Here is a 57671-nt window from a genome sequence, read left to right as displayed (position 1 = left end):
GTCGGACCTCTCTCGGCCCTTCAGACCCGAACCGGTCACCCCTTCATCGACTCGGCGCACGGAACCCCGCCGCCGTCCTCGACCATGGGGATCGAGGATGGCGGCGGGGTTCCGGTCGCAGGCGACAGAGCCAGGCCCTGTCGTCGCCTCTCAGGCTCCGCTGGTGGAGCGCTTCTTGTTCCAGACGTCGAAGGCCACGGCCACCAGCAGCACCACGCCGCGGACGACGGACTGGGTGGACTGGTCGATGCCCATGATCTGCATGCCGTTGGACATGACCGCCATGATGAGACCGCCGATGATCGCGCCGTGGACCTTGCCCACGCCGCCGGTGACCGCCGCGCCGCCGATGAAGGCGGCCGCGATGGCGTCCAGCTCGAACATGTTGCCGGCGCCCGGCTGGGCGCTGTTCGAGCGCGCGGAGTAGACGATGCCGGCGACCGCGGAGAGCAGGCCCATGTTGACGAACAGGAGCATGTTCACGCGGCGGGTCTTCACGCCCGAGAGCTGCGCGGCCTGGAGGTTTCCGCCCATGGCGTAGATGTGGCGACCGAAGATCGTGTTCTGGCTGATGAAGCCGTAGACGAGCACGAGGGCGGCCAGCAGGATCAGCACCACCGGCAGGCCGCGAGAGTGCGCGAGCTGCCAGGCGAAGGCCATGACGACCACGGCGATCGCGGCGGTCTTCAGCCAGAACAGCGGCTGGGCCTCGACCTGCTGCTTGTACTTCAGCTTCGCCAGGCGCCCGCGGTACTGCTGGACTGCGAAGACCACGATCAGCGCAGCGGCGAGGAACAGCGTGAAGGCGTCGTAGCCGTTGCCGCCGAAGATCCCGTTGAGGAACCCGCCAGAGATGTACTGGTACTCCTTGGGGAACGGCGAGAGCGAGACGTTGCCCAGGACCTGCATGGTCAGCCCACGGAAGATGAGCATGCCCGCCAGGGTGACGATGAAGGCCGGGATGCCCACATAGGCCACCCAGAATCCCTGCCACAGACCCACCAGCACACCGGTGCCCAGCGCCGCGAGGACGCCGAGCCACCAGGGCATGCCGTGGCCGATCACCACGACGGCCGCGACGCCGCCGGTCAGCGCGACCACCGAGCCGACGGACAGATCGATGTGCCCGGCCACGATGATCAGCACCATGCCGATCGCGAGGATCAGGATGTAGGAGTACTGGAGCACCAGGTTGGTCAGGTTGCCCGGGCTGAGCAGTGCTCCGCCGGTGAGGATCGTGAACAGCACGATGATGAACACGAACGCGATGTAGATGCCGCTCTGACGCAGATTTCGCGTCAGGAGCTGCTTGATGTCAGAAGTTCCCGCCATGAGGCGCGCTCACTCCCTTTCCCTGGTCATGAGCTCCATGAGGCGCTCCTGCGTGGCGTCCTGGGCGGCGACCTCGCCGGTGATGCGGCCCGTGGACAATGTGTAGATGCGGTCGGAGAGGCCCATGACCTCGGGCAGCTCCGAGGAGATGACGATGATCGCCTTGCCGGCCTCGGCGAGCTCGTTGATGATCGAGTAGATCTCGAACTTCGCGCCGACGTCGACGCCGCGGGTGGGCTCGTCGAGGATCAGCAGCTCGGGTTCGGTGTACAGCCACTTGCTGAGCACGACCTTCTGCTGGTTGCCGCCGGAGAGCTTGCCGACGGGCGCCATCACGGTCGGGGTCTTGATGTTCAGCGAGGAGCGGTAGCGCTCGGCGACCGAGATCTCCTCGTTGCCGTTGATCCACCCTCCGGTGGTGATCTTCTTCAGGCCTGCCGAGGTGACGTTCGTGCGGATGTCCTGGATCAGGTTCAGCCCGTACTGCTTGCGGTCCTCGGAGACGTAGGCGATCCCGGCGTCGATGGCGTCGGAGACCGTCCTGATCTCCACCGGCCTGCCGTGCATGGACACGGTGCCGGAGATGTCGCGACCGTAGGAGCGCCCGAAGACGCTCATGGCGAGCTCGGTGCGACCGGCGCCCATGAGCCCGGCGATGCCGACGACCTCGCCGGCGCGCACGGTCAGCGACGCGCCGTCGACGACGACGCGTCCCTGCTGGGTGGGGTGGCCGACGTGCCAGTCCTCGACCCGGAAGATCTCCTCGCCGATCTCGGCGTTGCGCTCCGGGTAGAGGTTGTCGATGTCGCGCCCGACCATGCCCTTGATGATGCGGGGGATGAGGGTGCGCTTCTGGTCCGCGGGGACGCCCATGTCGATGGTCTCGATGGTGGAGCCGTCGCGGATGATCGTCGTGGCGTCGGCGACGGCGGCGATCTCCCCCAGCTTGTGGCTGATGATGATGCTGGTGACGCCCTCATCGCGCAGGCCGCGGATGAGCGTGAGCAGGTGCTCGGAGTCATCGTCGTTCAACGCGGCGGTGGGCTCGTCGAGGATCAGCAGGCTCACGTTCTTGGTGAGCGCCTTGGCGATCTCCACGAGCTGCTGCTTGCCCACGCCGAGCTGGCCGACAGGGGTCACGGGCTTCTCGCGCAGTCCGACGCGCTCGAGCAGCTCTGCGGCCCTGGCGTTGGTCTCGTGCCAGCTGATCACACCGCCCTTGGTCTGCTCGTTGCCGAGGAAGATGTTCTCGGCGATCGACAGGTGGGGCACCAGGGCGAGCTCCTGGTGGATGATCACGATGCCCTCGGCCTCGGAGTCGTTGATGGTCGCGAAGCTGACGGGGCGGCCGCGGTAGTGGATCTCGCCCTCGTAGCTGCCAGCCGGCTCGACGCCGGAGAGCACCTTCATGAGCGTGGACTTGCCGGCGCCGTTCTCGCCGCAGATCGCGTGGATCTCGCCCTCGTCGACCGTCAGGGACACGTCCTTGAGGGCGACGACGCCGGGAAATCTCTTGGTGATGGACCGCATCTCGAGGATGTGTTCGGTCAAGGGGCCCTCCTTCGGGCAGGAGGGTCCCGGCGCCGCGACCTCGCGCGCGCCGGGACCCCACCGGTTTTCTGCTGCAGAGGCCGGCTCAGAGCTGGCCGGACTCGACCTGCTCCTCGGTGTAGTACCCGGAATCGACCATGATCTCCTGGTAGTTGTTCTCCAGGACCATCTGGATCGGGAGCAGGTACGACGGCACGACCTTCACGCCGTTGTCGTACGTCTCGGTGTCGTTCGCCTCGGGCTCTTCGCCCTTGAGGATGGACTCCGCGCTCAGGATGGCCTGGTCGGCCAGGGTGCGGGTGTCCTTGAAGATGGTCGAGGACTGCACGCCGTCCGCGATCAGCTTGATCGAGGCGATCTCGGCGTCCTGACCGGTGACGACCGGCAGGCCCTCCTTGAGCGTCGGCCCGAGGCCGGCGTTCTGCAGGGCGTTGATGATGCCGCGCGACAGCGGATCGGCCGGAGACAGCACGCCGGCCAGCTCCTCCCCACCGTTGTAGTGCGTGGTCAGCAGGTTCTCCATGCGCTTCTGGGCAGTCTCCTGCTCCCAGCGCTGGGTGGCGGCCTGCTCGATGTCGATCTGCTTGGACAGCACCACGAGGGTGCCGTCGTCGAAGTACGGCTGGAGGGTGTCGATGGCGCCCTGCCAGAACAGGTGGGCGTTGTTGTCGTCCAGGGAGCCGGCGAAGAGCTCGACGTTCAGCGGGCCCTTCGGGGCATCGCCGGCGGGCTTGAACTCCTCGTCCAGCAGGCCCAGGCCGAACATCAGCGCGTTCGCCTGGTTCACGCCCACCTTGTAGTTGTCGAAGGTGACGTAGAAGTCGACGTTCTCGTTGTCGGTGAGCAGGCGGTCGTACGCGATCACGGGGATGTTCGCCGCGGCGGCCGCATCGAGCTGCGAGGAGAGCGAGGCGCCGTCGATCGAGGCGATCAGCAGCACGCTCACGCCCGAGTTGACCATCTGATCGATCTGCTGCTGCTGCGTCGGGATGTCATCCTCGGCGTACTGCATGTCGACCTTGAAGCCCTTGTCCTCCAGGCCCTTCTTGATGTTGTTGCCGTCCGCGACCCACCGCTCGTAGGTCTGGGTGGGCATCGCGACGCCGACGGTCTGCTCGCTGGGTGCGGCGTCCGTGTCGGGGCCACCGGATCCTGCGCCTTCGCCGCCACAGGCGGCCAGTCCGAGCGCGGCCGCCGTGGCCGTCGCTCCCAGCATGAAGATTCTCCGGTTGTACATGGGTATTTCCTCCTCGAAATCGCCGACTGCTCCCTGCAGCAGGGGACGTCCCGCGTGGGCTCTGTGCGCGTGCGGTGCCGGGCTGCTTCGCCCATCACCGTGTCAACATCGCCTCGGCGGTCACTGCTGGACCCTGGGGCGGGTCCGTGTCCATGGTTCGCACGCCATCGATGGCGAGGAACGCCCCGAATGGTAACGTTCACATTGAAGCAGATGTCAAGAAGAGTCGACCCCCTGGGGGTCACGAATCAGCAACGACTTACCACTGGTAAGTTCCGTGTAACGCGGTGACCTGCTGTAAAGCGTTTTCACGCGTTGATGCAGGTCACGGACGACGCAGCGGCTCCCTCACCGGAGACCGGCGCGGAATCCTCGGATCGGGCACGTGAGCCGATCGCCCATCTCGACCACCTGCACCGACCACCTGCACCGACCACCCGGATCGACAGCCCCCTCAGGAAGGAGCCCATGGACCCCGCACCCCGCCGCCCCTCCATGGCCGACGTCGCCTCCCGCGCCGGCGTCTCCTACCAGACCGTCTCCCGCGTGCTCAACGAGCCCGGGATCGTGCGGCCCGACACCCGTACCCGCGTGCAGCAGGCGATCACCGAGCTCGGCTACACCCGCAACCGGGCCGCCCGCGCCCTGAAGACCACTCGGTCCTCGCTGATCGGCATGCTCACCGACGGCTCCGCGCTGTTCGGACCGGCGGAGACCACCACCGCCATCGAGTCCGCCGCCCGCGAGGCCGGCTACTCGGTGCTCCTGACCACCGTCGGCGCGCACGACGACTGCGAGCGCGAGATCGGTGCCGAGCTCCTGGGCTCCGGGGCCGACGGCGTCCTCGTGGTCGCCGCCCACGAGGGCATGGTGCCCGCCGTCGCCGCGGTCGCCCGCTCCACCCCGGTCGTCGCGGTCTCCGCACAGGCCCCCCGAGCACCCGGGGTCGAGGTGGTCGGCGTGGACCAGCAGCTCGGAGCACTGCAGGTCATCGAGCACCTGGCGCGCACCGGCGCCCGCTCCGTGGTCCACGCCGCCGGCCCCCAGGACTGGTTCGACGCCCGCGCCCGCCTCGAGGGCTTCGAGCACGCCGTCGAGCTGCACGGCCTCGACGGAACCGTCGTGGGCCCGGGCGACTGGACCCCCCGAGCCGGCTACGACCTCGCGAACGACCTGGTCCGCGAGGGCCTGCCCGATGCAATCTTCGCCGCGAACGACATGATGGCGATCGGTGTGCTCCACGCCCTGCACGAGCACCGGCTGCGCATCCCCGAGGACGTCGCCGTGGTCGGTTTCGACAACACGCTCGGCGCCGAGTTCCAGGTCCCCTCCCTGACCACCGTCTCGCAGCCCTTCGCGGACCTGGGTCGACTGGCCCTGCAGCGCCTGCTGTGCCTGCTCGAGGGGCACGAGCTCCCACCCGGGACCCCCAGCACGCTGCCGCCGCGCCTGGTGGTGCGCCGCTCCACGCGCCCCGAGCGCACGCACTGACCACGAGCTGCCAGGTGCCACCGCCCAGACTCCGAGACAAAAATGTGAACGTTGACATTCGGCGGTGCCACCTGGTGGGATGACCCCATGACGCACGACGCCGTGTCCTCGCCGGACCTCTCCCGCCCCGATGCCGCCGCCCTCCTCGAGGCCGGCAGCGCCCACCTCGGCCTCGAGCTGGGCTCGACCCGGATCAAGGCCGCGCTGGTCGACGACTCCGGCCTCGTGCTCGGCACCGGGTCCCACGCCTGGGAGAACGAGTTCGCCGACGACAGCTGGACCTACTCGCTCGACGACGCCTGGTCAGGGATCCAGTCCTGCTACGCCGACCTCGTGCGCGATGTGCGCGAGCGCCACGGGGTCGAGCTCACCCAGCTCGCGAGCATCGGCATCTCCGCGATGATGCACGGCTACCTCGCCCTGGACCACGACGGGGAGCAGCTGGTCCCCTTCCGCACCTGGCGCAACACCTACACGGCCGACGCCGCCTCGCTGCTCAGCAGCACCTTCGACCTCAACATCCCTCTGCGCTGGAGCGTCTCGCATCTGCTGCATGCGATCCTCGGCGACGAGGAGCACGTGCCGCGCCTGGGCCAGCTCACCACCCTGGCCGGGTACGTGCACTCGAAGCTCACCGGGCGCTCCGTGCTCGGCGTGGGGGACGCCAGCGGCGTGTTCCCGATCGCCGTCTCGGGCGATGCCTTCGATCCCGAGCTGCTCGAGCGCTTCGCGGGCCTGGACGCCGTCACCGACCTCCCCTGGTCCCTGCCGGAGATCCTCCCCGAGGTGCTCGTGGCCGGGCAGGACGCCGGCACGCTGACCTCCGGAGGCGCCGCTCTGCTGGATCCGACGGGCGCCCTGCAGCCCGGCGCCGTGGCCGCTCCCCCGGAGGGTGACGCCGGCACCGGCATGGTCGCCACCCAGGCCGTGGACCCCCGCACCGGCAACGTCTCCGCGGGCACCAGCGCCTTCGCGATGGTGGTCCTGGAGAAGCCGCTGTCCGGGCCCCGCGAGGAGATCGACCTGGTCACCACGCCGTCCGGCGATCCCGTCGCGATGATCCACACCAACAACTGCGCGGGCGACCTCGACGCCTGGCTGGGCCTCTTCGGCCGCTTCGCCGAGCTGCTGGGACACCCCGTGGGCCCCGAGGAGCTGTACTCCACGCTCTTCGGCGCGGGTGCCGAGGGCGACGCCGACGCCGGCGGGGTGCTGAGCTACAACTACATCTCCGGCGAGCACCAGACGGCCGTGCCCTCTGGCCGACCCCTGCTGGTGCGCGAGCAGGAGGCCCGCTTCACGCTCGAGAACTTCATGCGCTCCCAGCTCTACGGCGCCTTCGGGGCGCTCGCGGTGGGCATGGAGGCGCTGCTGAAGGATGAGGGTGTGCACCTCGACGTCATGTACGCCCACGGCGGGATCTTCCGCACGAAGGGCATCGCCCAGCAGATCCTGGCCGACGCCCTCGCCACCCCGGTCGCCCTGGGCGAATCCGCCGGGGAGGGCGGAGCCTGGGGCATGGCGCTGCTGGCCGCGTACACCGCGTCGACCCGCCACGGATCGGCCGCCACCTCGCTCAGTAGCTTCCTGGCCGAGCAGATCTTCGCCTCCCAGGAGCTCTCCACCGTGCAGACCGACGAGGCCGGGATGGCCGGGCACGCGTCCTGGCTGGCCGGCTACCGCACCGGCCTCGAGGTCGAGCGGAGGGCCGGCGAGGTGCTCGCCTGAGCCTCTGACCGCTTCCTGTGATCGCCACCTGACGGCATCCCTCGCGCGGCACCGCGCACGTGCACCGGCCAGGCTCTGCCCCGCAGCACGTCCGACCTTCCGACCTCCGCCCCGTCGTCCTTCCGCCCGTCGACCGCCCAGCCCCAGCCCCAGCCCCGATCCAGGAGCCGCCCCATGACCCTCGTCCTCACCGACCTCCCCCAGGCCACCCAGGAGGCCGTCGCCGCGACCCGCGAGCGCGTCGCCGCCCTGCACGCCGAGCTCCCCCGCAACGGCCTCGTCGTCTGGACCGCCGGCAACGTCTCCGAGCGTGTGCCCGCCACCGATCCCGAGGTGCCCGGCCTGCTGGTCATCAAGCCCTCCGGCGTCTCCTATGACGAGCTCACCGCAGAGTCCATGGTGGTGTGCACCCTGGACGGCACGAAGATCGTCGACGGGACCCCCGATTCGCTCACCCCCTCCTCGGACACCGCGGCCCACGCCTACGTGTACGAGCACATGGACGAGGTGGGCGGCGTGGTCCACACCCACTCGACCTATGCGACCGCCTGGGCCGCCCGCGGCCAGGAGATCCCCTGCGTGCTGACGATGATGGGCGATGAGTTCGGCGGCCCGGTCCCCGTCGGCCCCTTCGCGATCATCGGCGACGACTCCATCGGCCGCGGCATCGTGGAGACCCTCTCCGGCCATCGCAGCCCGGCCGTGCTCATGCAGAACCATGGCCCGTTCACGATCGGCACGGACGCCCGCACCGCCGTGAAGGCCGCCGTGATGGTCGAGGAGGTGGCCCGCACCGTGCACATCTCCCGTCAGCTCGGTGAGCCGCTGCCCATCGCACAAGAGCACATCGACTCGCTCTACGACCGCTACCAGAACGTCTACGGCCAGCACTGACGCCGGCCCTGCCGCCCCGTCGGCACCGTCGATCCACCACCCCTGAACACTGGAGAACCCCCATGCAGAATCCCTTCGAAGCCCGCGAGATCTGGTTCCTGACCGGCAGCCAGGGCCTGTACGGCCCCGAGACGCTCGACCAGGTCGCCGAGCAGTCCCGCGTGATCGCCGAGACCCTCGACGCCGGCAGCTCGATCCCCGTGAAGATCGTCTGGAAGCCGGTGCTCACCGACCGCGACGCGATCCGCGAGACCGCCCTGGCCGCGAACGCCGATCCGGCCTGCGTGGGCGTCATCGCCTGGATGCACACCTTCTCGCCGGCGAAGATGTGGATCCAGGGCCTCGACGCCCTGCGCACCCCGCTGCTGCACCTGCACACGCAGGCCAACGTCGAGCTGCCGTGGGCCACGATCGACATGGACTTCATGAACCTCAACCAGGCCGCGCACGGCGACCGCGAGTTCGGCTACATCGCCACCCGCCTGGGCGTGAACCGCAAGACCGTCGTGGGCCACGCGAGCGACTCCGGCGTGCAGGAGAAGGTGGGCCGCTGGGCGCGCGCCGCCACCGGCTGGGCCGAGATGCACTCCCTGAAGCTGGCCCGCTTCGGCGACAACATGCGGGGCGTCGCCGTCACCGAGGGTGACAAGACCGAGGCCGAGCTGCGCCTGGGCGTCTCCGTGAACACCTGGGGCGTGAACGATCTGGTCGCGGTGGTCGACGCCGTGGAGGACAGCGCGATCGATGCGCTGGTCGCCGAGTACGAGGCGCAGTACGAGGTGGTCCCCGAGCTGCGGAAGGGCGGGGAGCGCCACGAGGCGCTGCGCTACGGCGCCCGCCAGGAGCTGGGCCTGCGCACCTTCCTCGACGAGGGCGGCTTCGGCGCGTTCACCACCAACTTCGAGGATCTCGGCGGCCTGCGTCAGCTCCCCGGTCTCGCCGTGCAGCGGCTGATGGCCGACAGGTACGGCTTCGGCGCCGAGGGCGACTGGAAGACCGCGATCCTGGTGCGGGTCGCCGCGGTGATGGGCCACGGCCTGCCCGGCGGCGCCTCCCTCATGGAGGACTACACCTACGAGCTCACCCCCGGCAGCGAGAAGATCCTCGGCGCGCACATGCTCGAGGTCTCCCCCTCGCTGACCACCTCCAAGCCCTCGCTCGAGATCCACCCGCTGGGGATCGGCGACCGGGAGGACCCGGTGCGCCTGAAGTTCTCGGCCGACGCCGGCCCGGCCGTCGTGGTCGCCCTCTCGGACATGCGGGAGCGCTTCCGGCTGGTCGCCAACGTGGTGAAGGTGGTCGAGCCCGAGCACGAGCTGCCGAAGCTGCCGGTGGCCTGCGCCGTCTGGGAGCCCGCGCCCGATTTCGCGACCTCCGCGGAGTGCTGGCTGACCGCCGGCGCCGCTCACCACACGGTGATGAGCAACGCCCTGGATCTCGAGGTGTGGCGGGACCTCGCCCAGATCGGCGATATCGAGCTCGCCGTGATCGACGAGGACACCACGGTGCGCTCCTTCGCCCAGGAGCTGCGCACCAACCAGGTCTTCTACCGCCTCGGCCAGGGTTTCTGAGCCAGGCCCGGCTCGCCGCAGCCCGCTCCAGGGTCGCTCAGCCCGCTCAGCTCGCCGCAGCCCGTTCCAGGGTCGCTCAGTGAGGCAAAGGTGGGGGAATGAGAGCAGCATTCCCCCACCTTTGCCTCGCTGAGGGCGCCGATCCCCGCTGAGGGTGCCGATCTGCGGTGAGGGCGACGACCCGCGGCGAGGCAGCGGAGCCCCGGACACCGTGACCTTCCCGCCCTGTCCGGGTGAGTTCTGCGGCGTCACGACCGATAGTGGGCGCGGCATCGGTCCTGGGGCGACAATTCTGGTGCGGTGCACTCGGCGGGCGTGCCCGGTCTGCGCACCCGGCGGACGTGCCCGGCCTGCGCACTCGGCGCGCGTGCCCGGTCTGCGCACCCGGCCGACGTGCCCGGCTGACGTCGCCGATCAGCGCACCCGGCCACGCCGAACCCACGCCCGCGCCCACGCCGGCTTCACACCGCACTCCGACCACGACCACGACCACGACCACGACCACGACGAGGTGGACCGCATGACCTCCCAGAACGCGACGTCCGCCGGCAGCGCCTCCGGCCCGGAGCTCGCCCGGCCCGGCCTCAGCTGGTCCGGCACCGTCGACTACGGCCCCGGGCCTCTGCACGCCCCCACGTCCGTGGACCAGCTGCGCGCGCTCGTCGGCCGCAGCGGCCGGATCCGTGCGCTCGGCACGCGCCACTCGTTCTCCGCGGTCGCGGCGAGCGACGCGGACCTGGTCACCCTCGCGATGATGCCGTCGGACCTCGAGTTCGACACCGCCGCGCGCACCGTACGGGTCGCGGCCGGGGTGCGCTACGGCGAGCTCGCGGTCGCGGCCGCCGAGGTCGGTCTGGCGCTGGCGAACACCGGCTCGCTCCCCCACATCTCGGTGGGCGGGGCGAGCGCGACCGGCACCCATGGCTCGGGCGACGCCAACCGCTCGCTCGCCTCCGCCGTGCGCGCGGTCGAGCTGGTCACGGCGGGCGGGGACCTGCTGACGCTCTCCCGCGAGGGGGATCCCGAGATCTTCGACGGGGTGGTGCTCTCCCTCGGCATGCTCGGCGTGGTCACCCACCTGACACTCGACCTCGTGCCCGCCTTCTCGATGCGCCAGAGCGTGCATCTGGACCTGTCGCCGCAGGCCATGACCCAGGAGGCGCTCTCGGACCAGCTCGGTGCGGGCTACAGCGTGAGCCTGTTCCACCGCTGGGACGGCCGCATCGCGCAGGCCTGGGTGAAGCAGGTGGTGGACGTCGACGCGCCCCTGCCCGACCAGTGGCACGGCGGGCACCGCGCCACCCATCCCGTGCACCCCCTGCCCGACCTGCCCGCGGATCCCTGCACCGACCAGTCCGGGCAGCCGGGGCCGTCGCACGAGCGCCTGCCGCACTTCCGCCTCGAGTTCACCCCGAGCAATGGCGAGGAGATCCAGTCGGAGTACTTCGTGACCCGAGAGCAGGTGGCCGACGCGCTGGCCGCGGTGACGGACCTCGGCGAGCGGATCCGTCCGCTGCTGCACGCCTCCGAGGTGCGCACCGTTGCGGCCGACGACCTCTGGCTCTCCCCCGCCCACCAGCGCGACAGCGCCTGCGTGCACTTCACGTGGAAGCAGCTGCCGGCCGAAGTGGAGGCCCTGCTGCCGGAGATCGAGGAACGGCTGGCACCCTTCGCCCCGCGCCCCCACTGGGGCAAGGTCTTCACCACCGATCCGGAGACGGTGCGCGCACAGTACGCCCGCCTCGAAGACTTCCAGGCTCTGCGCAACCGGATGGACCCGGACCGGGTGTTCCGCAACGCCTACGTCGACCGCCTGCTCGGAGAGTGATCTGATGAAGAACCCCCGCTCGACCTCGACACCAGAACCAGCCTCTGCACGAGCACCAGCACCAGCACCAGCACCAGCCGACCCCTCCCGCCCGCCGATGGGCTGGAACAGCTGGGACTGCTACGGCACCACCGTCACCGAGGAGGAGGTGCTGGCCAACGCCAGCTTCCTCGCCGAGCACCTCGCCCCGTACGGCTGGGACACGGTGGTGATCGACATCGACTGGTCGGACCCGTCGGCCCGTTCCCACGGCTACAACGCGGACGCCCCGCTGGTCATGGACGAGCAGGGACGGCTGCTGCCGGACCCCGGACGCTTCCCGAGCTCCGCGGACGGGGCCGGCTTCGGGCCGCTCGCCGCGCAGCTCCACGGCCTGGGCCTGCGCCTGGGCATCCACGTGATGCGCGGGGTCCCCCGCCGCGCCGTGGCCGCGAACACCCCGATCGTGGGCAGCACGCTGCGCGCCTCGGACATCGCAGATCCCACCAACTCCTGCGAGTGGAACCCGGACATGGTGGGCATCGACCACACCGTGCCGGGCGCGCACGCCTACTACGACTCGGTGCTCGCGCTCTATGCCTCCTGGGGCGTGGACTTCCTCAAGGTCGACGACATGCTGTGGCCCTACCAGGCCGCCGAGATCGAGGCGTTCTCCGCCGCGATCGAGGGCTGCGGCCGGCCGATGCAGCTGAGCCTGTCACCGGGCCGCGACCTGTCGCTGACCCGCCTGCCGCATCTGCGCGAGCACGCGACCATGTGGCGGATCTGCGATGACCTCTGGGATCGCTGGGAGGACGTCGAGGCGAACTTCGCGCGCTTCGCCCGCTGGGCCCCGTACTCGGGCCCGGACGGCTGGGCCGACGGAGACATGCTCCCGCTGGGGCGCATCGGGATCCGCGCCGAACGGGGCGAGCCGCGCCATGATCGGCTCACCCCCGAGGAACGTCGCACCCTGATGACGCTGTGGGTGATCGCCCGCTCCCCGCTGATGATCGGCGGCGACCTGCAGAGCTCCGATCCAGGGACGATCGCCCTGTTCCAGAACGCCGCTGTGCTCGAGGTGCTCCGCGCGTCCTCCGGCAACCGCGAGGTGTTCCGTGAAGGGCCGCTGGTCCTGTGGACGGCCGACGGGGAATCCAGCATCCGCTACGTCGCCGCCTTCAACCTCGGTGAGGACGAGCTGGCCGTCGCGCTGGACAGCCAGGACGTGGGCCTGCCCGCGCAGCCCGACGGCGAGGTCACCGAGCTGTGGAGCGGCAGCCCCGTCACCGCGCGGCCGGTCACCGTGCAGTCCGACGACGCGCGCGGCGTGGCCCCGGGATCGTCGGCGCTCGACGTGGTGATCCCCGCGCACGGCGCTCTGCTGCTGAGATACGACCCGGCTCGCTGAGGCGAGGACGCGCAGGGCACCCGGCCACGCCTCCTGCCCGCTACATCGCCTGGTAGCGGGACCGCAGCGCGCTGTGGACGCCGAAGAGGATCAGCCCCACCCCGATGAGCAACAGCATCGCCACGCCCGCAGGCAGCCCCGCCATGGTCGTCAGCGCCCCGTCGAGCCCGGTCGCCTTCTCCGGGTCCGCGGAGATCGCGGCCCATCCCAGCAGCACGCCGACCGCCGTCAGCGCGAATCCCTTTGCGATATAGCCGACGATCCCGGTGATCCGCAGCGCCGCTCCGACGCTCCGGGCCCCGCTGCGCTCCAGCTGCCGGAGGAAGCGACGGGTGACCCCGACGACCACGAAACCGATCCCGATGCCGATCACGACAGCGCCTGCGAGGAGCACCAGCGCGCGCCCCGGGCCCGAGCCCAGCAGGCCCGCCGTGGCGGACTGCGTCTGCGCGCTCGAGGACGACCCACCGCCTGCGGCGAAACGCAGAACCATCCCCGACAGGCCCGCGTAGACCGCTGCTGGGCCCGACCACCGCAGCGCGTCCACCACGGCGGCCTTCACCTCGTGGCCGCGGCGGGCGGCGAACCAGGTGCGCAGCAGGAACCACAGCGCCAGGATCGCCATGACCAGCCCGCCGGCCCACAGCAGGATCCGCCCGCCGGGTGCCTGCGCGATCATCGCCATCGCCCCGGTCTGATCCGCGCTGCCCCCGGAGTCCCCGAGCGCGAGCCGCACGGCGATCCATCCGATCATCACGTGCACCAGCCCACCCAGCGTCCGGAGGTCGCGAAGGCAAGTGCGGTGAAGGCCATGATCACGACGAAGAGGATCCACGCGATCGCCGAGCCGTAGCCCATGTGGTAGAAGCGGAACGCCTCATCGAAGAGCATCGGGACCGCCATCTGGCTGGCGTTGTCGGGCCCGCCGCCGGTGAGGATGAAGACCTGCGCGAAGACCTGGAAGGAGCCGATGATCCCCATGATCAGGTTGAAGAAGATGACCGGGGTGAGCTGGGGGAAGGTGACCGACCAGAACTGGCGGCGCCCGGAGGCTCCGTCGATCTCTGCGGCCTCGTAGAGCTCCTTGGGGATGCCGTTCATGCCGGCCAGCAGCAGGATCGTGCCGCCTCCCGCCTGCCACAGCGACATGAGGATCAGGGCCGGCATCACAGCGCGAGCTGAGCGCCGCCACCGTCCGATCGCTCGGCAACCGGTGGCAATTTCGCCGCTCCGTCGCGGGTATGCGCTGTCCTTTCCCCTCGGCATCCCACCCTCGAGGATGAGGAGGACGCCGGCCGCGGCCTTCCGGGACGGTGCACCGATGCGCTGATCCCGGCCCCGAGGAGAGGTCCCGAGCGCAGCTGCGCCGAGGTCCGCCGAGAGGAGTCCGATGTCGTTCACCCGCCGCTCGCTGCTCACCGGATCAGGAGCCGTCGCCGTCGGACTGGGCGCCGCCGCCTGTGGTTCCGGGGAAGCGGCCGATCCTGACGTCCCCGTCGACCTCGAGGTCGACGACGCCGCTCTCGACGGCACGATCAGCCTGCTCACCCCGGACTAAGTCGGTGACGACAGGACCGTGCTCGACGAGGACGTGATCGCGCCGTTCACCGAGCGCACCGGAGTCACCGTCTCGGTCGACCAGGTGGACTGGAACAAGCTCAACGAGAAGATCTCCACCGGGATCGCCGGCGGAATCATCGCGGATCTCATCATGACCGGCGTGGGCTGGACACAGCCGTTCGCGCAGAAAGGGATCTTCGCCGAGATCCCCGCCGACTTCATCGAGAGCCTGGGGTTCGACGAGAGCGTGCTCGCCCCCGCCCGCTTCGAGGGCCGGTACTACTCGCTCCCGCAGGCCCTGGACCTGAGATTCCTCGGCTACCACCCCGAGATGTTCGAGGCGAAGGGCATCACGGAGCCGCCCACGACGATGGAGGAGCTCGCCGACGTGGCCCAGGAGCTCACGGGGGACGGCGTCGTCGGCCTGGACTACCTCTCCGGCAGCGCGGGCGGCGCCCGGCAGGCCTTCGTGTTCCTGCTCTACGCCTTCGGCGGCACCATGTTCAGCGAGGACGGCCTGACCGCGACCCTCCACGAGGAGCCGGGACGGCTCGCCCTGCAGTGGATGCTCGATCAGATGGACTCCGGGGCGATCGACTACGACCTGCGGGCCCCCGAAGGTCAGCCCTCCCCGTTCCAGCAGAGGAAGGCGGCCATGTCGCTGGTCGCCACCGGCAACTGGCCGACCTGGCAGCAGATGACCCCGGAGCTCTGCGAGGAGGGGGCCGTCGGGGTGTTCCTCATGCCTCCCGGCGCCGGCGGGAAGCCGGTCATGTTCCAGGGCGGGACGTTCATCTCGATCTCCAGCCTCTCCCAGAACAAGGACGCCGCAGGAGCCTTCATGAAACACATGCTCGATCCGGAGTTCCTCGGCATCGCCAATGCCGCCATCGGCAAGGTCCCCCCGACACCGGACATCCCGGCGAATGACGAGATCGAATCGAGCCTCCTGACCCGGTTCGCGCTCGAGAACCTCGAGTATGCCGGGGCCACCGAAGGCGGAACCGCCGCGTACATGCAGATCCGCACGAATCTGGACGGCATCACCGAGGGCTGCCTGACGCGGAAGAAGAGCGTCGACGAGACGCTCGAGGACATGAAGTCGCTGTGCGACGACGCGATCAGCAGGCTCCGATGAGCGCCGCCGCTAGCCCGACCACCGACGTCCGTCGACGGTCCGTACGCACCGCGGAGCGCCGGTGGGGTCTGCTGCTCGCCGCCCCCGCGACGCTGCACACGCTGCTCTGGATCGGCGTGCCGATCATCGTCGCCTTCGTGCTGAGCTTCACCGCGTACGACATCATCCATGCCCCGGAGTTCTCCGGGTTCGAGAACTACGCGATCATCTTCACCGATGGCCTCTTCTGGCGGTCGGTCCTGCACAACGTGATCATCGCGGCCGTGGGCATCCCCATCTCGATGTTCCTCGCCCTCGTGTTCGCGGTCCTGCTCAACCGCGCGATCCCCGGTCGAGGCCTGTTCCGCGTGATGGTGTTCCTCCCGCACATCACCGCGACCGTCGCCGTGGCGATGATCTGGCTGTGGATCTACAACCCGTCCGAGAACGGCCTGATGAACGTCGTGCTCGGCGTGGTGGGGATCGGTCCGCTGCCCTTCCTCACGAACCCTGACCTCGCCCTCGCCTCCGTCATCCTGGTGACGATCTGGCAGGGAATCGGCCTGAAGATGCTCATCTACCTGGCCGCACTGCAGGGGGTGGACGGCCAGCTGTACGAGGCCGCCGATCTCGACGGTGCGAGCTTCGTGCAGAAGTTCACCCACGTGACCGTGCCGATGCTGCGCCCCGCGACGTTCTTCATCCTCATCACGTCGCTCATCGCGAACTTCCAGACCTTCGATCTGATCTACATCCTCACCGAGGGTGGTCCCGCCAACTCCACGTCGGTGGTGACCTACCGCATCTACCAGACCGCGTTCCAGGAGTTCCGCGTGGGCCTCGCCAACGCCCAGTCGGTGATCCTGCTGCTGATCCTGATCGTGCTGGCCTTCCTGTCCCGCCGGATCGTCGGAGGCTCCGATGACGACTGAAACCCGTCCCGAGATCGTTCCCGCCCCGAGATCCTCGGCCGCCGCGCCGCGGACGACGAGCCTGCGGCGGCAGAAGCGGATCGCCACCACCGCGATCATGGTGTTCCTCATCGTCGCGTCCCTCCTGATGGCCGCCCCGTTCCTGTGGATGGCCCTGTCCTCGATCCGGGACCCCACAGAGCTGGCGAAGGTCCCGATGCCGCTGATCCCTCAGGACCTGCGGCTGGAGAACTACACCGAGGCGCTGACCCGCGCTCCCTTCGCGATCTACGCCCGCAACAGCCTCATCCTGGCGACCGCGGCCGCCGTGCTCAACGTGGCCTTCGGATCCGCATGCGGCTACGCGCTCGCGAAGATGCGCTTCCGGCTCGCGCCAGCCATCTTCGGATGGATGGTCGCGTGCATCATGATCCCGTTCTACGCGACCGTGATCCCGGTGTTCCTCATGGTCCGCCACATGCCGCTGTTCGGCGGGAACTCGATCTTCGGCGCCGGCGGCACCGGCTGGATCGACACCTGGTGGGCGCTCATCGTGCCCGGGGCGATCTCCCCGTTCATGGTGTTCCTGTTCCGGCAGTTCTATGTCTCCACCCCCTCCGAGCTGATCGAGGCCGCACGTCTCGACGGAGTAAGCGAGTTCGGGATCTACACCCGCATCATCACCCCGCTGATCATGCCCGGGCTGCTGACCGTCGCCCTGCTCAGCTTCGAGGCGGGCTGGAACAACTTCCTGTGGCCGCTGCTGGTGACGACCTCGGAGAACCTGCGGGTGATCCAGGTGGGGATCTCATCCTTCCGTCAGGAGGCCGCGACGGACTGGCACCTGCTGATGGCCGGCACCACGATGGCCGCGGTCCCGATGATCATCCTGTTCCTGATCTTCCAGCGCTACTTCGTGCAGGGCTTCGCGGCCTCGGGGATCAAGTGACCACGCGAGCTCCCGCGGCCCCCGCGGCCCCCGCAGGCCCGTCGGTGCTGCCGACGGACCTGCGAGGCCCCGGCGTCCCCGTGCCCACGACGCCGGAGCACGCCCGCGGCCGCTCCCGTTTCGAGATGGGCATCGGCCGACGCGACCCGTTGGAGGCGCGCGGCCTGGTCCGCCTCCTCACCAAGCCGGCCGCGTTCCTCGCGGCGAACTGGGCGGCGCTGCTGGGGATCCTCTCGGTGGTGGGCATCGTGCCGGCGCTGGCGGGCGCCACCCGCACCACCTCCGACCTCGCGCAGTACGAGGACGCCGCCTTCAGGACGACGCTCGGCCACGTGCGCCGCACGCTTCGTCGTGATGCCCCGATGTCGATCCTGCTGCTCCTCGTGCTCGGCGGGATCGGGACGAACGCCCTGGTGCTGCCCCAGATGGACGCTTCCATGCGCGTGTTCGCGGTGGGCCTGATGCTGCCGGTGATGTGGCTGATGATCGCCCTGCTGAGCGCCTACGTCGCCGCCGCCTCGCGAGACCAGCACGCCGAACGCGCCGCGATCGTGCTGGGCGCCGTGACGCTCGTGATGAGGCGACCGCTCGCGGCGCTTGTCGCGCCTGCCCTCGTCGCCGTGCTGTCTCCGCTGTGGCTGCTCGCCCCGCTGACGATCGCCTGCGGCGTCAGCGTCCCGGCCTGGGTGGTGGGCCGGGTGTGGGGCGACCCGACAGTCGAGGGGCCGGGCTGAGCCCGGCTCATCCTCCCGTGGCGCCCGGCCCGGCCCGGCCTGACCTGACCTGACCTGCCATCGGCGCCTGGCCCGACCCGCCCTAGGCGCGTGGCCCCGCCCAGCCTGCACGGCCCGGACCGCCGCCCCCCTGTCCAGATCACCCGTCCCCCGGCCCAGCGCGGCGGTCGGTTCGTATCCGGTGGCGCTATACGAGCAGGGAACCCCGTATAGGCCCCTCCTTGCTCGCCACGCGCCAGTGGATGCGCGGCCCAGACCAGGCGTGGACGCACGCGGCCCAGACCAGGCGTGCACACCCGCGGCCCAGGCCTGGCGCGCCCGCACGCGGCCCAGACCAGGCGCGCCCACCCGCGACCCAGGCCAAGCGCCCCCGCCCACGACCCAGGTCAGGCGTGGACGCTCGCGGTGACGGGATCCGCGGCACGCAGGGCCGCGAGCGCCGGACCGGCCTCGGTGGCGAGGTCGGCCCACGTGCACTCGATCGAGACGCGGCCTCGGTAGCCGCCGTCGCGCAGCGCTCGCAGGAACTCCGCGAGGGGCCAGTCCCCCTGACCGGGCGGGATGCGGCCGGAATCGGCGATGTGGGCGTGGGCCACGCGCCCGGCCAGCTCGCGAACCACGTCGAGGGACTCGTGCTCGAGCATGATGTGGAACAGGTCCGCCACGACGCGGATGTCTCCCATCCCGAACTCGTCGAGGAACTCGACCGCCTCGGCCAGGGAGTTGATCTGATCGGTCTCGCCGCGGTGCAGGGGCTCGAGGATCACCTCGAGGTCGTTGACCGCGGCGATCTCCCGGGCGATCGACACCGATCGTGCGAACTGACGGCGCGCGTCGGCGCGGGACACGCCCTCCGGGATCCGCCGTGCGGCGCCGCTGCCGAGCACCACGAACGCGCCGGGTGCCGCGGCCTCCGCGATCGCCGCGAAGGCGACCCGCAGGTAGGCGTGGGTCTGCTCGAGCGGGAACGCCGGATCGGAGAGGTGGTGGTCGGCCGGGCAGAGCACCGCGAACGACGGCGCGGGCTCGCGTCTCCGCAGCGCCGGATCCGCATGCCAGGTGCCGTCCTCGTGCTGCACCAGGAGGTTCCCGACGACGGTCGGCTCGAGATAGTCGGCCCCGGCGGCGAGCGCGGCATCCGCGTCCCGATCAGGGGTGATGATTCCGTGCTGCATGGATCCTCCTTGATCCGGGCCGGTGCACGCTGCTCCGGCCCACGTGCTGCTCACAGCTCGCGGACGAGCTGTCCCATCCGGTCCATCGACTGGCGCGCCTCGGCCAGGCCCACCCGGTTCAGGTGGCCGTGGCACACGCCGCGGCGCACCGCAAACTCCACGTCGACCCCGGCCACCCGGAGCTGCTCGGCGTAGCGGCGGCCGCCGACCCGGAGGTCGTCGTACTCATCGGCCTCGATGTAGGTGCGAGGCAGCCCGGCCAGCTGCTCCCGGGTGGCCAGGCCCGGGAAGTCGTAGGGGGTCGCCTCCTCGAGCGGACGACCGATGTAGTTGCCGGACATGGCCTGCATCGTCTCGCGGGGGAAGCGCAGCATCGGCGGGGTCAGGGCGAGCGCCGCGGACTCCTCGGCGTCGGGTTCGGGCCGCAGCGGGTGGGTGACGGGGTACATGAGCAGGGACGCGGCGAGCAGCGTCCCCTCATCGGCCAGGCGCAGGGACGCCGCCGCGGCGAGGTCCCCGCCGGCGCTGGCTCCGCCGATCGCGACCCGCGCGGGGTCGATGCCGAGGGCGCCCGCGCTGTCGCGGGTCCAGGCCACAGCGGCGCAGACGTCGTCCAGCGGGATCGGCGCGGTCACGTGCTCGGGACCGCCCGGGAACGGCCGGCCCGGGGAGCCGTCGATCTCGTCGCACAGCCGGTAGTCGACGGAGACCACGACGGCGTCCGCGCGTCCGGCGACCCCGCGGGACACGTGGTCGCCCTCGGGCATGTCAAGGTCTCCGTGCATGAAGCCGCCGCCGTGCAGCCACACCAGGCACGGGCGAGGCCCGTCGGCCGCGGCCTGCGGGGTGTAGACGCGCACGGGGACGGGGCCGTGGGGGCCGGGAATCTCATGGCTCTCGATCAGCAGCCCCCATTCCTCGGGCGGGCCGTAGGGGGCATCCCAGACGCGGTGGGCCTCAGGGTCGACATCCTCCCAGGTGGCGACGTCGCCGAGGAGGCTCAGGCGTCGTTCCATCTCGAGCAGCCCGGTCGGGGCTGCGACGCCGGGGCTCTGGTCGCTGGGTGCGGGGCGGAGGTCCGGGGTGGTCGGCTCGGTCATGGGGTGAGGGCCTTTCGAGAGGACGACGGGGGCGTCGAGACGGGCCGGGACGGCGTCAGCGCGGGCTACTGTGCAGCACGATCTCGCAGTCGTAGTCCTGCGAGGAGCGCATCTCGCCGCGGAACCAGAGCAGATGGGTGGTGGTCGGGTCGCCCGGCGCGACGATCGGGCGAAGGTTGTCGAACCCTGGGTTCTCTGCGGCCTCGGTGATCGCCGTCCATTCCCAGCGTCGTCCCTCGTCGGCGGTGTGTCCACGGTAGATCTCATGGTGGGCATGGCGGGTCCCGTCGCGCGGATCGATCGGCGTGGAGATGTGCACGGTGTCCACGTCGTACGGGTCGATCGCGGCGAGGCCCGAGTAGTCCTGCTCATGGGGCAGCAGACCAGGCCCGGCCTGTGCGAGCGGCGAGAGCGTCCACTCCCCGTCGGCCCCGAGGCGGCCGTAGACCAGGCGCAGGTCGGGGACGGGCACGTTCCGGCCCAGGTCGGAGCCGTCCGGTTCGGCGACGTGGTCGGCGCGGGCTGTCATCACCGCAGCGAGCTGACCGCCGGCCTCGCGGATGTCGGTGGTCCACGCGTGGCTGAGCCGCGCGCCGCCGAGCCCCGTGCCGCTGTCGAGCCCCGCACCGCCGTCGAGCCCCGTGTCGCCGTCGAGCACAGCGCCCGCGGCGAGGACCGTGGTCAGCTGAGCCTGGTCCGGGGCGGGCTCGGCGAACAGCTCGGACGCCAGGGCTCGGCCGGCGCTGTCGTGCAGGCGGCCCGCGGAGATCGTGCCGTGGTAGATCGAGTTGTCGTAGTCGCGCGGATGGTGGTCGGTGACCAGCACATGCAGGCCGTCGTCGCCGTCGGCGTAGCGGGAGTACCCGTTGACGTACCCGATCTTGGGCCTGCCGAACACCCGGCCCGCGTACGCCCAGGTGTCGCCGTGATCGTCCGAGACGAGAGCGCAGGGATCATCGTTCACGGCGCGGGCGGCGCAGTACAGCCGCCCGTCGATCTCGTGGAGGTTGGAGTAGGTGACGCCGCGGCCGCCGGTGTGCTCGGACCAGTCGTAGCTGCGCTCCTCGCCCCAGCGGGTCGGGTCGCCGGGCTCGCTGATCCGCCAGTGGGTGAGGTCGTCGGTCTTGTGCCGGGCGTAGACCGCGAGCCAGCGCCCGTCCGGCCGACGCCACAGCGCGGGCACGTCATGGTCATCGGCCTCGAACCCGGGATGGAGGGTGAGAACCTGCGCGGCGCCGGTGGCGAGATCGACGACGGTGAGGTCGAGATCACCCGTGCGCTCCGCGCCGTCGGTCCCGCCCCCGGAGGCGATGGAGCCGACGACGAGCAGCCCGGTCTCGGGATCGACGAGGGCGCGCTCGTCCTGGAACCAGCACCAGGCGCCGTTGGGGTTGATGACCTGGGGTGTTGTCATGCTCATCGGGATCTTCCGCTCATCGGGTGGGACCTGCGCCCCGGTCTGCTCGGGCCGTGCAGCGGGCTCAGGCGAGGTGGAAGTACTGCGGGAGCATCTCTTTGTCCCCGCCGCCGTCGGTGAAGAACTCCGCCATCGCCGCCTCCCAGCGCGGGCTCACCGCCGCGCGGGCCATCGCCTCCTGCGCGGCCTCGACGTCGTCGGCCTCGAAGTAGCCGACGACCATGCCGTCCTGCGCCCGCAGGAACAGAGTGTAGTTCCTCCATCCTGCGACGGCAAGCGCTTCCCGCATGCCGGCCCAGACGTTCTGATGCGCCGCGACGTAGTCGGCGAGCTTCTCGGGCTGCCTCCGCACCTCCATCTCGGCTGCGTGCTAGGCTCCCGTTGAGTCGTTTCAAGCGCGGTGCCATGGCCGCTCGACGTCGCACCGACCATCCCGTCACCGTCGACCGAGTCCCGGCAGGATCTTCGAAGGAGCATCACCTCATGACCACTCCCACCACCCTCCCCGCCGACGTCGCCCGCGACCTCGCCGAGTTCTCCATCGAGGTCCCCAGCTGGGGCTACGGCAACTCCGGCACCCGCTTCAAGGTGTTCGGCACGCCCGGCACCCCGCGCGACCCCTTCGAGAAGATCGCCGACGCCGCGCAGACCCATGCCTTCACCGGGTCCGCGCCGCGCGTCTCGCTGCACTACCCCTGGGACAAGGTCGAGGACTTCGGCGCGCTGCGGGAGTACGCCGCCGAACAGGGCATGACGCTGGGCATGATCAACTCCAACACCTTCCAGGACGACGTGTACAAGTTCGGCTCCCTCACCCACGGCGACAAGTCCGTGCGGCGTCGGGCGATCGACCACCATCTCGAGTGCATCGACGTCATGCGCGCCACCGGCTCGAAGGAGATGAAGATCTGGCTGGCCGACGGCACGAACTACGCCGGTCAGGACTCGATCCGGGCCCGTCAGGACCGCCTGGCGGAGTCCCTCCAGGAGATCTACCTGGGCCTCGGGGACGAGGAGCGCCTGGTGCTGGAGTACAAGTTCTTCGAGCCGGCGTTCTATCACACCGATGTTCCGGACTGGGGCACGAGCCTGCTGCACTGCCTGGCCCTCGGCGAGAAGGCCCAGGTGGTGCTCGACACCGGCCATCATGCCCCCGGCACCAACATCGAGTTCATCGTCGCCCAGCTGCTGCGCCAGAACCGTCTGGGCGCCTTCGACTTCAACTCCCGCAACTACGGGGACGATGACCTCATCGTGGGCGCCGCGGATCCGTTCCAGCTGTTCCGGATCCTCTTCGAGATCGTGCAGCGGGATGCGCACCGCCCCGCGTCGGGCGTGAACTTCATGCTCGATCAGTGCCACAACCTGGAGTCGAAGATCCAGGGCCAGATCCGCTCCGTGCTCAATGTGCAGGAGACCCTCGCGAAGGCTCTGCTGGTGGACCGCGAAGCCCTCTCCGCCGCGCAGACCAGCAACGACGTGCTGCTCGCGAACGACATCCTCATGGACGCCTTCTGGACCGACGTGCGCCCGGCGCTGGCCGCCTTCCGCGAGGAGCGCGGCCTGCCCGCGGATCCCTTCGGGGCGTTCCGCGCGAGCGGCTACGAGGAGAAGGTCGCCGCGGAGCGCGTGGGCGGGAACCAGATGGGATGGGGAGCCTGAGCATGACCAGCACGAACACCACCACCAACACCGACCCGACGCCGGTCGATCCGACGGTCGCGGCGCTCCTGGCGCGCTCGAACGCGCTCGGCGCCGACCCGGCGAACACCAACTACGCCGGCGGCAACACCTCCGCGAAGGGCGCCGCCCTGGATCCGGTCACCGGCGAGGAGACCGAGCTGCTGTGGGTCAAGGGCTCCGGCGGCGACCTGGGCACCCTCACGGAGATGGGCCTCGCCGTGCTGCGGCTGGACCGTGTGCGCGCGCTGCGCGAGGTGTACCCGGGCGTGGAGCGCGAGGACGAGATGGTCGCGGCCTTCGACTACTGCCTGCACGGCACGGGCGGCGCGGCACCGAGCATCGATACGGCGATGCACGCCCTGGTCGACGCACCGCACGTCGATCATCTGCACCCCGACGCCGGGATCGCCCTCGCGACCGCGGCCGACGGCGAGCGCCTCACCCGTGAGTGCTTCGGCGACGCCGTGGTGTGGGTCCCGTGGCGCCGCCCGGGCTTCCAGCTGGGCCTGGACATCGCTGCGATCAAGGAGGCGAACCCCGGCGCGATCGGCTGCATCCTCGGCGGGCACGGCATCACCGCCTGGGGCGCGACGTCGGACGAGGCGCAGGAGAACTCCCTGCGGATCATCGCCGAGGCGACAGCGTTCCTCGAGCGCACCGGAGCGGCCGAGCCCTTCGGGGCGCACGAGGCGAGTCGCGAGGCACTGCCCGAGGCGGAGCGGCGGGCGAAGGCGTCGGCCCTGTTCCCGGTGATCCGCGGGCTCGCCTCGACCGATGCCCCGATGATCGGACACTGGACGGACACCGACGCGGTCCACGAGTTCCTCGCGAGCGTGAAGCTCGCGCCGCTCGCCGAGCTCGGCACGTCGTGCCCGGACCACTTCCTGCGCACCAAGGTGAAGCCGCTGGTGCTGGACCTTCCGTCGGGCGCTTCCGTCGAGGAGTCGATCGCGCGGCTCACAGAGCTGCACGAGGCCTACCGGGCGGACTACTCCGCCTACTACGAGCGCCACGCCGACGCGGACTCCCCCGCGATGCGTGGCGCGGATCCGGCGATCGTGCTGGTCCCGGGCGTGGGCATGTTCAGCTTCGGGGCCGACGCGCAGACTGCGCGCGTGGCCGGCGAGTTCTACGTCAACGCGATCGCCGTGATGCGTGGCGCCGAATCGGTCTCGACCTATGCCCCCATCGAGGAGTCCGAGAAGTTCCGCATCGAGTACTGGGCCCTGGAGGAGGCGAAGCTGCAGCGCAAGCCGGCACCCAAGCCGCTCGCGACCCGGGTGGCGCTCGTGACCGGTGGCGGCTCCGGCATCGGCAAGGCCACCGCGACCCGCCTGGTCGCCGAGGGTGCCTGTGTGGTCATCGCCGATCTGAATCTCGAGAATGCTCAGGCTGTCGCCGAGGACCTCGGCGGGCCGGACAAGGCCGTGGCGCTGAGGGCCGACGTCTCCGACGAGCAGGCCGTGGTGCAGGCCGTGGCGGACGCCGTCCTCGCCTTCGGCGGGCTCGACCTCATCGTCAACAACGCCGGGCTCTCGCTGTCCAAGCCGCTGCTGGAGACCACCGCGAAGGACTGGGACCTGCAGCACGACGTCATGGCGCGCGGCAGCTTCCTGGTCTCCCGGGAGACGGCGCGGGTGATGATCGCCCAGGCCATGGGCGGGGACATCATCTACATCTCCTCGAAGAACTCCGTCTTCGCCGGCCCCAACAACATCGCCTATTCCGCCACCAAGGCGGATCAGGCGCATCAGGTGCGGCTGCTCGCGGCGGAGCTCGGCGGGCACCAGATCCGCGTCAACGGGATCAATCCTGACGGGGTGGTGCGCGGCTCGGGCATCTTCGCCGGCGGCTGGGGTGCCTCGCGTGCCAAGGTGTACGGCGTGCAGGAGGAGGATCTCGGGGAGTTCTACGCCCAGCGCACCCTGCTCAAGCGCGAGGTGCTGCCGGAGAACGTGGCCAATGCCGTGTTCGCGCTGACCGCCGGGGACCTCTCGCACACCACCGGGCTGCACGTCCCGGTCGATGCCGGCGTCGCCGCCGCCTTCCTGCGATGAGCGCGCGCCACCCCGGCCCCGCAACCGCCCCAGCCGCGCTCGCGGTGGCGGCGGTCGACCTGGGCGCCACGTCGGGCCGCGTGATGCTCGGAGTGATCGAGGGGGGCCGGATCGAGCTGGTCCCGGCGCACCGCTTCGAGAACCACCTCCGCGACGTGGATGGCCACCCGAGCTGGGACATCGATGCCCTCTGGGCCGAGGTGCAGCAAGGGCTGCGGGCCGCGCATGCGGGCGCGGTGGAACGTGGCCTCGCCGGCCTGTCCTCGATCGGCATCGACTCCTGGGCCGTGGATTACGGCGTCGTGGGGCCCGATGCTCCCGGGGAGAGCGACTCCCCCGAACCCGGCAGCGGCGAGATCCTGGGCGAGGTGATCGCCTACCGCGACCACCGCACCGACGGGGTCGCCGACTCCTTCGCCGAGCAGCTCTCCCGGGAGCGGCAGTACGAGCTCACCGGCATCGCCCAGCAGCCCTTCAACACGCTCTACCAGCTGCTGGCCGACGACCGCACGCCCAGCCTCCCCGTCGGTTCGACCCTGCTGATGGTCCCTGACCTGCTCGGGTACCTGCTCACGGGGCAGCGTCGCACCGAGGTCACCAACGCCTCCAGCACCGGGATGCTCTCGGTGGCCGAGCATGACTGGTCCGAGGAGATCCTGACCGCCGCCGGGGTGGACCGGAACCTCCTGGCACCGCTGATCGAGCCCGGCGAGCGCCTGGGGACGGTGCGTCCGCAGCTGGCCCGTGAGCTCGGGATCGGCGAGGTCCCGGTGGTGGCCGTCGGCTCCCATGACACGGCGTCGGCGGTGCTCGCGGTGCCGGCCCCGCAGGATGCCTTCCCGATCGCCTACATCTCCTCGGGGACCTGGTCCCTCATCGGCCTCGAGCTGCCGTCGGCGGTCCCCTCGTCGGCCGCCCTCGAGGCGGGCTTCACCAGTGAGGGGGGCATCGACGGAACGTTCCGGTTCCTCAAGAACGTGGCCGGGATGTGGCTGGTCAGCGAGTCGATCCGGCAGTGGGAGGAGGGCGGCGCGCGCGTCGACCTCGGTGATCTGCTGGCCGCCGCGGCGCTCATGCCCGCGAACCGCTTCCGGATCGACCCGACCGATCCGGCCTTCCTCGCCCCCGGCCGGATGGCGGACCGGGTGACGCTCGCGGCCCGTCCGCTGGAAGGAGAGGACGAACGCCCCCGCACCCCGGCCCAGCTCGTGCGGTGCATCCTGGAGTCCCTCGCCGAGACCTACCGCGACGAGCTCCACACCGCCTGCCGTCTCGCCCGGCTCCCCCTGCCCGAGCGCCTGCACGTGGTGGGCGGCGGCAGCCAGAACGCCCTGCTCAACCAGCTCACCGCGGACGCGCTCGGCCTCGAGGTCGTGGCCGGGCCGGTGGAGGCGACCGCACTGGGGAACGTGGCTCTGCAGGCGCGCTCCCTGGGGGCCGTCTCGACGCGTCCCGGGTCCTTACGGGACCTGGTCCGCGCGAGCGTGCAGCTCGAGGTGTTCAGCCCGTCGTCGACTCCCGCTCCACCAGCGTCGGGGTGAAGCTCACGTGCCGGGGCGGGGCGTCTGGAGTGGCGATCTCCTCCTCGAGCAGGGCGAGGGCGGTGCGGCCCATGAGGTCCGCGGGCTGGGCCACAGAGGTCAGCGGCACCACGGTGGAGCTCGCGAACGCGATGTCGTCGTAGCCGACCAGGGCGATCTCCTCGGGCACGGCGATCTGGTGACGGAAGGCGAAGGCCTGCAGCACGCCGACGGCGAGCAGATCGTTGACACAGAACAGGGCGTCGGGCCGCTCCGCCGCGGTCCGCTCCACGATCCGCATCCCGGCGGCGCGACCGGCGAGCACGGTGAGGTCCTCCGCCTCGAGCACCTCGAGCTCGATGCCGGCGGCCTCCGCGGCGCGGCGCGCGCCCGTCAGCCGATCCGCGACCTGCCGGAGGTCCTGCCGGGCCGCGACCACGCCGAGGCGGCGTCGGCCCAGCTCGGCGAGGTGGCGCACGGCGATCTCGCCCCCGGCGATGTCGTCGACCCCCACGGAGGATCCGCCGACGTCCTCACGGCTGCTCTCGACGAGCACGACGGGGGTTCCCCGACGCCGGATCCCGTCGACCAGCTCCTGGGCGCCGCCGGTCGAGGCGAGCAGGATGCCGCGCACCCGCTGCTCCTCGAACAGCGAGAGGTACAGCCGTTCGCGCTGCTCCCGGTTTCCCGTGCTGCCGGCGATGACCGCGAGGGACGAATCCTCGGCGGCCGCCTCGATGCCGCCGACGAGCTGGCCGTAGAACGGGTTCCCGGAGTCGAGCACGATGGCGCCGACGGTGCGGGACTGGCCGAGCTTGAGCTGCCGCGCGGCGTCGTTGCGCACGTACCCGAGCTCCGCGATGGCCGCCTCGACCCGCTCCCGGCGATCCGTGGAGACGATGTCCGGGCGGTTCAGGACATTGGAGACGGTGCCCACCGAGACGTTCGCGTGCCGCGCGACGTCCTTCATGCTCACCAGATGAGCTCCGGCCACTCCCCCACGCTCCTCAGCTGGTCGGCGTCGGTCCCGCAGCTGCGAACCACGAGTCCATGATCTGGCGACTTTATCGTGGCCGGATCACCCGAGGGCACCAGCCGCCTCGTCGACCGCCGCCGCGCCGGCATCCGCGGGGTCGGCACGACCGAACAGGACGTCCTCGACGCAGCGGGCCAGGACATCGTCCGCGGCGCCGCCGCCCGGCGGGGTGATGGGCGGCGGGTCGCCCAGCTCGTCCGCGATGGCCTCGATGAAGTCCACTGCTTTGAGGTCGGAGTCCGTGAGGTCGGGGACGATGCTCTCGCGGACGTCGAGATTGGCGGGCACCCCTCGCTCGGCCAGCAGGATCTTCCCGGCGTCGGGGTCGTTGACGAGCCAGTCGATGAAGGCCACTCCCTCGTCCTGCGTCGTGGAGGTCGCGGCGATCGAGAAGTACATCGACGCCTTGTACCAGAGCTGCGCGTCGGCGGCCTTGCCGGTCATCGACGGCATCCTGAGGATCACGACCTTGCCGTCGAGCGAGGCATCGAGGGTCACCACCTGGTTGGACCACTGCGACTGCAGGCCGCACTTCCCGACGGCGAACAGGGACTGGTCGACGGACTGGCCCGCCTCCTCCACGGCCACCGAGGCGGGCGGGGCGGCGCCGCTGTTCTGCAGGTCGAGCACGTAGTCCATCCACTGCTGGAGCTGCTCGGCCGTGTACCCGAGGCCGTCGGGGCCGAACCGGTCCGCACCGAGCTGGCGCAGGTACACGGACAGCGGCGGGCCCCCGGCCGCTCCGAACTGCTGGACTCCGTACGTGCCGTCCTCGGTGGCGTCGGTGATCCGAGTGGCGATGTCGGCGAGGTCGTCCCAGGTCCAGGTGGTGTCATCGGGCATCTCGACCCCTGCGGCCTCGAACACGTCCGGGTTCGCCAGGAGCACCGGGGCGTTGATCCCGGCGTTGAGGGCGAACAGCCCGTCGTCCACCCGACCGGCATCGAGAGCCGCCTCGTCGACGGCGGACGTGTCCAGGTCGGTGGTCCCGAGATCCAGGAGGATGTCCCGGCTGGAGTATTCGGCGAGGTACCCCTCGTCCATCTGGATCACGTCGGGCGCGTCCCCGCCCGCGATCTGGGTGGCGAGCTTGTCCCAGTAGCCGCCCCAGTCACCCGGCTCCGCGGAGATCGTGAGATCCGGCGCGACCTCCTGGTACGCCGAGATCGCCGCCTTCGTCAGCTCGTCGCGGCGAGGATTCCCCCACCAGGCGAAGCGCAGGGACCCCGACCCAGATTCATCGCCTCCCCCACCGCCGGACGCGTTGGGCCCGCAGGCGGAGAGCGAGCCGAGGGACACCAGGGCTGCAGGGAGGGCGAGGGCGGTGCGACGAGTGGGCATGGACGATCTCCTTCGATCGGCGGGTCCGAGGACCCCGAGTGGCAGGAGTCTAGGCACGGCGGTTGAAACGTGTAAACCCTTTCCCGGATCCACTGCCCGCAAAGGCTTGTGGGGCTCACCCGGACCTTGCTAACCTCACCGGACGTTGTGTTGAGTCGTTTCAACATCGTGATGCATCAGTGCAGGTCACAGCGTGACCGCGTGACATCGCGCCGCCCAGGTTCGAAGGAGAACAGCGTGCGACCAGACCGACCCGAATCCACTGCACCCAATCCCTGGTGGGTGGCGCTGATCTGCGGGATGGCCTCGTACATCGACGCCGCGGCCATCGTCAGCTCCGGCACCGCCCTGGTGCTCTACCAGCACTCCATCGGGATCACCGCGGGACAGATCGGCATCCTGTCCGCCTCGCTGACCCTGAGCATCGCCGTCGGCGCGCTCACCGGTGGCCGTCTCGGAGATCGCTACGGCCGGCGTCGGGTGTTCCTGTCCACGATGATGATGATCGTCGTGGGGTCGATCCTGCTCGTGCTGGCTCCCGGGTTCGCCGTGCTCATGGCGGGCATGATCCTCGTGGGCCTCGGATCCGGCGCCGACCTGCCCGTCTCCCTCGCCTCGATCTCCGAGGCGGCATCGGACCACAACCGCGGCCGGCTGGTCGGCTTCTCGCAGATCCTCTGGTTCGGCGGGATCATCGGCGCCAACATCTTCGGCATCATCGCCGGCGGCATGGGCCAGCTCGGCGGACAGGTCATGTTTGCCCACGTCGGCATCGTCGCGCTGGTCGTCCTCGTCGCGCGCCTGAGCGTCCCGGAATCGACGACGTGGGCCGACGCCGATCGCGAGCGCTCTTCCGGGACGGCGACGATCCGGGCGTCGAACACAGGGCTCAAGGACGTGCTCGGGAAGAAGGTCTTCCTGGTGCCGTTCCTGGCCCTGATCGGCTTCTACACGTTCACGAACATCGGGGCCAACACCGGCGGCCAGTTCGGCACCTATATCGGGGTGAACGTCGTGGGGATCTCCGTGCAGCAGCAATCCCTGCTGGGCATCGTGATGCTCGGCGTGGGCATGCTCGGCGCGATGGCGTTCATGAAGGTCGTCGACACCCCGCTGAGGATGACCTTCTACGCCATCGGCGCGGTGCTCCTGGCCGGGTCCTATCTCATCCCGGTCGTCTTCGGCTTCACGCTGCTCCCGTGGATCGCCCTGAGCTTCTTCAACGCCATCGGGGGCGCCTTCGCCTTCGAGGCGATCATGAAGATCTGGTCCCAGGAGTCGTTCCCGACGCTGCTGCGCTCGTCGATCCAGGGCTCGGTGATCGGCATCGCGCGGGTCATCGCCGCCGGCGTCGCCCTGATCACCCCGGCCCTGATGACCACGCCGGTGCTCGCCTACCTGCTGATCGCGATCATCGTGGCCGTCGGGCTCGTCTGCGGCTGGGCCGGGTTCCGACGCTCCCGGTTCGACGCCTTCGCAGAGGAAGCGCGCGACGCCTCCTCCCTCTCCACCTTCCGTCCCTCCGCCGCCCATCCCTCCAGCGCTCCGCGCGCCACCGCACTCCCGCCGCTCTCCCCCAGCACCCCGTACGCTCCGACCGAGAGGTGAACCCCTTCATGACCAGCACCAGCACGCCAGCCCCCGCCCCGCTCCAGCTCCTCACCGACGCCCTCGCCATCACCGCAGATCCGACCGACGGCCGCGCCCCGATCCTGTCCACGCAGGTCGCACTCACGCAGCCCGCCTCCGCCATCACCGGCGCCGAGCTGCTGGCCACCGCCCACGGTCTCTACGAGGCCACCCTCAACGGCACCCCGGCCACGGCGTCGGTGCTCAACCCGGGCTGGACGGTCTACGAGTCCCGCCTGCAGGTGCAGCGTTTCGACGTCACCGAGCAGGTCCGCGCCGGCGGCGACTCGCTCGCCCTCTCCGTGCTCCTGGGCCGCGGCTGGTGGAACGGCGACTTCGGCTTCGGGGACGCCGCCTCCAACTACGGGGACGAGAACGCCTTCCTCGCCGCCCTGGTCATCACCTACGCCGACGGCTCCACCCAGCAGGTCCTCACCGATGAGAGCTGGACCGCCACCGATTCTCCGATCACCTTCGCGACGATCTACGACGGCCAGCACGAGGACCGTCGGCTGCCCGTCGGCGATCCCCGCCCGGTGCGCGCCGCCGAGATCGACCGCGCCACGCTCATCGAGCAGGCCTCGCCGCTGATCACGCGCCACGAGACCCGGACGCCGGAGAAGGTCTGGACCTCGCCGTCGGGGAAGACGCTGCTGGACTTCGGGCAGAACCTCGTGGGCTGGCTGCGATTCACGGTCGCCGGTCCCGAGGGCACCGAGATCACGCTGCGCCACGCCGAGGTGCTCGAGCACGAGGAGCTGGGCACCCGCCCGCTGCGCTCGGCGAAGGCCACCGACCACCTGGTGCTGTCCGGGGATCCCGCCGGCGACGCCTTCGAGCCCACCTTCACCTTCCACGGCTTCCGCTACGCGGAGGTCACCGGCTGGCCGGGCGAGCTCACCGCCGACGCCATCGAGGCGGTCGTCGTCCACTCCGAGATCCGCCGCACCGGCTGGTTCGAGTCCTCGCACGACGGGGTGAACCAGCTGATCAGCAACTCGATCTGGAGCCAGCGCGGCAACTTCCTCGCCGTGCCCACCGACTGCCCGCAGCGCGACGAGCGTCTGGGCTGGACCGGCGACATCGCCGCCTTCGCCGCGACCGCCGCCTACCAGTTCGACGTCTCCGACTTCCTCCACAACTGGCTGCTCGACGTGCAGGCCGAGGCGAATCTGCCCCCGCTGCACTTCGTCCCGTTCGTGGTCCCCGACAGCCTCAAGCTCCGCTCGCACGGGAGCGATCCGATCGCCGATCGCCCGGAGGAGACCCCGACCGCCATCTGGGGCGACGCCGCGGTGTGGGTCGCCGAGGCCCTGTGGACCGCCTACGGCGATCTCGAGCGCCTGCGCGCCGAGTACCCGGGGATGGTGCTCCACCTCGAGTCCGTCGAGCGCGCGCTCTCCCCCAGCGGCCTGTGGGACACCGGCTTCCAGTTCGGCGACTGGCTGGATCCCGACGCCCCGCCGGAGGACGCCGCCGCGGCGAAGGCCGACAAGGGCGTGGTCGCGACCGCCTGCCTGGTCCGCTCGGCCCGCTTCGCCGCTGAGACCGCGGGCCTGATCGGCGAGGAGGCCGACGCACAGCGCTGGCAGGACCTCGCCGATCGCACGCTCGCCGCCTTCACCGAGGCGTACGTGCAGGCCGACGGGCGGATCCTGTCGGACTGCGGCACCGTCTACGCGCTCGCGATCGCCTTCGACCTGCTCGACGACGCCACCCGGCCGAAGTCCGCCGAGCGCCTGGCCGAGCTCGTGCGCGAGGCCGGCTATCAGGTCTCCACCGGCTTCGCCGGCACCCCGTTCATCACCTGGGCGCTCTCGGAGACCGGCCACATCGAGGACGCGTACCGCCTGCTGCTCGAGGACTCGAACCCCTCCTGGCTCTACCCCGTCTCGATGGGCGCGACCACGATCTGGGAGCGCTGGGACTCGATGCTGCCGGACGGCTCCATCAACCCCGGCGAGATGACGAGCTTCAACCACTACGCGCTCGGCGCGGTGGCCGACTGGATCTACCAGGTCGTGCTCGGCATCCGCGCCGCCGAGCCGGGCTACCGTCGAATCCTGATCCAGCCCACGCCCGGCCCGGGCATCGACTGGGCGAAGGGTGCCTACGACTCGGCGGTCGGCCGCATCGAGGTGGAATGGTCCGTCCCGGCCGACGGCGGCTTCGCGCTCGCGGCGACGATCCCTGCGGGCGTCGACGCCCTGGTGGTCCTGCCCGACGGGTCGCAGCAGGAGGTCACCGGCACCGGGAAGCAGATCACCCTGGCCTGACGGGGCACAATGCCGCCCCGCCTGACGGGGAACGATGAGGGCGCGACCACCCGTCGGTAAGCGCTTGACCGACGGGGTCGGCGCCGGGGAGACTGTTCTCCTCGGTGCTGGCCCGACGAGACTTCTCACGTGAGCAGCGATGCTCGACCTCGTCGGCCCGCCACCCCGTCGGCCCCGCCCGCCACCGTCTCTCTCCCTGCAGGAGTTCGCATGCTCACTCGTCGCCACGCCCTCACCCTCCTGGCCGCCGCCGGTGCGGCTCCCGCGCTCGCCTCCTGCGGCCCCAACTCGGCCTCCTCCGACGAGGGGCTGCGCGTGTACTGGTGGGGCGGTGACCTGCGCGCGGGCATCACCCAGGAGGTCCTGGACATGTACGCCGCGGACCATGGGGACCTCACGATCAAGCCGGAGTACAGCGAGTGGTCGGGCTACTGGGACAAGCTCGCCACCCAGACCGCGGGCGGCGCCAGCCCGGACGTGATCCAGATGGACGAGGCCTATATCGACTCGTACGGCTCCAAGGGCTCGCTGCTCGACCTCGAGTCCGTCTCGGACTCCCTGGACCTCTCGGCGATGGACGAGGCGATCCTCGAGACCGGCCGGCTCTCCGACGGCACCCTCGTGGGCGCTCCGAACGGCTTCAACCTCTACGCCACCGGCATGAACCCCACCGTGCTCGAGGCCGCCGGGATCGAGCTGCCCGACGACACCACCTGGACCTGGGAGGACTTCCAGGCCCTGTGCCAGGAGCTCTCCGAGTGGGGGAAGTCCTCCGGGGAGGGCGTGTTCGGGACCAGCGGCTTCGGCCTCGGCTCCGGGGACCTGGCCGCCTGGGCGCGACAGACGAACAACGAGCAGCTCTTCCCCCGGGAGGACGAGGAGCCGGTCTCCAAGGACACGATCGTGTCGCTGCTGGAGTACAGCCTCGGGCTCAGCACCTCCGGAGCGGCTCTCGAGTCGGGAGCACAGATCGAGAACTCCTCGGCCAGCCTCGAGCAGAGCCTGTTCGCGACCGGCAAGTGCGCCTTCCAGCAGGTCCCGAGCTCGCAGATCCTCACCTTCCAGGACTCCTCCGGCGATCCCCTGCGGCTGCTGCGCATGCCCGCACGCACCAGCGGCGAGGCGAACATGGTGAACAAGGCGTCGATGTACTGGTCGATCGGGGCCAAGGCCGCCGATTCGGCCGCCGCGGCGGATCTCACGAGCTTCCTGCTCACGGACAAGGGCGCGGCCGAGGTGCTGAAGATCGAGCGCGGCATCCCCGCCTTCCCCGAGATCCAGGAGGCCGTGCGTCCTCTGCTCAGCGAGAACGAGCTGGTCTCGCTGGACTTCGCGCAGATGATGCAGGAGGAGGTCGTGAAGCCGCCCGTGGTCACCCCGGCCAGCGGCGTCGGCTTCGGCGACGAGTACACCCGGCTCGCCGAAGAGGCGCTGTTTCAGAAGCGCTCCGCCTCCGACGTGGCCGACGAGATGCTCGAGATCCTCACCGGCATGCAGCCCGAGAGCTGAGCGTCAGCGACCGGTGCCGGTCATCCCGCCCCGAGCAGACCCGCCGGCCCTCGCCGCTCACCCCTCGCGGGAGAGCACCGCGGAACAGAGAGGCGGGGCGCCGACCGGTCCGGTCGGCGCCCCGCCTCCTGAGGATCAGCTCTCGACGGGGGTGATCTCGCCGCGGAACATCTTCAGCACCACGAAGTTGTCCGCATACGGGGCGTTCTCCAGGATCGGGTCGCCCTCCTCCGGGAAGCCCTGCACCCGCACGCCCTCGAGCGCGGGGTTGTTCCCGTAGCGCTCGAAGATCGGGATGATCGGCAGCAGCTCGTTGAACGCCAGCGCCGCGACGGACACGTTCTTCTTCTGCTCCTCGATGTCGAGACCCTCGCCGGATTCGGCGACGATCTTCTCGAGGTCGACCGTGCCCGCGGAGGTCTTCACGTCCTGCAGCGGGAAGCCGTAGCCCTTGCCGCCCTGGTTCTTCGCGATCGGGATGTTGTGCACGAACAGGTCCTGCACGAAGGAGAAGTGCGGGTGCGGATGGGTGGACGAGCCCCAGGCCTGCATCGCCATCTCGAAGTCGCCCTTGTCGATGTCGATCGGGGCCTGCTTGTCGTCCAGGCCGCGAGCGGTCACCGCGATGCCGAAGGCTGCGAACTGCTCGGCGATGTTCTTGCCGGCGGCCGACCAGTCGGCGTAGGTCTGCGGGAACTGGATCTCGTACTCCGCAGCCTTCCCCTCGGGGGTCTTCCAGGCGTCGCCGCCCTTCGTCCAGCCTGCCTCCTCGAGGAGCGAGGTGGCCTTGTCGAGGTCCAGGTCGTACTTCTCGATCTTGCCCTTGACGTCGTCGGTCAGCCATTCCTCGACGAAGTTGTCGGAGAAGCCGACCATGTTGACCACAGCCTTCCCGGACTCCGCGAGGGCGATCTGGCCGACCGTGGCGCGGTCGATCAGGTAGGCGAAGGCCTTTCGGGTGCGCACATCGGCGAACTCCGGGAATCGGTCCTGGTTGAGGTACAGGGCGGGACCCGAGTACACCGGCGGTCGCAGGATCGTGTAGCCGGCGGACTCGAAGGGCTTCTCCGAGGCCGGGGCGAAGCCGTGGGTCGCGTAGTCGACGTCCCCGGACTGCACGAGCGAGGTGATCTCGGTCGTCTCGCCGTTGTACATGACGAGGTTGTCGAAGGTGACCTTGTCGGCCCCGTACCCGGTCTTGTTGCGCACCAGCGTGAGCTGCGTGTTGGTGATCGTGTCGTAGTCGAAGTCGTACGGACCGGACACGACCACGTTCTCGGGCTTGAAGGTCTGGAAGTCGGTGCCCAGCTTCTCGCCGTCGCCCTCGTCCATCGTGCCGCCGGCTTCGATGATCGCCTTCGCACGATCGGCGAACTCGCCGTACTGCGCGGTGGAGAGGATGTTGCTCTTGAGCACGTAGCGTTCGAGCACGGCCGGCGGGTTCTCGAAGTTCACCACCACGGTGGTGTCGTCCGGGGCCTCCAGACCGGTGATGAAGTCCCACGAGGCTGCGCGCTGGATGAACTGCAGGTAGAACGTGGTCAGGAAGTCCTGGGAGGTCAGGGCGGACCCGTCGCTCCAGGTGAGATCAGGCTTGATCGTCAGGGTGAGGGTGCCCCCGGCGGCATCGAGCTCGTGGGACTCCGCGATGAGGTACTCCCACTTCTTGTCCGCCCACAGCCACAGGGCCGACGGCGGCACCAGCAGGTCGCGGTACGGGCCGTCGCCGAGGATCACGGTCGGCACGCCGGCATAGGGCTGCGCGGCGAAGTTGAAGTGACCCTCCGGCGGTGCCATGTAGGGCCAGGCGCCGTGGAAAGCGGTGGCGCCGCCGCCGCCCGCGCCCCCGCCGCCCTCGGGCTCGGCAGGGGCGCAGGCGACCATGCCCGCGCCGACCGCCGTGGTCAGTCCGACCGTCTTGAGGAGGTCGCGTCGACTCCAGGTCATGCTCATGGGTTCTCCTTGGTTGTGACGACAACGTCGTCGTTGAGGTCGGACATCGCGTCGTCGCGATGCCGTCGTCGGTCGGTGAGGAGTCGTGCGGCCACGGAGCCCACGACGATGCCGAGGCCGAGCACGAGTGCGAGAAGGCTGACGACCCTCTCACCGGTGCCCGGAGCGGTCAGAGGGATCATGAGGGCCGAGCCGACCCCCACGAAGCAGCCGAGGGAGAGCAGCGCCCGTGTCGCGGTGTCGATCACGGGGCCCCGCCTCCTCCGGTCGCGCTCCCCGCAGCCGGTCCCGCGGCGCTCCCGGCAGCACTCCCCGCCGCACCGCTCGCGGCGCTGCCGGCCGAGGCATCAGGCCGGGGGTTCGTCACCACCATGCACGCGACGTCCTGGACCGCACCGCCGGGGACGGGCTCGAGCACCGGGACGTTCTCCCGGCAGCGGTCCTGCGCGAGCGGGCAGCGCGGGTGGAAGGTGCACCCGCTGGGAAGGTCGGACAGGCTCGGGATCTCCGCACTGACCAGGCCCCCACCGGACTTCTTCTGCGCCGCCAGCTCCGGATCGGGCTCCGGGACCGCCTCGAGCAGCGCCTTGGTGTACGGATGCTGGGGATTGTTGATGACCTGCTGGGTGGGGCCCACCTCGACGATCTTGCCCAGGTACATCACGGCCGTGCGGCCCTCCCACGCGAAGTACTTCGCGAGCGCCAGGTCGTGGGTGATGTAGATGAAGCCGACGCCGTCCTCCGTGCGGAGCTTCGTGAGCATGTTCAACAGGCTCACGCGGATCGACACGTCGAGCATCGAGGTCGACTCGTCGGCGATCAGCAGCCGCGGCGAGAGGGTCAGCCCGCGGGCTACGGCCACGCGCTGGCGCTGCCCGCCGGACATCTGGTGCGGGAACTTCGCGCTGTAGCTGCCGGGCGGGGTGAGGTCCACGGTGGTCAGCAGCTCATCCACCCGCTCGTCGACCTCGGCGGTGGTACGGGCCAGGCCGTGACGCTTCAGGGGGATCGCCAGCGTGCTGTGCACAGAACGGATCGGGTTCAGCGAGGCGTAGGGATCCTGGTGGATGTACTGCACGGCGCGCCGGTACTCGCGGCGCTCCGCACGGGTCATCTCCGCGAGGTCCTTCCCCTCGTACCGGACCGTCCCGGAGGTCGGGGAGGCCAGACCTGCCGCGAGCCGCGCCGTAGTCGTCTTCCCGCTGCCGGACTCGCCGACCAGGCACAGCACCTCGCCCGGACCGACGCTCAGGGAGACATCGGAGACGGCGGGCAGGTCCTTGCCCTTGACGTGGAACACCTGCGAGGCATCGTCGAGCTCGATGAGTGGAACGGCCTGCTGGGCCGACGCGGGATGCTGGGCCGAGGAATCGGGGGTGGTCTCAGGCACGCGCGATCACCTTCCGTTCGTGATGGACCTGGTCGTGGTGGATGCAGGCCGCGGCGTGGGTCATGTCCTGCGGGCGCTGGGTGAGGGTGATCAGCTCGGGCTCCGCGGCCCGGCACTCATCGGTCGCGAGCTCGCACCGCGGGGCGAAGGCGCAGCCAGGAGGCAGGGTCGCGAGGGACGGCGGGGCACCGGGGATGGAGGCCAGCTCCGGCAGATCACCGGTCACGGGCGGCACCGCGTTGATCAGCTTGGACGTGTACGGGTGCTTGGGCGCGGTGAAGATGTCCTGCGTAGAGCCGGTCTCGATGACCTTCCCCGCGTACATCGTCACCACCCGGTCGGCGAGCTCGGCGGCGAGCGCGAGGTCGTGCGAGATGAAGATCATCGCGAACTTGAACTCCTCGCGCAGCTCCGCGAGCAGGTCGATCACGGTGCGCTGGGTGAGGATGTCCAGCGCCGTGGTCGGCTCGTCCAGCACCAGCAGGCGCGGGTGCAGGAGCAGCCCGGTGGCGATCAGCGCGCGCTGCTTCATGCCGCCGGAGAGCTCGTGCGGGTAGCTGCCCAGCACGCGTCGGGGTTCGAGCCGCACGGAGCGGAGGGCCTCGGCAGATCGCTCGAGGATCTCCCGTCGGCCGATCCGCCCGGGGGCGTGGTCCCTGAGCGTGTCCGCCATCTGCTGGCCGATGGTGAGCACCGGGTTGAAGGCGTTCTGCGCGCCCTGGAACACCATGGCCGCCTCGGACCAGCGCCACTTCCGCAGCTGCGCGGCGCTCATCGCGGTGACATCCCGCTGCCGGCCGTCCTCGCCGGTGAACCGGACGGATCCGCTGGTGATCTCGCCCAGGGTGGGCAGCAGGCGCAGCAGGGCGAGGCCGAGCGTGGTCTTCCCGGAGCCGGATTCGCCCACCAGGGCGAGGGAGCTCTCGGGGTACAGGTCGAAGCTGACCCCACGCAGGGCCCGCACCCGGGTGTTCTTGCCGGTGCGGTAGGCGACCTCGAGGTCGCGCACCGCGAGCACGGGCTCCGGTGCCCCGGCCGCAGGCACGGAGGTCCGGGAGCCGGCGGGCTGGGTTGCGTCGGACGGGGGCAACGTGGAGGCGTTCATCAGCGGTCCCTCAGTCGGGGGTTCAGGATCTCTTCGAGGGTGCGGGTCAGGAGGATCAGGCCCAGCTGGAGCAGCACGATCATCGTGACCGGGGCGATGATGTACGGCATCGCGTCGGGGTTGAACATCGCACCCTTGGTCCACGCGTCGTTGATCATGATTCCCCAGTTGCTGCCCTTCTGCGGGGCCAGGCCCAGCAGGTAGAGGCCCACCATCGCGTAGATCGCGTTCGTGACCGCGATGATGAAGTTGATCAGGATGTAGCTGGCCATGTTGGGGACGATCTCCCCGAACACGATGCGCACCCAGCCCACGTCGAGCAGCTGTGCCGCCTCGACGAACTCGCGCTCCTTGAGCGAGAGCACCTGGGCGCGGATCGAGCGCATCAGCACCGGCCAGCTCAGGATGCCGATGATCACGGCGAGCAGCACGGGCGAGTCGAGCTTGTAGAAGGCGCCGACCACGGCCAGCAGCACGATCTGCGGGACGGTCATGACGATGTCCGTCACCTGGAGCATCAGCGCGTCGAAGCGCCCGCCGAAGTACCCGGCCAGCGAGCCGACCGCCACGGCGATCACCGTGGTGATGGTGGCGGCGAGGAAGCCGACCATCAGCACGGTGGTGCCGCCTGTGACCAGCAGGTGGAGGGTGTCCTTGCCGCTGCCCTCGAGGCCGAGCCAGTGCTCGCCGCTGGGGGCCTCCCAGGCGCGGGCCGGGTCGCCGGGGACATGGGACCCCATGAGCAGCGGCCCCACCAGGGAGATCAGCAGGATGACCACGACCAGGCACAGCCCGATGAAACCCGATGTGCTGCGCGTGAGCTCGTTCAGGAGTCGGCGCAGCGGGCTGACCCCGGCGGCCTTCGCGGGGACGGGGGCCCCGGGCTCGGTGGTGACCGGTGGCGACGTGGCGGTCATGCCGCACCTCCTTCGCCGAGGCGGATACGCGGGTCGAGGGCGGCGTTGACGAGGTCGGCCGCGAGGTTCGCGAGCACGACCGTGATCGTCACGACCAGCAGCACGCCCTGGATGGTCGGGTAGTCACGGGTGTTGATCGACTCGAACAGCAGCAGCCCGACGCCCTCGTAGGAGAAGGTCTGCTCGACGAAGATCGCGCCGCCCACGATGAAGCCCGCCTGGGTCGCGATCTGCGCGATCAGCGGCAGCAGGGCGTTGCGGCCGACGTAGTTGGTCTGGATGCGGGACTCCTTCAGACCGCGCGCCTTCGCGACGGTCACGTAGTCCTCGCCCAGCACCTGGGTGGTCGAGGCCTTCATGATCAGCGCCCAGGTCCCCACGGTGGTGAGGATGTAGGTGATCATCGGCAGCGTCGCGTGGTAGCCGATGTCGGAGAGGAACCGGAAGGAGAGCTCCGGGTCCACGCCCGGGGAGACGTTGCCGCGCATCCGCGTGTAGTCGATGACGCCGAGCTGGACCGCGCCCACGACCACGATGAGGATCGCCAGCAGGTAGTTCGGGATCGCGTGGAACCCGCTGCCGATGATGGAGACCGCGTGGTCGATGATGCCGCCGCGGCGGTACGCCATGATCATGCCCAGGACCAGGCCGATCGTGATCGAGATCAGCAGGGCCAGGCCCACGCTGTAGAGCGTCCACGGGAGGTACTGGGCGATCTTCTCGGTGACCGTGACTCCGGGGGTCGCTATCGAGGTGCCCATGTCGCCGTGCAGCAGACCGGCCAGGTAGTCGAGGTACTGCCGCCAGATCGGGGTCGAGGGGTCGAAGCGGAAGTAGTTCTGCGCCTCGGCCGCGGCCTGCTCGTAGCTCTTCCCGTACAGGCCGATCTGCTGGTTGATGTAGACGTCCACGGGGTTGCCCGGGAGCAGGCGCACCATGAGGAACACCCCGGAGGCGACCACCCAGATCACGAAGATCGACCGCAGCAGCCTGCGGAGCACGAACGAGTGATAGATCCGGTGCCCCAGCGGTGCTTTGGGACGAGCCGCGGGACGGAGCCCCGGCGGGGCCCCGTGCGTCGATACGTCAGCGGTCATTGCTCTCCTCGGTCAAGCGACTGTGCTCGATGCGAAACTCTAACCACATTGTGACTGCCCCCATAGAGGGACACGGTCACAATCTGGTATTTCTGCAGGGGGCATTCATAATTCCGCCGCTCAGCCCCTCCGGGGCTCGACACAGCGGCCGCCCGTCCGGCTTCTCAGCCCGGCAGAACCGTCGGCCTGGTCAACTCGTCTGGTCAGCTCGCCTGGTCAGCTCGCCTGGTCAGCTCGCCTGGTCAGCTCGCCTGGTCAGTCAGCCGAGGCGAACCCCGCGGGCAGGCGGTGCAGCACCGGAACCGCATGCAGCCCCGGGTCCACCTGGTCCAGCGCGAGGTCGAGATCCTGCTGGTCGAACCGCCGGCCGTACTCGCGGCGGCTCTCGGCGACGATCCCCGCTGCCTGCGGATCGGCGGCTACGCACGGAGCGGCTGTGCCGTGTACCTCCAGCCGCAGCGTGTTCTCCCCGGCGCGCAGGGCCCCGGTGAGGTCGAGCCGGTGCGGGGCATCCCAGATGACCCCGACCTCCTTCCCGCCGACGGAGATCACCGCGATCTCGCGCACGGGCGGTGCCAGGAGCACGCGATAGCTCGCCGCCTGCCGGGTCGAGTTCTCCTGGATCCGGCTCGGGCCGAGGTCGAGCACCAGTCGGGAGCCATCGCCGCACCAGTCGGGATCCACGCTCACCGTGGTCTCGTACGTCCCGGACACGACGGGCTGTTCGGTTCCCCAGTGGTGCGGGAGCCGGACCTCGACGGTCCCCTCCCTCGACCCCTCACCCAGGCCCGCTCCCCGGCCGAGCCCGGGCGTGAACCTCCAGGGACCGTCGAGGCGGAGAGCATCCGGGCGAGCGCTCTCGTGCTCCGGATCCGGCACCACCATCTCGGAGGCGACTGCTGCAGACACCACTCCCCCGGAGGCCACGAGCACGGTCGCCTCGTAGGGATGCAGCGTCACCGTGGCCACGTCGCCCTGGTGCGTCGTGGGCCCAGCCCCGGGATCCCTGGGATCCCACTGCTCGCAGCTGGCCCGTCGGGTGCGCGGGGTCAGGCCGACCGTGCGCACCTTCGGTCCGGTGTTGGCCACGAAGTAGACGTCCCCATCGGCCAGCCGCCGATGGACGACGCCGATCTCCCCTCCGTCGCCCTCCAGGGCCACGTCGGGTGCCAGGCTCCTCGCGAGCACCTCGGGGAGGCTCGCCGCGTCGGCCGCTATCCCCTCGGGGTAGGCGGGCGAGTCGACGGCGATGACGGTGCCCCCGGACTCGCGGACGGCGTCGAGCCACGCGCGTGCGGGCTGCGGGAGCCGCGTGACGCGCGGCAGCACGACGACAGGGGCGCTGCGCGCCTCGAGCACGTCGAGTGCCTGGTCGTCGACCAGATCGAGGTCGTAGCCGGCACGTCGGATCGCGGCCGGGATCTCCGGTCCGATGTGGTCGCGGCAGGCTCGCCAGAGGTCGAAGCCCTCGCCGTGGGCGGCGTACAGCTCGCTCGCGGGCAGGTAGACCTTCACGTCGGCCACCGGCTCCCCCTGCCGCAGGAGCCAGGAGAGGCGGGTCAGGTAGCGGGTCAGCTCGGGCATCGCGGGCCACCAGGGGTTGCGGTCGTCCAGCGCCCCGGCGGCGTAGAACATCCAACCCATCCCGGGCGCCTCGGGCGGGGAGTACGGCCAGCCGTGGCCCACGAACTGGTTGATTCCCAGCAGGAGGTGCTCATGGGCCTCGCCCTTGAGATCCAGGGGTGTCGCGCGGAACGAGGGGGAATGCACCCAGGTCCAGATCTCGCTGGAGACCACGCCGTGACCATGCAGATGCGCGGCCGAGGACGCCCAGCGGGACTGCGGCAGGCCGGTCCATCCCCAGCCCTCGCCCTCGGGAAGATCGACGTAGCGGTACGAGCTGAGCGTCACGGGCGGCTCGCCGTAGGCCTGGATCCGCAGCGGCAGCCCGTGACCGCGCGCCCAGTCCAGGCACACGGCCAGGAAGTTCTCCTCGACGAGCTCGGTCAGGGTGAGCCCCATGTCGATCCGGAACTCGGCGGAGCCCGGTTCGTCGATCTGCAGACGGTGCAGCAGCGGGAGCGGGTCGTAGCCGCGGCGGCGCGTGAACTCCTCGGGGAGCCGCGGGGTCCAGCCCGCCTGGTACACCTCAAGGCTGTCGCAGAACACGGAGCCGAGCAGCTCGGCAGGGACCGCCGCGAGCAGCGCCTCTCCCACCACGGCCAGATGGTGCCGGGTGGCGTCGGCCGACAGATGATCCAGCACCGGTCCCTCGGCGCCGGCGGCGGAGCGTTTGACCTGCTGGCCGGTGACCTGCGACCAGGCCAGCAGCACGGTGCGAGGGCCCCTGCCCGCGGGGACCCGCAGCACGCCGTCGGCTAGCGGCAGCGGCTCCCACGACTCCGGTGGGACGCCGTCACCGAGGAACGCGGCCACCAGCTCGTCCCCCGGCCAGGGCGTGACCAGCGGGACGTCGAACGGGGCGGGCGAGATGTCCCGGCGCTCCCAGCGCAGGGACCGGGAGGCATGCTCGGGGCCGATGTGCGGACCGCCGTAGGACCAGCCGCTGCCCAGGGTCACGTCCAGTCGGAGCCCCAGGTCGCGGGCGGTCTCGGCCGCGTGGCGCAGGTGGCTGAGAGCGGCCTCGGAGAGGTAGGTGTCCGACCCCTCGCGCAGCGGGTAGACGACGCTGACCTCCGCCCCGCCCAGGCCTGCATCGGCCATCGCGCACAGCTCCCGATCGATCTCCGCCGCCTCGACGTCGGGGCCGAACCACCACCAGCGCATCATGGGGCGCGCCGCCGGATCAGGGGCCACGAACCCCGCCCTAACCTCGTCGACTGTCTCTCCGGTCATCGGGGTCCTCCAGGGTGGGATGGTGCTGGGTGGGAGCGCGCGGGATGAGGGCATGCCCGGTCGCCGCCTATAGTCACGGCAGGAACCGCATCGGCGCGACCGGGCTCGCGCGGGCCAGGGTCCGCGCGGACGACGACACCAGGAGGTCACCGTGAGCCCCGACCCACAACCGTTCGACGACACCGCAGGTGCCCCTCGGGATCACCCCGCCGGCCCGCAGGTGGGCGCCGGGCCCGCACGGGCCGGTTCGAGCTTCGCCGCCAGGCTCCTCACGACCCTGTACGCGCTGGCCATCACGCCGCTCGCGACGGGCCTGCTCGCCTACGGCGGCTCCGGATGGCTGCGGATCTACTCCACCCGCGGGTACCTCGGCGACTCGACGACGGATCTGCTGCTCGGGCCGGCGGGGCTGCAGATCCTCGGCGGCGCGGGCCTGGGGATCCTGCTGCTCGCGAGCGTCGTGGCGACGGGCATCGTGAGCTCCGCCGGTCTGCTCGTGGCCGGGGCGCTGGGCCTGCTCAGCCTGGTGCTCTCCGCCGTACCCAGCCTGTTGATCGCGGTCTACCAGGGTCTGCCCTCGTTCGTCCCCCTGGAGTCCGTCGACGGCTTCGCCTACGGGCTCCCGCTGGTGCTCCATACCCTCATGGGCGGCCTCGGGGCTGCTCTCGTGATCACCCGTCGCCGACCGGACCCGCACCTGGCCGCCTCCCTCGTCGGCCTGCTCGTCGTCCCCGCCCTCCTGCTCCTGGGCGCGAGCCTGCAGCTCGGCGGGATCGGGAACGGCGTGCTCCGCGCCATGCGGACCTTCGACACCCGGATCTCGGTCGTGACCATCGCGCTGATCGCCGGCGGCTGTCTGCTGCTGTGGCTGGGAGCGGCTGCATCCCGCTGGTCGCCGTACGCCCTGCTGGTCCCCGCTCTCGTGCTCCTCGCGGCGGTCGTGCCGTTCCTCGTCCCCGCTGCGCCGCTGCCGCCGGGGATCTGGTCCAGTCCCACAGCGGCGAGCGCGGCCTCGTTCCTGCTCATCGGTGGCGGGGTCGCCGCAGCAGTGATCCTGCTGGTCCAGACGGCGGTCCAAGCCGTGGTGCGGCGACGGGCGCGGCTCAGCGGGTCGGCGGCGTCCAGACATGCACGGCGTCCTCCCGCGCCCAGAGCGCCCCGAGCTCGCTGAAGGGACGTCCCTCGGTGAGCGCGGCGTGCAGCGTCTGCTCGATGTCCTCGACCACCGGGTGCGCGGCATCGCCCTCGCCCTGCCAGTCGACCGAGTCGGCGGCGATCGGAGTGGGATCCGGGGCGGACTGGATCGCTTCGAGCACAGCGCTGAACGCACCGGTCGAGCTGAGCGGCGAGATCAGCTCGACGCTGCGCTCGCGGACGTGCGCGATGAGGTTCTCCAGCAGGTCGAGGCGCTGGTGGGAGAGCTCCTCGCCAGGGGTGCGCACGGAGGTGTCATCGGTGTACCGCAGCCGATGGCTGCCCTCGGTCCCGACGATCTCGACCCACGGCGCGCTCTGGCCGGGAGCCGTGGTGGTCAGGGCGCAGAGCACCGAGGGGCCGTCTCCCGTGGGGTCGATGCGCAGGAAGGTCGTGTCGTCGGCCTCGATGTCGTGGGCCCGGCGCAGCTCGGTCGTCACCCGCGCGATGTCGGAGACCTCCTGGATCCCCGCGATGACCAGGGCCGCGTGCACGGCGTGGGCGAGCGGGTTCGTCGCGACCCCGTCGGCCACCCGTCGGCCGTTCAGGCGGCGCCTGCCGGCCCAGGCCGAGCGGTTGTAGTACGCGCGATCGCGCTGCCAGGCCCCGTACGCCCGCACGGTGTCCACGTGCCCGAGGGCGCCGGTCGCGACCTCCTCGCGCAGCACGTCCACGCCCGCGCCGCCGCGGGCCTGGAAGCCCACCTGCACGGAGCGCCCGGCCGAGTCCGCCGCGGCGAGAAGGGCCCAGTGGTCCTCGAGCGCGGGCGCCGGGGGCTTCTCCAGATAGACGTCCAGCCCGACGGCGAGCGCCTCGGTCGCGAACGGCACGTGGGTGTCGATCGGGGTGGCGATGATGGCGATCTCGGGCTGGTCCTCCGCGCTCACGGCGTCCAGCAGCTCGGCGAGGGAGCGGTGGTGGATCGCGCGCAGCTCCTCGGGCGGCTCGGCCACATCGACGACGCCCACCAGGCGGGCGGTCCCTGCCGCCTCGAGCCGGGCGAGGGCGCGCAGGTGCACGGCGCCGAAGCCGCGGGTGCCGATCAGCGCGATCCGGGCCGGGTCGGAAGGAGCTGCGGGGCTCGTGGGACCTGTGGGGCTCGTGGTCATCGGGCGGCCTCCACCGCATCGTCGCGGGTGAGGTCCAGGCCCAGGAACTCCGTGACGCCGACGGGCAGCCCGGTGGCGAGGGACTCGTTGCCGCAGATGCCCACGCTGATCGCGCGCAGCCCGTCGCGGTGATCGGAGGGTCGTCCCAGCTCATCCTGCGTGGGCCCCACGAAGACATCGCGAAGCAGCAGGGCGTCGCCGCCGCCGTGGCCGCCCACGCCCTCGGGGATCTCGACCCGGCGGGCGGGCTCGAAGTGCTTCTGCACCACGAGGCGCTCCCCGCGCTCGCGCACCCCGGCGTCGGGCGCGGTGACGGCGACGGCGCTGGGGTCGACGTGGGCGTGGCCGTCCTCGTCCTGCGCGATCACCTCCGCGCGCTCGATCACCTCGAGCTCGGCGCGGCCGGCGGTGCCGTTGATCGCCACCCGGTAGCCCTCCCACGGGCTGTGGGCGTTCAGGGCGTAGGTGAGCACGGGCCCGCCGGCATAGTCGACGATCGCGGTGAGGTTGTCCTCGGTGGTGATGCCGGCGTCGAACACGGAGCGGTCGCGCTGGTAGCCGTCGTGCTGCTCAGCCTGCAGGTAGAGCGCCTCGAGGCGTTCGTCGGAGCGCAGGTCCAGCTCGAAGGGATCGTGCGCGCCGTCATGGGTGCCGCGCTCGGGCAGGGGTGCCCGGCCGCGGGCGACGGCGTTGTCCTGCCCGTAGAAGCGCAGGCCGCCGCGGGCGTAGACCCGTGCCGGGGTATCGGCGATCCACCAGTTCACGAGGTCGAAGTGGTGCGCGGCCTTGTGGATGAACAGCCCGCCGCTGTTGGTCTTGTCGCGGTGCCAGCGTCGGAAGTAGTCCGCGCCGTGCTGGGTGTCCAGCACCCACTCGAAGCTCACCGAGACCACGTCGCCGATCTCCCCGGAGGCGATGACCTGCTTGAGCGCGGTGTTGCGGGGGCTGTAGCGGTAGTTGAAGGTCACCACCACGCTGCCCCCGGTGCGGTCGATGGCGTCCTGGATGGCGCGGGCCGACGGGGCGTCGATGGTCAGGGGCTTCTCGACGATGACGTCGGCCCCCGCCTCGAGCGCGCGCACCACGTGCTCGGCGTGCAGACGATCCACGCTGGTGACGATCACGCGGTCCACCTGCTGCTCGCGGATGATGTCCTCGAGCTGCTCGGGTCCGGCGAGGACCACGTCGGCGAAGGCCGGGATGCGGTCGCGGTGGAACTCGCGGCGGGCCGGGTTCACATCCAGCAGCGCCACCAGCTCGGCGACGTCGGCGTGGGGGCCGGCGATCGCGTCGAGGTACATCTGAGCACGGTGACCGGAACCGATCAGGGCATAGCGGGTGGGCATGACTCTCCTGGCTGGGGGTGGTCGAGCGGGTGGGGCGGGGTGCGGGAGCCGGGCGGCCGACGGGGTCGGAACCCCGTCGGCCCACCCGGTGGCTGCTCGGTGGTGGCTCTGCGACTGCTCGGCGACTACTTGATGCCGGTGGTCGCGAAGCCCTTGACGAGGAATCGCTGACCGAACAGGAACACGAGGAACAGCGGGATCAGGGAGACGACCGACATGGCGAACATGGCGCCCCAGTCGGAGGAGCCCTGGGTGTCCAGGAACGACTTCAGCGCCAGCGGCACCGTGAAGTTGTCCGGGGTTGTGAGGTAGATGAGGGAGCCGAAGAAGTCGTTCCACATCCACATGAAGGTGAAGATCGTCGTCGTCGCCAACGCCGGCAGCATGAGCGGCAGGATCACTTGGAAGAAGGTGCGGAAGTGTCCGGCGCCGTCGATGCGGGCCGCCTCGTCGAGCTCCCGGGGGATGCCGCGGATGAACTGGACCATGAGGAACACGAAGAAGGCGTCCGTGGCCAGGAACTTCGGCAGGATCAGCGGGAGCATCGTGTTCACCCAGCCGGTCTGGCTGAACATGATGTACTGCGGCACGATCACCACGTGGATCGGCAGCATCAGCGTCATGAGCATGACCGCGAAGGCGATGTTGCGGCCCCAGAACTTCAGCCGCGCGAACGCGTAGGCCGTCAGCGAGCAGGCGATGAGGTTGCCGATCACGCAGCCCAGCACCAGCAGCGTCGAGTTCATCAGGTAGTGCGAGAACGGCTGCGCGAGGGATTCCCAGCCGCGTGCGTAGTTCGAGAAGTCCAGGCTGATCGGGAAGATGCTGGGGTTGCGGAAGATCTCGTCATTGGGTCGCAGCGAGGAGACCACCATCCACAGCAGCGGATAGATCATCACGATCGACGCGATGATCATGATCGCGTGGCGCACGCCGCGGCGCACCAGGTGGTTCCGTCGGGGGCGGCGCGTCGGTGCCGCGGCGTCGGTGCCCGGGGCCTCGGCGGAGGTCGGTCGGCTCTGCAGATCAGTCATCGTAGAACACCCAGAACTTGGAGACGAAGAAGTTGATGGCGGTGAAGATCGCGACGATGATCAGCAGCAGCCACGCCATCGCGGAGGCATAGCCCATGTCGAACTGGGTGAAGCCCTTCTGGTAGAGGTACAGCGTGTAGAACATCGTGGAGTCCGACGGTCCGCCCGTGCCGCCCGAGACCACGAACGCCTGCGTGAACGACTGGAACGCGTTGATGACCTGCAGCACCACGTTGAAGAAGATGATCGGCGTGAGCAGCGGGATCGTGATCTTGAAGAACTGCGCGACCTTCGAGGCGCCGTCCACGGACGCCGCCTCGTAGTACATCTCGGGGATCTGGCGCAGGCCCGCGAGGAAGATGATCATCGGCGAGCCGAAGGTCCACACGTGCAGGAGGATGATCGTGCCCAGCGCAGTGTCGGGGTTCGAGACCCAGCCCGGCAGGTCCGTGAGACCGAACATCCCGGCGACCTGGTTGATCAGGCCGTTGGCGCCGAACATCTGGCGCCACAGGATGGCGATGGCCACCGAGCCGCCCAGCAGCGAGGGCAGGTAGAAGATCGAGCGGTAGAACGCCAGGCCCTTGATGCCCTGGTTCAGCACCACCGCGAGCAGCAGCGCCATGACCAGCTGCAGCGGGGTCCCCACGAACACATAGATGAAGGTGACCACCAGCGAGTTGTGCAGGCGGGTGTCGCCGATCATCTCCTTGATGTTCGCCAGGCCGACGAACTCCGGCGGAGCCAGCAGGCTGTAGTCGGTGAACGCGAGCACGAACGACGCGACCATCGGGATCAGCGTGATGCCCAGCAGCCCCACCAGCCAGGGCAGCATGAACACCAGCGCCGGTTTGTTGTCGGGATGCTTCTCCTTCGCACCCCCCTTCTTGCGGTTGGACACCATCTGTGTCAGTTCGCCGACTGCACTCATCGGTCCCTTCCCTTCATCGTTCCGCCGGAGGTCCCTGCCGGGAGAGGACTGCTCCCCTCCCGGCAGGGCGCTGCGGCACGGGTTGTCCCAGCGTCGGTCGACTCAGCCAAGCGCGGAGGTGAGGTCGTCGAGCACACGCTGGGCGGCCTCCTCGGGCGTGAGCTTGCCGAAGAGCATGTCCTCGCCGGCGCGGGTGAGGATGTCCTCGAACTGGCCGCCGCCCTGCGGGGTGATCTCCGGGGCGTCGCCGAGCTCGCTCTCGATGGACTCGAGGAAGTCCACGGCCTTCTTGTTGGCCTCGTCGAGGTCCGGGACGATCGCCTCGCGCACCGACATGTTGCCGGGCACGCCGCGCTCGACCGAGAGGATCTTGCCGGCGTCCGGGGAGTTCACGAGGAAGTCCACGAACGCGACCGCGGCTTCGGGATCCGACGCCTTCGCCGAGACGGCCCAGTACATGGACGCCTTGTACCAGAGCTCGGCGTCGGCCGCGGAGCCCGTCATCGACGGCGGCCGCAGCACGGTGACGCCCTCGGGGACGAGCCCGTCATGGGCGACGACCTGGTTCGACCAGGCCACGGTCATCGCGGTCTTCCCGGTGGCGAACAGGGACTGGTCCAGCGCCTGCGCCCCGTCCTCGACCGCGACGCTCGCTCCGGGGCCGGCCCCGGAATCCTGGATCTTCTTGCCCCACTCGAACCACTTCGTCGCGGTGTCGACGTCGAATCCTGCGGCGCCGTCCTTGTACTGATCCTGGCCGGCCTGGCGCACGAACACCTGGAACAGGCCCTGCACGGTGCCCATCTGGGTCATGCCGTAGGTGCCCTTGTCGGTGTTCTCGGAGATCTTCACCGCGGTGTCGATCAGGTCGTCCCAGGTCCAGGTGGTGTCGTCGGGGATATCGACCCCGGCCTCCTCGAAGACCATGGGGTTGATGAGGAACGCGAAGGCGTTCAGACCGGCGTTGATCGCGGCGAGGCCGACGTCCGGCAGCTCGCCCACCTCGACCGATCCCGGCACGAAGTCGTCCGTCTTCAGGCCCGCCCCCGCGAGGTCGAGCAGCGCACCGCGGTCTCCGTACTCGGCCAGGTACTTCTCGTCCATCTGGACCACGTCGGGGAAGTCGCCGCCGGCGGTCTGGGTGGCGAGCTTGTCCCAGTAGCCGCTCCACTCGCCCGGCTCGAGGTTGATGGTGACGGCGTCGTCGACCTCCTTGTAGGCCTCGACCACCTTCTTCGTGTTCTCGTCCCGGGTGGGGTTGCCCCACCAGGCGAGGCGGAGCGTCGAGGCGCCGCCTTCTCCGCCGCCTCCCCCGGAGCCGCCGGAGGCGTTGGGGCCGCAGGCCGCGAGACCCGCGAGGCCGGGGACGGCGAGGCCGAGGGCAAGTGCTGAACGTCGAGTGAACATGAGATCTCCTGTGATCTTCGACTGCGCATCCAGAGCGCCGTAGCGAGGTCCTCGGGTCGACCACCATGGTCGGCCCGGATCGGGGGCGATGCTCGGGCGGGCCCGTCGGCCCGGGACCCGGACCGCTGGAATCCTGCCCGCTGCGACCCGGCACGCACGACGGCGCGCGCCAGGGCACTGCACCAGGGCACTGCGGCGGTGAAAGGTTTCATTCCTCTCTCCTGGCCGCCCGCTCTCCGCCGACCCGCGAACGGGATGGTGGCCGCTGGGCGACACACCTCAGGAAAGCGCTTGACAACCCTCCTTGTCAACCCGTCCGCGTCATGTCGGCGTTACGGCTGCGTCACGACGATGCGGCGCTCGCGTTGCAGTCGCGTTGCAGTTGCGTTGCACTCGCACCCTCGCCATGACGCGAGACCTCCAACGTTGCATGTCACGCCGCACGCACCCCGACGCCACCCCGCACCCGAGGCCGGCATCGACCAGGTGACGCGGGTGCCCGCGCCTCTTGTCCGCGCTGCGAACGCCCGGCTACTGTGACCGCACAGCTCGCCCTGAAACGACTCAGCGCGTCGAGACTCCGCGGACGTGGACCCGACGACCTGAGCCCTGCCGGAAGGATCGACGATGATCACCCGCCGACGCACCCTCGGACTGCTCGCCGCCGGAACCCTGCCCGTCCTCGCCGCCTGCGGCCCCAACGCCGCCGGTGGGTCAGGGGGCTCCGGCGGTTCAGGAGAGGACGGCGGCGCCGTCAGGATCTACTGGTGGGGCGGCGACCTGCGCAACGGTCTCACCCGCGACGCGCTGGATCTGTTCTCGTCGGCCCACGACGACATCTCCGTCAGCCCGGAGTACAGCGAGTGGACGGGGTACTGGGACAAGCTCGCCACCCAGTTCGCCGGCGGTGACGCCCCGGACGTGCTGCAGATGGACGAGGCCTACATCGACTCCTACGGCACCCGGAACTCGCTGCTCGACCTCGAGACCGTCACCGATCTGCTGGACCTCAGCGCGATGGACGAAGCGGTGCTGGACACCGGGCGCCTGGCCGACGGCACGCTCGTCGGCGCACCGCTGGGCGTCGGGATCTTCTCCGTCGGCGTGAACCCGGAGATCCTCGAGCAGGCCGGCCTCGACATGCCGGACGACACCTCGTGGACCTGGGACGACTTCGCCGAGATCACCGGCGCAGTGAGCGACTGGGCGAAGGAGGCCGACGAGGACATCATCGGCTTCGACTTCTTCGGCACCAGCGCGGCCGAGCTCGGCGCCTGGGCCCGCCAGAGCGGCGAGCAGCTGTTCCCTCGCGAGGACGAGACGCTGATCAGCAAGGACACCATCGTCGCCTACCTCGAGTACGCCCTCGCGCTGGTCGAGTCCGGCGCTGTCGTCGGCCCCTCGGAGCAGATCGAGGACTTCGCCGCCGGCGTGGAGCAGGGCCGGTTCGGGACCAGCCGCGCCGCCTTCCATCTCCAGTTCCACACCCAGGTGCAGACCTTCCAGAAGTCCACCGGGGCGCCCCTACAGCTGCTGCGCCTGCCCGCCCGCACCAGCGGCGACCCGCAGATGGTCAACAAGGCCTCGATGTACTGGTCGATCGCCGCCGGCTCGAAGGCTGTGGACTCCGCCGCGACGCTCGTGGACTTCCTGCTGCGCGATCCGGAGGCCGCGAAGATCCTCAAGATCGAACGCGGCGTGACCTCGTTCCCCGAGCTGCAGGACGAGATCGCGACCGTGCTCGATGACAACGAGATGGTCTCGCTCGACTTCGCCCGCGACATGCAGGCCGAGGTGGTGCGACCTCCCCTGGTCACGCCCGCCTCCGGCGTCGGCTTCGGCGATGAGCTCTCCCGCCTCGGCGAGGAGTCCCTGTTCGGGAACCGGCCCCTGGCCGATGTCGCCGACGAGCTCCTGAGCGTCCTGGAGGGCATGCAGCCCGAGGGTTGAGCACACGTGCCCCGCGCTTCGACGGAGGTCGCGACATGAGTGCGGTCGAGACGTGAGTCGTGCCGCCACGTGGGTGCGGCGACCGCGCCGTGAGTCGTGCCGCCACGCTGGTGCGACCGCGCCGTGAACGAGGTGCAGGCCTGCTGCCGGGCTCGGCTCCATGCCGACCTTTCCTCCACAGCGGGTGGTTTTCCACCATCGTGACTCGCCGGTTCCCTCGGCCGCGGGTCCCGCGAATCATGGTGGGCATGAACGATTACGCGGAGAACACCGAGGCAGCGGAGGGCGATCCCGCCCAGCAGCTGCTCGATGCGCTTCGCGCGGAGGGGCCGACGGCGCTCGCCGAGCTCCTGGGGGACCAAGGATTCCTCCTGGTCGAGCTGGCCACCGAGCCCGGTGGCCTCTTCTCGCCGGCGCCCGGCTCCTCGGGGCAGTACTCCGCCGTGATCCGACGCCTGCAGGAGCAGCGCTCCGCGATGGACGCCCTGGAGACGCGGTGCATGGTCGCCCTGGCGGATGCGCTGCGGGACGAGGACCGTGCCGCCGCGCAGGCCGATGCCGCGTACGAGCTGGAGGCCGTCGAGCCGGAGGAGGACACGGACCGGCGTGCGGACCGCGCTGCAGCGCGCGACGTCTCGATGAGCACCCGTCGCTCCCCGGACCTGGCCAGCAGGACGCTCGCCTCTGCGCGACGCCTCGTGGAGTCGATGCCGACGATGCTTCGAGCCCTGGCCACGGGCCTGCTCAGCGAGAGCGCCGTCCGGGCCATGGCCGCCTCGGTCGCGCCGCTGGCACCTGCCCAGCGCGAACAGGTCGATGCCCTGCTCGGGACCCGCCTCGCCGCACTCGACGGGTGCGGAACCGAGGAGTGGAAGGGCGCGGTGGCTGCAGCGATCGCAGCGTCCGATGCGGAGGGCGAAAGCCGTCGGCACGAGCATGCCCGGGGAACTCGCAGCGTGACCGTGCGCCGTGGCGAGCACGGGATGGCGGTGGTCTCGGCGCGCCTGCCCGCCCTGGACGCGATGAAGATCCGCAAGCGCCTCTCCCTGGAGGCCGAGCGGCTCCGGGCGAGCGGCGACCGGCGCGGCCATCAGCAGATCCAGGCGGATTCGTTCATCGCGTCCCTCCTCGGCGCAGAGGACGGCATGGACCGCACCGACCTCGATATCGGCGTGATCATCACGGACCGGGCGCTGCTGCATCCGGGACAGGGCGAGCTCGCCCACGTCGAGGGGTACGGCCCCGTGCCCGTCGAAGCACTGCGTCACGAGCTCTCCGGGCCCTTGCGCGAGCTCGCTCAGGATCGTGCGCCGGCCGTCCCGACCGGCGGCCCGGGAACGCAGAATGCTGCCGCGGGACCCACCGACCTCGACCCTGTAGCGGTGGAGACCCGCGGGCTGGACGACGCGTTCGGGGCCGACGCCCCCGCGGTCAGGCTCGCCCTCCGCAGGCTCTACACGCATCCCACCACCGGTGAGCTCGTCGCGGTCGACTCCGTGGCGCGTGAGTTCCCCCGCGCGTTGGCCAGATTCATCCGCTGGCGCGACGTGACGTGCCGGGGCCCGTTCTGCAACGCCCCGATCCGGCACAGCGACCACATCCGGCCCTACGCGGCCGGCGGCCACACCTGCTTGGACAACGGGCAGGGGCTCTGCGCCTTCTGCAACGACAAGGAACAGCAGACCACCTCCGTCGAGCTCTCCACCGAGAGCCCCGGCCATCAGGTGACCTGGACCAGCCGGGGAGGCACCGTGAGGACTACCGGGCCCACAGCCCTCACGGGGCCTCGGATCGAGCCACCACCTGAGCTCACGAGTTCATCGGACACACCACCTCCGCAGGAGGAGCAGGCTCAGCGTGACGTCGAAGGGAACCTCGGCGAGGGAAGCGGGCCGAGCAGCACCGACGGCACCGATTACACCGACGGCACCGTCGACCGTCCCGACTGATCTCGCGCTGTCCAGCTGCCCGCGCAGCACCCACCTCATGCGACCCATCGCCATGCACTGTTCACCATCCCGCCATTCCTGGCGGTTAGCGTCGCGCTCATCCGGCGGAAGGAGGCGGCCGTGGACATCACCGCGTGGGCCATCGGCCTCATGGAGCTCCTCGGCGGGCCGGGCACGGCACTGGTCATCGCCGCCGAGGCCATCTTCCCGCCGATCCCCGGGGAGATCCTGCTGCCCTTCGCCGGAGTCGCCGCGGCGTCGGACGGACAGAACGTGCTGGTCCCGCTGACGTGGACGACCGCCGGGTCGGTGATCGGTGGCCTCGGGGTGTATGCCGTCGGCCGAGGACTCGGACTTCGCCGCACCAGGGCGGTCATCGCCCGCCTCCCGCTGCTGGAGCAGGGCGACGTCGACGCGGCTCTGCGATTCTTCGACCGCTGGGGATTCCCTGCCGTCGTGATCGCCCGCTTCGTGCCGATGGTGCGCACCTTCATCTCGATCCCAGCGGGCATCGAGAGGATGCACGTCGGCCTGTTCGCCCTGGCCACAGGGCTCGGGTCGGGAATCTGGAATGCCGTCTTCGTGATCGCCGGATATGCCTTCGGCCAGGCCGGCGGGGACACCCTGGAAAGCTTCGTGCGGGTCTACTCCGTCGCCGTTGCCGGGGCAGGACTGCTTGCTGCGGTAGGCCTCATCGCCCGCCGACGCCGGGCCCGACGCGGGTCTCCCGACACGGACCCCCACCCAGCACCTACGCTCGAGGGATGAACAGCGATTCGGTCACCGGGGAACCGCCGGGCCGGTCCGATCACGGTGAGCCGACGGGAACATCCGGTACCCGGGGCCCGACCGACCCTGCACGTGCGCTGGGCACCCGAGGCCGCACCGGCCGGGCGGCAGACACCGGCCCGACGGCAGAGATCGACCCGGCGGAGGACGCCGGTGCAGCTGCGGACGCCGGTGTAGCTGCGGACATCGGCCCAGCGGCGGACGTCGGCCGCTGGTTCTCGACCGCAGCCCCTGTCGCGGGATCCACCGGTCGGCGACGAGGACCGCGCCTGCCCGCCTGGGGTCCCATGGAGAGCAGCGAATACGGCCTGCAGAGCCCGTCCGACGAGGTCGACGCCGCCCGCGACCTGCTGCGCGGACGCCCGGTCGCGGTGCTGACCGGCGCGGGGATGTCCACCGGCTCCGGGCTGCCCGACTACCGAGGCCGCGACGCCGTGCCCCGCTCCCCCATGACCTACCAGGAATTCATGGGGCATGACCTGGCCAGACGCCGCTATTGGGCACGCTCCACCGTCGGCTGGGAGCAGTTCAACCGTGCCCGCCCGGGCCACGCCCATCTGCTGCTCGCCCGACTCGGCCACACCCTGTTCTCCACCCCCGCGGTGATCACCCAGAACGTCGACGGACTGCACCAGGCCGCCGGCTCCTCCCCGGTGCTCGACCTCCACGGTCGACTGGACCGGGTGCGCTGTCAGAGCTGCGACGCCCTCTCCTCCCGCGCGGCGCTGCACTCGCGGATGCTCTCGATGAACCCTGAGCTCGCGGCACGGCTGCCCGATCTCGCGGCCGACGCCGCCCAGGCGCCCGACGGGGACGCCGAGGTGGATCGCACCAGCTCTTTCCGCTATCCGCCGTGCCCGCTGTGCGGAGGGATCCTCAAACCCGACGTGGTGTTCTTCGGGGAATCGGCACGCCCCGAAGTGGTGGCCGCCGCTTTCACCGCTCTCGACCAGGCGGAGGCGCTGCTGGTGCTCGGCTCGAGCCTCACCGTGCAGTCCGGACTGCGGTTCGTGCGCGCCGCCGGCAAGCAGGGCACACCGGTCGTGATCCTCAACGACGGACCCACGCGCGCCGACCCCGACGCGACCATGCGCCTGCACGGCCGGCTCGAGGACGTGCTCGAACGCTGGAATGCTGGAACGCCCAGCGCCGAACGACCCCGCACGAACGTCCCGGGCAGGCGGCGGCATGCAAGATATCCCGACTGACCTGCACTGGTCCGCTGCGCTGCGCTGACGTGCACTGCTCCGCTGCACTCCACTGGTCCGCCGAGCGTCAGCCCGCGGCACCCACCAGCACGGTGGCCAGCGCGTGCAGCTCCGCGGAGTCGACGCTGCGGAACTCCAGCACAGGATCGTCCGCTCCCGGATCGAGGGCCTCCATGACGAGCACCTCGTCGCCGGTCGCATACACGCTCGCCTGGCTCACTCCGCCGTCCGCCGTGGTGACGATCGTGAACACGGTCAGCGCGCGCGTGGCGGCGAGCCGCTGCGCGAGCGGGCTCGCCGCGAGCTCGGAGGCACGAACCTGGATCGGCTCCCCGCCGTCGGCGGCGACCCCGGCAGGGTCCACGACAGCCAGCAGACGGGCATTGACCTGCGCTGCACG

Annotated in this window: 46 protein-coding genes (1 of these 46 running past the window's edge); 22 read left to right on the top strand and 24 right to left on the bottom strand. The window is 70.3% G+C overall.

Annotation, left to right across the window (positions count from 1 at the left end; translation table 11 throughout):
- Positions 1–150: 150 nt before the first annotated feature.
- The 3 genes from mmsB to chvE all read right to left on the bottom strand — a co-directional run bounded on the left by mmsB (position 151) and on the right by chvE (position 4120).
- Complete coding sequence (gene mmsB, locus INT49_RS07040; protein WP_193117005.1) at positions 151–1332, bottom strand: multiple monosaccharide ABC transporter permease; 1182 nt, start codon at positions 1330–1332, stop codon at positions 151–153.
- Positions 1333–1341: 9 nt separating this feature from the next.
- Complete coding sequence (gene mmsA / locus INT49_RS07035; protein ID WP_193117004.1) at positions 1342–2883, bottom strand: multiple monosaccharide ABC transporter ATP-binding protein; 1542 nt, start codon at positions 2881–2883, stop codon at positions 1342–1344.
- Between the two features lie 85 nt (positions 2884–2968).
- Complete coding sequence (gene chvE / locus INT49_RS07030; RefSeq protein ID WP_193117003.1) at positions 2969–4120, bottom strand: multiple monosaccharide ABC transporter substrate-binding protein; 1152 nt, start codon at positions 4118–4120, stop codon at positions 2969–2971.
- Between the two features lie 468 nt (positions 4121–4588).
- Between chvE and INT49_RS07025 the strand changes: the two genes are divergently transcribed.
- The 6 genes from INT49_RS07025 to INT49_RS07000 all read left to right on the top strand — a co-directional run bounded on the left by INT49_RS07025 (position 4589) and on the right by INT49_RS07000 (position 13022).
- The gene (locus INT49_RS07025) at positions 4589–5611 is read left to right on the top strand and encodes a LacI family DNA-binding transcriptional regulator (RefSeq protein ID WP_193117002.1); all 1023 of its coding nucleotides are present in this window, start codon (positions 4589–4591) and stop codon (positions 5609–5611) included.
- Between the two features lie 87 nt (positions 5612–5698).
- Positions 5699–7339, top strand: coding sequence for a xylulokinase (locus INT49_RS07020; protein WP_193117001.1), 1641 nt, complete (start codon positions 5699–5701; stop codon positions 7337–7339).
- Between the two features lie 174 nt (positions 7340–7513).
- Entirely contained in the window at positions 7514–8233 is a 720-nt protein-coding gene (locus tag INT49_RS07015; RefSeq protein ID WP_193117000.1) for an L-ribulose-5-phosphate 4-epimerase, read from the top strand.
- Positions 8234–8295: 62 nt separating this feature from the next.
- The gene (gene araA / locus INT49_RS07010; protein ID WP_193116999.1) at positions 8296–9804 is read left to right on the top strand and encodes an L-arabinose isomerase; all 1509 of its coding nucleotides are present in this window, start codon (positions 8296–8298) and stop codon (positions 9802–9804) included.
- A gap of 520 nt (positions 9805–10324) precedes the next feature.
- Positions 10325–11632 carry a D-arabinono-1,4-lactone oxidase gene (locus tag INT49_RS07005; protein WP_193116998.1) on the top strand — a complete coding sequence of 436 codons (1308 nt, stop codon included), beginning with the start codon at positions 10325–10327 and terminating at the stop codon, positions 11630–11632.
- Between the two features lie 97 nt (positions 11633–11729).
- A complete protein-coding gene (locus tag INT49_RS07000) occupies positions 11730–13022 on the top strand; it encodes an alpha-galactosidase (RefSeq protein ID WP_193117025.1) in 1293 nt (430 codons plus the stop codon).
- Positions 13023–13062: 40 nt separating this feature from the next.
- Here INT49_RS07000 and INT49_RS06995 read toward each other — a convergent pair whose 3' ends face one another.
- Together INT49_RS06995 and INT49_RS06990 are read right to left on the bottom strand one after the other, a co-directional pair.
- Positions 13063–13776, bottom strand: a complete 714-nt coding sequence (locus tag INT49_RS06995) for a DUF1206 domain-containing protein (RefSeq protein ID WP_226849900.1) — start codon at positions 13774–13776, stop codon at positions 13063–13065.
- The gene (locus INT49_RS06990) at positions 13776–14189 is read right to left on the bottom strand and encodes a carbohydrate ABC transporter permease (RefSeq protein WP_226849899.1); all 414 of its coding nucleotides are present in this window, start codon (positions 14187–14189) and stop codon (positions 13776–13778) included. The genes INT49_RS06995 and INT49_RS06990 overlap by 1 nt, the downstream gene beginning before the upstream one ends.
- A gap of 223 nt (positions 14190–14412) precedes the next feature.
- Here INT49_RS06990 and INT49_RS06985 point away from each other — a divergent pair, with 223 nt between their 5' ends.
- From INT49_RS06985 to INT49_RS06965, 5 genes are read left to right on the top strand one after another with little or no spacing between them, the layout of a single operon-like run.
- A complete protein-coding gene (locus INT49_RS06985; protein WP_193116996.1) occupies positions 14413–14580 on the top strand; it encodes a hypothetical protein in 168 nt (55 codons plus the stop codon).
- A gap of 18 nt (positions 14581–14598) precedes the next feature.
- Positions 14599–15720 carry an extracellular solute-binding protein gene (locus INT49_RS06980; protein ID WP_193116995.1) on the top strand — a complete coding sequence of 374 codons (1122 nt, stop codon included), beginning with the start codon at positions 14599–14601 and terminating at the stop codon, positions 15718–15720.
- Positions 15717–16631, top strand: coding sequence for a carbohydrate ABC transporter permease (locus tag INT49_RS06975; protein WP_193116994.1), 915 nt, complete (start codon positions 15717–15719; stop codon positions 16629–16631). Before INT49_RS06980 ends, INT49_RS06975 begins: the two co-directional genes overlap by 4 nt.
- A complete protein-coding gene (locus tag INT49_RS06970) occupies positions 16621–17559 on the top strand; it encodes a carbohydrate ABC transporter permease (RefSeq protein ID WP_193116993.1) in 939 nt (312 codons plus the stop codon). Before INT49_RS06975 ends, INT49_RS06970 begins: the two co-directional genes overlap by 11 nt.
- Positions 17556–18293, top strand: a complete 738-nt coding sequence (locus INT49_RS06965; RefSeq protein WP_193116992.1) for a hypothetical protein — start codon at positions 17556–17558, stop codon at positions 18291–18293. The genes INT49_RS06970 and INT49_RS06965 overlap by 4 nt, the downstream gene beginning before the upstream one ends.
- Before the next feature lie 386 nt (positions 18294–18679).
- On the opposite strand, the gene INT49_RS06960 is transcribed toward INT49_RS06965, so the two are convergent.
- From INT49_RS06960 to INT49_RS06945, 4 genes are all read right to left on the bottom strand, one after another.
- Positions 18680–19468 carry a sugar phosphate isomerase/epimerase family protein gene (locus tag INT49_RS06960; protein ID WP_193116991.1) on the bottom strand — a complete coding sequence of 263 codons (789 nt, stop codon included), beginning with the start codon at positions 19466–19468 and terminating at the stop codon, positions 18680–18682.
- Between the two features lie 50 nt (positions 19469–19518).
- The gene (locus INT49_RS06955) at positions 19519–20568 is read right to left on the bottom strand and encodes an alpha/beta hydrolase (RefSeq protein ID WP_193116990.1); all 1050 of its coding nucleotides are present in this window, start codon (positions 20566–20568) and stop codon (positions 19519–19521) included.
- A 55-nt stretch (positions 20569–20623) separates the two neighbouring features.
- Entirely contained in the window at positions 20624–21982 is a 1359-nt protein-coding gene (locus INT49_RS06950) for a BNR-4 repeat-containing protein (RefSeq protein WP_226849881.1), read from the bottom strand.
- Positions 21983–22049: 67 nt separating this feature from the next.
- Positions 22050–22343, bottom strand: coding sequence for an L-rhamnose mutarotase (locus tag INT49_RS06945; protein WP_193116988.1), 294 nt, complete (start codon positions 22341–22343; stop codon positions 22050–22052).
- Between the two features lie 125 nt (positions 22344–22468).
- On the opposite strand from INT49_RS06945, the gene rhaI reads away from it, so the two are divergent.
- From rhaI to INT49_RS06930, 3 genes are read left to right on the top strand one after another with little or no spacing between them, the layout of a single operon-like run.
- Positions 22469–23647, top strand: a complete 1179-nt coding sequence (gene rhaI, locus INT49_RS06940) for an L-rhamnose isomerase (protein ID WP_193116987.1) — start codon at positions 22469–22471, stop codon at positions 23645–23647.
- 2 nt (positions 23648–23649) lie between these two features.
- Complete coding sequence (locus tag INT49_RS06935; RefSeq protein ID WP_193116986.1) at positions 23650–25725, top strand: bifunctional aldolase/short-chain dehydrogenase; 2076 nt, start codon at positions 23650–23652, stop codon at positions 25723–25725.
- Complete coding sequence (locus tag INT49_RS06930; RefSeq protein ID WP_193116985.1) at positions 25722–27266, top strand: rhamnulokinase; 1545 nt, start codon at positions 25722–25724, stop codon at positions 27264–27266. The genes INT49_RS06935 and INT49_RS06930 overlap by 4 nt, the downstream gene beginning before the upstream one ends.
- On the opposite strand, the gene INT49_RS06925 is transcribed toward INT49_RS06930, so the two are convergent.
- Both INT49_RS06925 and INT49_RS06920 read right to left on the bottom strand, forming a co-directional pair.
- Positions 27226–28215 carry a LacI family DNA-binding transcriptional regulator gene (locus INT49_RS06925; protein WP_193117023.1) on the bottom strand — a complete coding sequence of 330 codons (990 nt, stop codon included), beginning with the start codon at positions 28213–28215 and terminating at the stop codon, positions 27226–27228. The genes INT49_RS06930 and INT49_RS06925 overlap by 41 nt on opposite strands.
- A gap of 108 nt (positions 28216–28323) precedes the next feature.
- On the bottom strand, positions 28324–29622 hold the full coding sequence (locus INT49_RS06920) for an ABC transporter substrate-binding protein (RefSeq protein ID WP_193116984.1): 1299 nt from the start codon (positions 29620–29622) through the stop codon (positions 28324–28326).
- Between the two features lie 237 nt (positions 29623–29859).
- Here INT49_RS06920 and INT49_RS06915 point away from each other — a divergent pair, with 237 nt between their 5' ends.
- The 3 genes from INT49_RS06915 (at position 29860) to INT49_RS06905 (ending at position 35036) form a co-directional block, all read left to right on the top strand.
- Positions 29860–31230 carry an MFS transporter gene (locus tag INT49_RS06915; protein ID WP_319021540.1) on the top strand — a complete coding sequence of 457 codons (1371 nt, stop codon included), beginning with the start codon at positions 29860–29862 and terminating at the stop codon, positions 31228–31230.
- Positions 31231–31238: 8 nt separating this feature from the next.
- Positions 31239–33527, top strand: coding sequence for a family 78 glycoside hydrolase catalytic domain (locus INT49_RS06910; RefSeq protein WP_193116983.1), 2289 nt, complete (start codon positions 31239–31241; stop codon positions 33525–33527).
- A gap of 210 nt (positions 33528–33737) precedes the next feature.
- The gene (locus INT49_RS06905) at positions 33738–35036 is read left to right on the top strand and encodes an ABC transporter substrate-binding protein (RefSeq protein ID WP_193116982.1); all 1299 of its coding nucleotides are present in this window, start codon (positions 33738–33740) and stop codon (positions 35034–35036) included.
- 135 nt (positions 35037–35171) lie between these two features.
- Here INT49_RS06905 and INT49_RS06900 read toward each other — a convergent pair whose 3' ends face one another.
- The 7 genes from INT49_RS06900 to INT49_RS06870 form a co-directional block, all read right to left on the bottom strand.
- Positions 35172–36989, bottom strand: coding sequence for an ABC transporter substrate-binding protein (locus tag INT49_RS06900; protein ID WP_226849880.1), 1818 nt, complete (start codon positions 36987–36989; stop codon positions 35172–35174).
- Positions 36986–37237 (bottom strand): hypothetical protein, encoded by a 252-nt coding sequence (locus INT49_RS06895; RefSeq protein WP_193116981.1) that lies wholly within the window; start codon positions 37235–37237, stop codon positions 36986–36988. The genes INT49_RS06900 and INT49_RS06895 overlap by 4 nt, the downstream gene beginning before the upstream one ends.
- Complete coding sequence (locus INT49_RS06890; protein ID WP_193116980.1) at positions 37234–38379, bottom strand: ABC transporter ATP-binding protein; 1146 nt, start codon at positions 38377–38379, stop codon at positions 37234–37236. Before INT49_RS06890 ends, INT49_RS06895 begins: the two co-directional genes overlap by 4 nt.
- On the bottom strand, positions 38372–39484 hold the full coding sequence (locus INT49_RS06885) for an ABC transporter ATP-binding protein (RefSeq protein ID WP_193116979.1): 1113 nt from the start codon (positions 39482–39484) through the stop codon (positions 38372–38374). The genes INT49_RS06890 and INT49_RS06885 overlap by 8 nt, the downstream gene beginning before the upstream one ends.
- Positions 39484–40401, bottom strand: coding sequence for an ABC transporter permease (locus tag INT49_RS06880; RefSeq protein ID WP_193116978.1), 918 nt, complete (start codon positions 40399–40401; stop codon positions 39484–39486). The genes INT49_RS06885 and INT49_RS06880 overlap by 1 nt, the downstream gene beginning before the upstream one ends.
- Complete coding sequence (locus INT49_RS06875; protein WP_193116977.1) at positions 40398–41498, bottom strand: ABC transporter permease; 1101 nt, start codon at positions 41496–41498, stop codon at positions 40398–40400. Before INT49_RS06875 ends, INT49_RS06880 begins: the two co-directional genes overlap by 4 nt.
- Before the next feature lie 255 nt (positions 41499–41753).
- On the bottom strand, positions 41754–44354 hold the full coding sequence (locus INT49_RS06870) for a glycosyl hydrolase (RefSeq protein ID WP_193116976.1): 2601 nt from the start codon (positions 44352–44354) through the stop codon (positions 41754–41756).
- 151 nt (positions 44355–44505) lie between these two features.
- Between INT49_RS06870 and INT49_RS06865 the strand changes: the two genes are divergently transcribed.
- On the top strand, positions 44506–45525 hold the full coding sequence (locus INT49_RS06865) for a hypothetical protein (RefSeq protein ID WP_193116975.1): 1020 nt from the start codon (positions 44506–44508) through the stop codon (positions 45523–45525).
- On the opposite strand, the gene INT49_RS06860 is transcribed toward INT49_RS06865, so the two are convergent.
- The 5 genes from INT49_RS06860 to INT49_RS06840 all read right to left on the bottom strand — a co-directional run bounded on the left by INT49_RS06860 (position 45458) and on the right by INT49_RS06840 (position 51375).
- Positions 45458–46657, bottom strand: coding sequence for a Gfo/Idh/MocA family protein (locus tag INT49_RS06860; protein WP_193116974.1), 1200 nt, complete (start codon positions 46655–46657; stop codon positions 45458–45460). The two genes, INT49_RS06865 and INT49_RS06860, sit on opposite strands and share 68 nt — an antisense overlap.
- The gene (locus INT49_RS06855; protein ID WP_193116973.1) at positions 46654–48003 is read right to left on the bottom strand and encodes a Gfo/Idh/MocA family protein; all 1350 of its coding nucleotides are present in this window, start codon (positions 48001–48003) and stop codon (positions 46654–46656) included. The genes INT49_RS06860 and INT49_RS06855 overlap by 4 nt, the downstream gene beginning before the upstream one ends.
- Before the next feature lie 125 nt (positions 48004–48128).
- Positions 48129–49037, bottom strand: a complete 909-nt coding sequence (locus INT49_RS06850; RefSeq protein WP_193116972.1) for a carbohydrate ABC transporter permease — start codon at positions 49035–49037, stop codon at positions 48129–48131.
- Positions 49030–49968: a carbohydrate ABC transporter permease gene (locus INT49_RS06845; RefSeq protein ID WP_193116971.1), complete on the bottom strand. Its 939-nt coding sequence runs from the start codon at positions 49966–49968 to the stop codon at positions 49030–49032. Before INT49_RS06845 ends, INT49_RS06850 begins: the two co-directional genes overlap by 8 nt.
- Before the next feature lie 102 nt (positions 49969–50070).
- Positions 50071–51375: an ABC transporter substrate-binding protein gene (locus INT49_RS06840; RefSeq protein ID WP_193116970.1), complete on the bottom strand. Its 1305-nt coding sequence runs from the start codon at positions 51373–51375 to the stop codon at positions 50071–50073.
- Between the two features lie 627 nt (positions 51376–52002).
- Here INT49_RS06840 and INT49_RS06835 point away from each other — a divergent pair.
- The 4 genes from INT49_RS06835 (at position 52003) to INT49_RS06820 (ending at position 57271) form a co-directional block, all read left to right on the top strand.
- Positions 52003–53325, top strand: a complete 1323-nt coding sequence (locus INT49_RS06835; protein ID WP_193116969.1) for an ABC transporter substrate-binding protein — start codon at positions 52003–52005, stop codon at positions 53323–53325.
- A gap of 248 nt (positions 53326–53573) precedes the next feature.
- Positions 53574–55274, top strand: coding sequence for an HNH endonuclease (locus INT49_RS06830; RefSeq protein ID WP_193116968.1), 1701 nt, complete (start codon positions 53574–53576; stop codon positions 55272–55274).
- 120 nt (positions 55275–55394) lie between these two features.
- A complete protein-coding gene (locus INT49_RS06825; RefSeq protein ID WP_193116967.1) occupies positions 55395–56042 on the top strand; it encodes a DedA family protein in 648 nt (215 codons plus the stop codon).
- Positions 56039–57271 carry an NAD-dependent protein deacetylase gene (locus INT49_RS06820; RefSeq protein WP_226849878.1) on the top strand — a complete coding sequence of 411 codons (1233 nt, stop codon included), beginning with the start codon at positions 56039–56041 and terminating at the stop codon, positions 57269–57271. The genes INT49_RS06825 and INT49_RS06820 overlap by 4 nt, the downstream gene beginning before the upstream one ends.
- Positions 57272–57338: 67 nt before the next feature.
- Here the strand turns inward: INT49_RS06820 and INT49_RS06815 are convergent, their stop codons facing one another.
- Positions 57339–57671: the 3' end of a hypothetical protein gene (locus INT49_RS06815; protein WP_193116966.1), read on the bottom strand. 579 nt of this gene lie beyond the right edge of the window; only the last 333 of its 912 coding nucleotides appear in the window; the start codon falls outside the window, past its right edge; it ends in the stop codon at positions 57339–57341.

The organism is Brachybacterium tyrofermentans, assembly GCF_014897585.1.
In the GTDB taxonomy this organism is placed as follows: domain Bacteria; phylum Actinomycetota; class Actinomycetes; order Actinomycetales; family Dermabacteraceae; genus Brachybacterium; species Brachybacterium tyrofermentans.
This window is presented reverse-complemented; position numbering and strand designations above follow the sequence as displayed.

Bases quoted from the DNA above. Each gene is read 5' to 3' on its own strand.
- INT49_RS06910 (WP_193116983.1), top strand. From the start codon at position 31,239: ATGACCAGCACCAGCACGCCAGCCCCCGCCCCGCTCCAGCTCCTCACC.
- INT49_RS06935 (WP_193116986.1), top strand. From the start codon at position 23,650: ATGACCAGCACGAACACCACCACCAACACCGACCCGACGCCGGTCGAT.
- INT49_RS07000 (WP_193117025.1), top strand. From the start codon at position 11,730: ATGGGCTGGAACAGCTGGGACTGCTACGGCACCACCGTCACCGAGGAG.
- INT49_RS06850 (WP_193116972.1), bottom strand. From the start codon at position 49,037: ATGACTGATCTGCAGAGCCGACCGACCTCCGCCGAGGCCCCGGGCACC.
- INT49_RS06920 (WP_193116984.1), bottom strand. From the start codon at position 29,622: ATGCCCACTCGTCGCACCGCCCTCGCCCTCCCTGCAGCCCTGGTGTCC.
- INT49_RS06960 (WP_193116991.1), bottom strand. From the start codon at position 19,468: ATGCAGCACGGAATCATCACCCCTGATCGGGACGCGGATGCCGCGCTC.
- INT49_RS06855 (WP_193116973.1), bottom strand. From the start codon at position 48,003: ATGCCCACCCGCTATGCCCTGATCGGTTCCGGTCACCGTGCTCAGATG.
- chvE (WP_193117003.1), bottom strand. From the start codon at position 4,120: ATGTACAACCGGAGAATCTTCATGCTGGGAGCGACGGCCACGGCGGCC.
- INT49_RS06970 (WP_193116993.1), top strand. From the start codon at position 16,621: ATGACGACTGAAACCCGTCCCGAGATCGTTCCCGCCCCGAGATCCTCG.
- INT49_RS06880 (WP_193116978.1), bottom strand. From the start codon at position 40,401: ATGACCGCCACGTCGCCACCGGTCACCACCGAGCCCGGGGCCCCCGTC.
- INT49_RS06875 (WP_193116977.1), bottom strand. From the start codon at position 41,498: ATGACCGCTGACGTATCGACGCACGGGGCCCCGCCGGGGCTCCGTCCC.
- INT49_RS07025 (WP_193117002.1), top strand. From the start codon at position 4,589: ATGGACCCCGCACCCCGCCGCCCCTCCATGGCCGACGTCGCCTCCCGC.
- INT49_RS06990 (WP_226849899.1), bottom strand. From the start codon at position 14,189: ATGCCGGCCCTGATCCTCATGTCGCTGTGGCAGGCGGGAGGCGGCACG.
- INT49_RS06860 (WP_193116974.1), bottom strand. From the start codon at position 46,657: ATGACCACGAGCCCCACAGGTCCCACGAGCCCCGCAGCTCCTTCCGAC.
- rhaI (WP_193116987.1), top strand. From the start codon at position 22,469: ATGACCACTCCCACCACCCTCCCCGCCGACGTCGCCCGCGACCTCGCC.
- INT49_RS06835 (WP_193116969.1), top strand. From the start codon at position 52,003: ATGATCACCCGCCGACGCACCCTCGGACTGCTCGCCGCCGGAACCCTG.
- INT49_RS06945 (WP_193116988.1), bottom strand. From the start codon at position 22,343: ATGGAGGTGCGGAGGCAGCCCGAGAAGCTCGCCGACTACGTCGCGGCG.
- INT49_RS06900 (WP_226849880.1), bottom strand. From the start codon at position 36,989: ATGAGCATGACCTGGAGTCGACGCGACCTCCTCAAGACGGTCGGACTG.
- INT49_RS07005 (WP_193116998.1), top strand. From the start codon at position 10,325: ATGACCTCCCAGAACGCGACGTCCGCCGGCAGCGCCTCCGGCCCGGAG.
- INT49_RS06885 (WP_193116979.1), bottom strand. From the start codon at position 39,484: ATGAACGCCTCCACGTTGCCCCCGTCCGACGCAACCCAGCCCGCCGGC.
- INT49_RS06845 (WP_193116971.1), bottom strand. From the start codon at position 49,968: ATGAGTGCAGTCGGCGAACTGACACAGATGGTGTCCAACCGCAAGAAG.
- INT49_RS06985 (WP_193116996.1), top strand. From the start codon at position 14,413: ATGTCGTTCACCCGCCGCTCGCTGCTCACCGGATCAGGAGCCGTCGCC.
- INT49_RS06905 (WP_193116982.1), top strand. From the start codon at position 33,738: ATGCTCACTCGTCGCCACGCCCTCACCCTCCTGGCCGCCGCCGGTGCG.
- araA (WP_193116999.1), top strand. From the start codon at position 8,296: ATGCAGAATCCCTTCGAAGCCCGCGAGATCTGGTTCCTGACCGGCAGC.
- INT49_RS06975 (WP_193116994.1), top strand. From the start codon at position 15,717: ATGAGCGCCGCCGCTAGCCCGACCACCGACGTCCGTCGACGGTCCGTA.
- INT49_RS07020 (WP_193117001.1), top strand. From the start codon at position 5,699: ATGACGCACGACGCCGTGTCCTCGCCGGACCTCTCCCGCCCCGATGCC.
- mmsB (WP_193117005.1), bottom strand. From the start codon at position 1,332: ATGGCGGGAACTTCTGACATCAAGCAGCTCCTGACGCGAAATCTGCGT.
- INT49_RS06840 (WP_193116970.1), bottom strand. From the start codon at position 51,375: ATGTTCACTCGACGTTCAGCACTTGCCCTCGGCCTCGCCGTCCCCGGC.
- INT49_RS06950 (WP_226849881.1), bottom strand. From the start codon at position 21,982: ATGACAACACCCCAGGTCATCAACCCCAACGGCGCCTGGTGCTGGTTC.
- INT49_RS06955 (WP_193116990.1), bottom strand. From the start codon at position 20,568: ATGACCGAGCCGACCACCCCGGACCTCCGCCCCGCACCCAGCGACCAG.
- INT49_RS06870 (WP_193116976.1), bottom strand. From the start codon at position 44,354: ATGACCGGAGAGACAGTCGACGAGGTTAGGGCGGGGTTCGTGGCCCCT.
- INT49_RS06930 (WP_193116985.1), top strand. From the start codon at position 25,722: ATGAGCGCGCGCCACCCCGGCCCCGCAACCGCCCCAGCCGCGCTCGCG.
- INT49_RS07015 (WP_193117000.1), top strand. From the start codon at position 7,514: ATGACCCTCGTCCTCACCGACCTCCCCCAGGCCACCCAGGAGGCCGTC.
- INT49_RS06995 (WP_226849900.1), bottom strand. From the start codon at position 13,776: ATGATCGGATGGATCGCCGTGCGGCTCGCGCTCGGGGACTCCGGGGGC.
- INT49_RS06820 (WP_226849878.1), top strand. From the start codon at position 56,039: ATGAACAGCGATTCGGTCACCGGGGAACCGCCGGGCCGGTCCGATCAC.
- INT49_RS06925 (WP_193117023.1), bottom strand. From the start codon at position 28,215: ATGAAGGACGTCGCGCGGCACGCGAACGTCTCGGTGGGCACCGTCTCC.
- INT49_RS06830 (WP_193116968.1), top strand. From the start codon at position 53,574: ATGAACGATTACGCGGAGAACACCGAGGCAGCGGAGGGCGATCCCGCC.